The organism is Streptomyces thermospinosisporus (assembly GCF_039526425.1).
Taxonomy (GTDB): Bacteria; Actinomycetota; Actinomycetes; order Streptomycetales; family Streptomycetaceae; genus Streptomyces; species Streptomyces thermocarboxydovorans.
The window spans coordinates 1-52,889 of the sequence record NZ_BAAAIZ010000028.1; the positions used below are offsets into that span (position 1 = coordinate 1).

The following is a 52,889-nucleotide window of genomic DNA, read 5'->3' on the forward strand; positions in this document are numbered from 1 at the left end:
GGGCACTTTCTGCTTTCCTGACCGCCTGCCGGACAGCCCGCTTCATGAAAGCGCGAGGTTAACAGGGGCGGCAGATGTGGTCGCTCAGGTCTGACACCGTCCTTTCAGCTCGGACGAAATCTCGGCCTTCCACACCTCGATCGCCTTGTCGTCGCGTTCGAGCGCCCGCCGCATAGGGACTTGTGCGGACCACAGGCCGACGCAGCAGCTTCCACGCGCCCTGGATCGTGTACCCCAAGTGGAGCATCCGCCTGATCAACAACTTGAGCCGCACAGGCGTCCAGCCTTGGAACTCGTCGTTGAATCCGAGCGTGAGCGGGCCACGGCTCAACTCAAGGCTCCAGCCGCTCACACTGCCCTGGGCTCAACCTCTCTGGCGACGTCGGCCCGTTCGACCGCGGCGGATCCGTGCCAGTCTCCTCCCGTGCCCACCGCCAGCGCCGCACCGACCGAGATGGCGCCCGAAGTTCCCTCGCGGCGGCCTCGGTCTTCTTGCCGCGAGCGGTCCGCTCACAGACGCACCCGTTCTCGCTTCACGTGCACTCTTGGCGTCAGCCTGCCTGCACGCGCGTACCGGATGACCACGGCGCAGCGATCATGAACCGTCACTGGCTCACAGACTCTACGAGTGGGACTGGTTCAGAGCTCGGGTCAGTTCCCTGTTGGCGGCGCGCGCTGCTTCGAGTTCCTCCGTCCTTTCCTCAATCTGTCCTTGCTTCTCGACGAGTTCCTGTTCCAGCATGGCGATGCGTCGCTGGAGGTGGTCGATGTCCGGTGGAGCCCCGAGTCCGGACTCGTTCCATGCTTGCTCGCCGAGCTGCTCGGAAAGCCGCTTCTCCAACTGTCGGACTCGTGCGGCGAGACGGGTGTTCCGCTCCAGCGCGTTGGCCAGGTCGGCCTGCAGGGAGGCTCGACTGACGGCAGTCAGTCGGCCTTCCGTGACAGGAGTGTTGGCCGCGGTGTGAACGCGTTCGAGTAGGTCGCGGTGGCGGTAGAGGAAGCTGCGGTCGACTCGGGCGGCGCGGGCGAGGCCGGAGACGGTGATGTCGCCTCCGGTCCGCAGGGCCGCGTCTAGGGCCTTGATCACGCGATCGCGGCGCCGTGCGGAGTCGGCTCGCTTACCCTCGATCATGCTGGGGGGCATGCGGTCCTCTCGGGGCGGAGGTCGGGCCGGGGCTGCCTCACCTTCGGCATGCCGAGCGAGACGACGCCCGCCCGCGTCCTTCGGACGACGGTGACGGCCTGCTGGATCTGGGCCCGGTCCTCGCCGGTGAGGTCGTCGAGTTCCTCGCGAACGCGTTTGACCAGGCGGCGCACTCGGGTGATCTCGTCGTCCGAGGGCATCGCCTCGCCCTTGGCCCAGTCATCAGCGTCGGTGAACGCAGCCAGGCGCTCGCGGTTGCGTAGGAGATCTGCCAGATAGGCTTCCAGGTCGGGCAGGTAGGACACGTCGGTGCGGAAGTGGCTGCAGCCGACGCAGCGGAACCGAACGGGGCAGTCCTGGCCGCCAGCGGCGACATTCGACGGTTCGGTGCAGGTGCCGTAGGGCACCTGGGTCTCTCCGATTGCCCGGCGGGCGTGCTCGGAGTCCAGGACGGCCTTCGCCTGCCGCCAGACGCGGTTGCCGCGCCGGTCGAACTGCATCGCCGTGACGCGCTCGACCGCTTCCCGTTGGCGTTTCTCGCTGACCCGGTAGTAACGCTGCGACGTGTCGAGTTGTCGATGGTCCATCAAAACTCTGAGGGCATCGACGGGAACGCCGGCGTCGGCGTGACGCTGGGCATAGGTGTGACGGTAGGCGTAGGGGAAGATCTTCGCCCTGTCGAAGGGCACCATCTTCGTGACGCGATCACCCGCGACCTCGACGACGGTGGGGACGAGAAAGTCCGGCAGGGAGACGACCCAAGCTCGGTGGCGGACGCCGAGCCAGCTGGCGGTCAGGGGCTTCGTGCCGTGAGGGTTCGCGACAGGTGTCGGCAGTAGTGCGAGGTCTTTGGCCGCGGTGTCGGGAAATCGGGCCCGGACTTGTTGTTGCTGCTCGATGATGAGGGCTGCGGTGGCCTTGGCGATCGGCAAGCGTCGGCCGTTTCTGAGCGCCTTGCGGTTGTCGTAAACGAGGACGGGCTCGCCGTCGGCGTCCCGTTCGAGGCAGTCGAGGGGCAGTTTGCAGATCTCGTCGGGACGGCGGCCGGTGTCCATCAGCAGCTCGACGGCAGTGCGGGCCTGCGGACCACCTGAGCCCAAGGCGTCGAGGTGGTCGCAGAGTTGGCGCATCACCTCCGGCGGGAGATCGCGGCCGGCCGCGTTGTCCTCGGGGTCGTCCGGGATGTCCTCGGGCCGGAGCGTGAACTGCTCGGGCAGACCATGCAGGGGCTGGTCAGGCTGGGTCAGCCCGAGGCTTCGCATGCGTTGGAGCATGCGCCGCAAGTGCCGGACGTCGGTGACGTGGCGGGCGGCGGCGACCTCTCCCTGCTGCACCAGGTAGCGCATCCGGTTGAGGAAGGCCATGATGTCGTCGCGGCCCAAGAGCCGCGGGTCGATGCCCTTGTCCGGCCGGTTCAGCCGCAGGCTTTCGGAGAGCCTGACGATGCAGTTGATCTGTGTCTGCATCGCCCCGCGGGGGTTGGTTCCCCGGTGCCGGGGAGCGTCGTCGACCGCCCAGTCCTGCGTCGCCCTGCGCAGCCACGGCTGACTGATCTTCTCAAAGTGGAGGTAGCCGGTCATGCCGAACGCGGCGCCGTTCCAAGTGTCCTTGTGCCGCTCGGTCTCCGGTGACATGGTCCAGCGAAGAACGTGTTTGAGGAACCCTTTCGCCAGCGCGGCGTTCATCTTGCTCAGGCCGGAGACGTCGAGCTCGGCCAGAGAACCGATCTGCCGGGCTCGGACGAGATCGCAGAAGGGCCGGACGTGGTGGTCCTTGTGCCTGATGCCGGCAGCGACGCGTTCCTGGAGCCCGTAGAGGATCTCGGCCACGACCCGGTCGGGCAGGCCGAGCAGACTCACCACGCCGGCCTGGGCGATGGCCGGCGTCGTCAGCCTCCAGGTTTCCTCATCGAGTGTGCTGCCCTTGAGCATCTCCAGCAGACGGCGCTGGTAGTGGGCCATGCAGTACCGGCGCTTGTGCCCGTCGCGGGTTCGCGGACACGCAGCGACCTCGCAGGGGCCGAAGCCGGGCAGCGGCTTGACGGACGGGTGGCGGATGAACTCCTCCACCGACAGGCCGAGCGACTTCCTCTGGCCCAGATGGGCAGTGCACAACCCGACGCGTGATGTCTTTGACGGGCGCCCGCACTCCGAGACCCGGCAGTTGCCGACGCCGATCGAGCGCCAGTGCCGTTTGACAGTGGACACGAACTCCTCGAAGCCCTGGCCGCTGGCCTTCAGACGCTTCGCGCAGCCCACACAAAGCCCATGGTCCTTCGTGTGGAAGACGACCTTGTCGCAGCCCGTCACGAGACACTCCGGGCCGCCGAGCAGAGGGTGATCACGGGGGAAGACCAATTGGCAGCCCTCCGCATCCCAGCTCATGAGCTGCTGGAATTCTGTGGTCACTTCCCCCTTGAGAGCACCGGTGACGTCGTCCAGTACTGCTGGCAGGTTCTCGACCAGAGCGATCGTCATCGATGGCCCTCCTTGGCGTTCACACGCGGCAGAGGCACCCGCTCAACGGCCTCACGAAGGCGCGATGGTTTGGGATGCAGGTAGGGTCGCGGCGATTCCGCGCTCTTCTGCCCGAGCAGTGCCTGGACCTCGTCCAGTTCGCCGCCGGCATCGGCGACGTTGCTGGCCATCGCATGTCGACACATCCGTGGTCCGATCTTCCGGCCCAGGCCGGCCCGCCGGGACAATGATTTACACAGTTCGCCGATCGCGTCGGTCGTCATCGGCGCCCCATAGGGCGGCCGGAACAGGTTGACCAGCAGGAAGTCGCTGCCTCCGGCGCCCAGGCGTTCGTGGCGTTCCAGCGCGTACTGGTCGAATCCCTGGACCACGAGGAAGTCGACCGGCATGGCCCAGGACCTCTTCGACTTCGACCAGGCGCGGTTCTCGTTCTCACGCCGGATGACGTGCACGTGGGCGCCCTCGACGTCGCAGCCCAGCGTGCGGGAGTCCATCAGCAGATGCGGATCACAGCGGCGCAGGCCCGCAACCTGCCCGGGGCGTAGTCCGACCCGTGACAGCAGCAGCAGGATGAGCCGGTCGCTGGCGGAGCGGCACTGCAAGAACATAGCGACGATCTCGTCGTCGCTGGCCCGGTCGATGGCGGTCTCGGGTTCTTGAAGCCGGTGGCGAGCCCGCATCCGATAACGCATGGTGCCGCTCTCGCCGCGAGCCTCCTGGGGCAGGTCACGGTCGTCGGCAACCTCGTAGATCTGCTCCAACACCCAGGCCGGAGCAGCCTTGTTCACCACAGCATGCACCAGGAACATCCGCACAGCAGTGAGCACCTTGTTGATCCGGCTCTCGCCCCGGACCGGCTTCGTGCCCGGGCCGGGCACCACCACCCGCCGCTGACCGCCGTTTCCCGGGGTCCACTTCAGCCAGAGCATGAACAGCCCCATATCCCGGGCGGCGGTCCGCCACTCCCGCCTGGTGGTCGCGCACCACGCCAGGAACAGCACCACGGCCTCGGCGTACGCCTTCGTCGTCGTCTCCGCCCGTCCCCGGGCCAACCTCAGCTCCCGCAGGAAGCGGTCGGCTTCCTCCACCACTTCCAAATCGTCGTCCACCACGGTCCAGTACCGGGTGCCCGACGGCAGCTGTACAGGGAATGCACGCACTGGTGTACCTCTACTCCACGAGTCGATCACAACGATCCACCGCAGAGCCGCACCCCCTGAGAACCGTCGCAACCTCCCCAACGAGGAGGCTCCGTACGACGTCACGCCACAGCCGGGGAACCCCCAGAGAACACCAAGATCGCGGATCACATCGTGGTGATGGAGCACGGCCGCATCACCGAGCAGGGCGTCTACGACGACCTCGTCCACGCCGGCGGAACCTTCGCCGGACTCCTGGAACTGTCCCGCGAGCGCTGAACCACTCCAGCCGCCCGCCGCACTTCTGCGACCTTCCTTCCCCGAGTCCCCGGAGCATGCATGTCGGACATCGAGCGCCGGATCCTCGGCACCTGGACCCGGTACGGCAGGCACCATCCCGCCCGTCGCAATCTTGCTGTTCAGGGGCCGTTCGAAGACAGGTACGGCCGCCGTCAGGACCCCTTCCCACGGCAAAGATCTCAGGCCGACGCAGCCGACGACATCAGCTCCTCCAGCTTGTTGAGACTCTGAGTCCAGCCCTCCTCGTGAAGAGCTCGGCGCCCCTCAGTGGCGAAGTCACCTTGGCTGCAGACCAACTCGGCCCGTGTACCGCCGATATCGCGAAGCGACAGCGTCACCACCGTCTCCCGATCCCCGGGATCGGGATCCTCCCACCGGAAGGTGTAGGACAGGCGTTCCGGAGGGTCGACCTCAACGAATTCCCCCACCAGGTAGAACAGATCGCCCTCTGGAGGCTGCATCGCGATCCGATAGCTACCGCCTGGCCGAAGGTCGCTTTCCACACTTGGGACGGTGAACCCGTCAGGGCCCCACCACTTGGCCAGTTCCTGCGGCTCGGTCAACGCTCGGAATGCGACCGAGCACGGTGCGCGGAGGACACGCTGCAGGTGCAGTCTCAGCTCGCCATCGTGCGTCATCGCGAACCTCCTCCAACCGAAGGCACCGAGATTGACCACCATGCTCATCGTAAGTATCCCAGCCGTAGACCGCGATCTCGCTGGTCAGGGGCGTGTGAGGGCAGGTGCGGCCATCGACCGGCGGGGTGGCCGCGCTCGCCTCCGGGATCGTCTCGCTGGTCGCGGTCCTCTCTACCGTCGAGGACATGATCGAAGCACGAGAACTCACCAACAGTAGGGCGGCAGGACCGCCGTGGACGCGGTCGGCAGCCTGGGCGCCTGGCCGTCCCTGGCCCTGGCCCTGGCCCTGGCCCTGGTCACGGTGTATACCGCCCTGGCCCTGACGGCAGCGGGTGTCGTCCTGAGGAGGCGTGATGTGTGAATCCCGGCGGTCCCTTCTCCGGGTGCTGGTGGCGCTGTGGAGCACGGTGGCCCTCCTTGCACCGACGGCACCGGATGCCCCGGCCCGCGAGGGCATCCGTGTGGTGGACGAGCATCCGGCCGCGAACCGGATCGTCGACCTGACCGTGCACTCGTCCGCCCTGGGCCGTGAAGCGCGCGTCCGGCTGCTGACCCCGGACGGATGGGAGAAGCGCGGCCGTCACGAGCGCTGGCCGGTGCTCTATCTGTTCGTCGGCGGTGACGGCGACCACGATACCTGGACCCGGGAGTACCAGGTCCACAGAGAGCCGTCGCTGCGCGACACCCTGGTCGTCATGCCGGAGATGCCGCTGTACGGCTTCTACAGCGACTGGTGGAACCACGGCGAGGGCGGACCGCCCGCCGTGGAGAGCTTCCACCTGCGCGAGGTGCTGCCGCTCCTCGAACGCGGCTACGGGGCGGGCACCCGGCGGGCGGCGGCCGGGGAGTCCCAGGGCGGTTTCGGCGCCCTTTCCTATGCCGCCCGGCACCCTGGACTCTTCAGCACGGTGGCCAGTTACAGCGGTTTCGTCCATCCGCTGCAGCATCCGCACGCGGTACGGGCCGGCATGACCTACCTGGGCCTCGACTGGACAGCGCTGTGGGGCGACCCCGTCGCCCAGCGTGCGATCTGGCGGGCGCACGACCCCTTCCATCTGGCGGAACGCCTGCGGGGTACGCGCGTGCACCTGTCCAGCGGCGACGGCAGGGCGGGCGCGCTCGACCCGCCCGGCACCGAGCCCGATCCGGACATCCCCGGTCTGGAGGACCCCGGCGCTCCCTTCCCTCACGACGTCATCTCGCCCACGGAATTCCTCATGGGGGAGGAATCGCGCACTGTGGCCACCCGCCTTGCCCGGGTCGGCGTCCAGCTGAGCACACACTTCTACACCGGGACGCACTCCCCGCCGTACTGGCGGCGAGAACTGGACCGCACCCTTCCGATGCTGCTGGAGACCCTGAACGCCCGGCCGTCAGGGCGATGAAGCCGACCGGTGCGCACGGTCGTGGCCGGTGGAAGTGCGGCCGCGGCTACGCCGCACTCGGACCCGCTGTCGGTCCCATGCCTCGCAGTTGCTGAATGGTGCCGCCGGTCTTCTCTCGGAACTGCTCCAGCATCTTCGGGTCCTTGACGCTGACGATCCAGCGCGGGCCGACGAGGTACTTGCCTCCGTACATGGCGGCGGAGTCCAGCCAGGCCTGCTTGTACCTCTCCTCGGGGAAGGTTGTGATGAGGTAGTCGAGCTTCGGCGTGTGGCACAGGCCCTGGCGCAGTTCGTCCGCCTCGATACGGATCTTGGGCTTGCAGCCGGTCAGCTCGGCGATCACCTCGACCCGCGCCGGGGCCACGACACCGGCCGCGGGTGCGGCGGAGATCTCCGACGTGCTCGCAGCCTTGTCGTCCGTACTGCCGCTGCACGCCGTGACCAGGGGCAGCAGGGCCAGGCACCCGGCCAGGACGGCTGCGCGTACGCGGCGGCCGGTGGGCAGGGTACGGCCGGTGCGTCCTCGCTGCGGCGGCGGTGAGTGCTCGGAATGCTGGGGCACGTGCCTCTCCGTATGGACCTCGCCCGGCCGCACCAGCGGCCAGGCATACCACTACGGCGAGGGGTACGAGTGAACGCTGATTCGTGTTCACCCGGTACGTCACCGGATCACAAGCGGCCGTCAGTTCTGACGCGTTGCGCAGGTCAGCGCACTCTGCCCCGCGGTTTCAACGGCACCGGCGGCAGCTCGGGCGCGGGCAGCGGAGCGCCGTCGTAGCCCTTCACCTCGCCGAAGCGGGTGCCCTCCATCCAGTCCCTGCGGGCCTGTTCGATCTCCTCCTGGGTGCGGCCGATCCAGTTCCAGAACATGATGAGCTCCTCCTCGAACGGCTCACCGCCGAGCAGCATCAGACCGGCGTCCGACTCGGCGCGCAGCGGGAGTTCGGCACGGCCGCAGCCGAGGTAGAGCATGGAGCCCGGCAGGACCGGGACGCCGTCGACGTGGGCCTCACCGGACATGGCGAGGACGGCGTACTCGAAGTCGGGTTCGAGGGGAAGGCGGAGGTCGGCGCCCCGGGTGAGGGCCAGGTCGGCGCCGACGATCGGGGTGTAGGTGGTGCCGGGTGACGTGGCGCCGTCCAGGCTGCCGAGGATCAGGGTGGCCCTCAGGCCCGGTGCCGTGACCACGGGCAGGTCGGCGTGGTGCTCGAAGTGCGGGTCGGTGTGGCGGTGGCTGTCGGGGAGGGCCACCCAGAGCTGGGCGCCGTGCAGGAAGCGGGCGTGTTCGCGGGGGCTCTCCTCGGAGTGGCTGATCGCCCGGCCGGAGGTCATCAGGCCCAGTTCGCGCGGGCGGATCAGCTGCAGGCTGCCGGTGGAGTCGCGGTGCAGCACCTCGCCCTCGTGCAGCCAGCTCACCGTCTGCAGGCCCATGTGGGGATGCGGGGGCACCTGCATGCCGGGCTCGTCGGCGATGTCGTCGGGGCCGTAGTGGTCGACGAAGCACCACGCACCGACCATGCGCCGGCCGAGGTTCGGCAGCAGCCGCCGGACCTCGGTGGACTCGCCGAGCCGGACGTGCCGGGGGCTGAGGAGTTCCCGCACGGGTTCGGCGACCACGAAGCCCCGCCCGCCGCACACGGAGGGGACCGCCTCGCGCTCAAGGTTGCTCATGCCGGACAACCTAGCCGCGGGGCGTGCGGTGCGTCAGTGCGTCGCAGCGGGATCGGTCCGATCGGGGGGCCGGACGCCCTCCGGATGGCTCGCCGGAAGGGGCAGTGGAATAGCCGGTCGCTTCCGTCGGTTGCGGGCCTTCGAGGAGGTCACGAGTGGAGACCACGTACTACGACCACGGAACGCCCGCCGAGCGCTGGGAGCGCGCCGGGATGTTCTTCGACGCCAAGGACTACGCCGCCGCCGCGCGTGTCCTGGAGGGGCTGGTCGAGGAGGTGCCGGAGCAGACCGGGCCGCGGCTGCTGCTGGCCCGCGCCTACTACCACTCGGCCCAACTGCGCCGCGCGGAGGCGGAGCTGAGGACCATCATCGAGCGTGACCCGGTGGAGCACTACGCCCGGCTGATGCTCGGCCGGACCCTCCAGCGGCAGGGGCGGCACGAGGAGGCTGCGTCCCATCTGCGGATCGCCTCGGCGTTCGAGGGGCGGTTCGATGAGGACTGACGGGGACGGCTGACTGGGATTGACGGAGACTGACCGGGACCGACGTGCCTGGGCAGGGCCGGGGCGGGTTCCTCGTCACAGGTCTTGGTCAGGGACCTGTGACGAGGAACGCCGGGGCGGACGGCCCGGACGTCGGCGGTCCGCCCAGGGACGGTGCCCGGCTCCCCCCTGTGGAGCCGGGCACCGGTGTCGGAGGGGTCGGTTCGGCCTATTCGGTTGGGGCTGGGGCCCGCCGTATGCGCCGGTGGGCGAGCTCGCCGAGCAGGATGTCCACGGCGAGGAACGCGGCCAGGGGGATGCCGAGCAGGGGCATGAAGTAGCCCAGGACGGCGATCGCGGCGAGGGCGGGGACGACGAGGTACGGCGGGACCTGCTGCCAGGCGCCGCGCGGGACGGGACGGCCGAAGGCCCGGCCGCGGCCGCGCTGCCACCACATGCGGTAGCCCCACAGGATCAGCAGGATCAGGGCGGCGGCCAGCAGCATCAGCGCCAGCTGGTTGGGCAGGCCGAAGAGGGTGCCGGTGTGCAGGTCGATCCCCCAGCGGGTGAGCTTGGCGAGCACCGGGTAGTCGGCGAAGCGGAGCACCTCGGTGACCTGGCCGTTGGCCGGGTCGACGGCCACGGCGTCCTGCTCGGTGGGCCAGGAACGCCCCACCTGCCTGACGACGTACGCGGACCCGGCGTCGGCGGGCGGCACGATCTCCACGGGGTCGCCGAGGTCCTTCGCGCGTGCGGCCGCGAGGACCTGGTCGAGCCCCACGCCGTGGGCGGCATCGCCCGCCGCCCCGCCGGCGGTGTCGTGGCCGGCGTGCTCTCCGCTCGCCGTGGCGGACACCGAGGGGGTCTCCTGGCCGAGGGCGGCGCGCAGGTCGCCGATGGAGGCACCGGCGTAGGTGGACCAGGTCAGTCCGGTCGCCGAGAGGAAGATGAATCCGGCGGCGGTCCACAGGCCGAGGCTGCCGTGCAGGGCGAGGGTGCGGCGCCGTCCGGTGGTGCCGCGCACCTTGCGCAGGGCGCGGCGCCGGGAGAGCCACAGCACGACGCCGCCGCCCGCGACGACCCACAGCCAGCTGGCGGCCAGCTCGCTGTAGAGGCGGCCGGTCTCGCCCAGGTGCAGGTCGCGGTGGAGCTCGGAGATCCAGGTGCGCAGGGGCAGTGCGCCGGTGGAGCCGTACTGTTCGAGGGCGCCGCGCACGTCGGCGGTGTACGGGTCGACGAACACGGCGAGGGTGTGGTCGGGGTCCACGCCCGGCACGCCGGACAGCAGCACCCTGGTCGTCGCGTCGGCCTCGGGCGAGGGGCGTACGGCGGAGACGGTGCCCTCGGGGTGCGCCTCGCGTGCGGCGGCCACCTGCTCGGACACGGGCAGCTTGCGGTCGCCGACGGGGACGGTCAGCTCATGGTCGTAGACGATCTTCTCGGCCTGGAAGGAGGCCGCGTACAGCAGACCGGTGAGGGCGGCGACGAGCAGGAAGGGTGCCACCAGGATGCCCGCGTAGAAGTGCAGGCGCATGAGAAGCGGGCGCAGGGCGGCCCAGGCGCTTCGTCGCGGTGGCGTGGCGGCGGTCCGGGGAGCCTCGTCCTCGGTGGTCGGGGCAGCGGTGGTCATCGGTGGGGGCCTCCATGGCGTGTGTCCGGCCTGGCGGTGCGGTAGCGATGCAGTAGTCGGGGCGGAGGGGCGTGGAGTTCCCGCGCAATGCGAGTGACCTGTGCCACGCGGGGCGGCGGGGGTTCGGCCGGGGCATGGCATGCTGGCGCGATGGGACACGCCGAACGTCAGGGAACGATCGCCGCGCAGGTGGAGGAACTTCTCGCCGTCCCCGGCCCGTTGACGATCGTCGCCGCCGGTGATCCGGTGCTGCGGCGCGGCGCCGAGCCGTTCGACGGGCAGCTGGATCCCGGTCTGCTGGCCCGTTTCGTCGAGGCGCTGCGCCTCACCATGCACGAGGCGCCGGGGGTGGGGCTGGCCGCGCCGCAGGTGGGTGTTCCGCTGCGGATCGCGGTGATGGAGGATCCGGCTCCGGTCCCGGAGGAGGTGCGCCGGGCGCGGGGGCGGACGCCGCAGCCGTTCCGGGTGCTGGTCAATCCGGCGTACGAGCCGGCCGGCCCGGAACGGGTCGCGTTCTACGAGGGCTGTCTGAGCGTCCCCGGCTATCAGGCGGTGGTCGCGCGTCCGGCCGCGGTGCGGCTGACAGGGCAGGACGAGCACGGGCGGTCCTTCGACGAGGTCTTCACCGGCTGGCCGGCGCGGATCGTGCAGCACGAGACGGACCACCTCGACGGAGTCCTCTACCTCGACCGTGCCGAACTGCGCTCCCTGGCCACGCAGCAGGCACTGGCGGAACGCTGGTCGCAGCCGACGGCCGAGGAGGCGGCGCGGGCACTGGGGTTCGAACTGCCGTAGTCCTAGGGTCTGCAGACGGACCGCCGGCGGTCCGGTGACTGCGACTGCGATGGCCTCTGAAACGGCGGGGGCGCGCGGAAGAACTCTGCCGGCCGGGGGCTCGGGGAAAATCGGCTGCGCCCGGCCCGTCGCCCCGGTTACCTTGGCCGCATGTCCACGCCCCGAATTTCTTAGCTGAGGACCCGCTCTCACGCCACCCGTGTGTCCTCTTGCTTGTTCGGAGCGTCCTCTCATGATCACCGTTCGTGATGTCGACGTGCGCGTGGGCGCGCGTCTGCTGCTGTCCGGCGTTTCCTTCCACGTCTCCCCCGGCGACCGCGTCGGCCTGGTGGGACGCAACGGCGCCGGCAAGACCACCTTGCTGAACGTCCTGGCCGGGGACCTGCGGCCCGCCTCCGGGACCGTCACCCGCGTCGGCGGCATCGGCCACCTGCCGCAGGACTCCCGTGCCGCGGACCAGTCGGTCACCGTCGCCGAGCGCATCCTGTCCGCGCGCGGACTCGACCGTGCCGTAAGGGCGTTGCGCCGCGCCGGGGAGGCGATGGCGGACGGCACCGAGCGGTCGATGAAGGCGTATGTGCGCACCGAGGCCGACTTCCAGGCGCGCGGCGGGTACGCGGCGGAGGCCGAGGCCGCCCGGGTCGCGGCCGGTGTCGGGCTTCCGTCGGCAGTGATGGAGCGGCGGCTCGCCGCGCTCTCCGGCGGTCAGCGCCGACGGGTGGAGCTGGCCCGGATCCTGTTCGCGGGCCACGACACCCTGCTGCTGGACGAGCCGACCAACCACCTGGACACGGACGCGGTCGACTGGCTGCGCGGCTTTCTGACGAGCTACAGCGGCGGGCTGGTGATGATCAGTCACGACACGTCCCTGCTCGCCGACACGGTGAACCGGGTCTTCCATCTCGATCCGCAGCGCGCCGCGCTGGACGTCCACAACACCGGCTGGGACACGTATCTGGCCCGGCAGGAGGCGGACGAGCGGCGGCGCAGGCGGGAGCGGGCCAACGCCGAGCGCAAGGCGGCCTCGCTGCACGCCCAGGCGGACCGGATGCGGGCCCGGGTGTCGACCGCGGTGGCCGCGCGCAACATGGCCCGCCGCGCCGACCGTCTGCTGGCCGAGCTGGAACCGGAGCGGCGCAAGGAGCGGACGGCGCGCATCCGGCTGCCCGAGCCGGCGCCCTGCGGTCGGATCCCGCTCGGTGCGGTGAGCCTCGCCAAGGCGTACGGCGGGCAGCGGGTCCTGCGCGGTGTCGATCTGGCCGTGGACCGGGGCAGCCGGCTGGTGGTGCTGGGGCCCAACGGGGCCGGAAAGACGACCCTGTTGCGCATCCTGGCGGGCCGCGACCTGCCGGACGAGGGCAGGGTGGTGCACGGGCACGGGCTGCGGCTGGGCTACTTCGCCCAGGAGCACGACACCCTGCGCCCCGACCTGACCGTGCGCCGGCAGCTGGCGTCGGTGGCTCCGCACCTGACGGACGGTGAAGTGCGCGGTGTGCTGGGGTCGTTCCTGTTCACCGGCGACGACGCGGACAAACCGGTCGGCGTGCTCTCCGGCGGCGAGAAGACCCGGCTCGCGCTGGCCGGGCTGGTGCACTCGGGGGCAAACGTGCTGCTGCTCGACGAGCCCACGAACAACCTCGATCAGGCGTCCCGGGAAGAGGTGCTGGCGGCGGTGGGCACCTATCCCGGCGCGATCGTCATGGTGACCCACGACGAGGGGGCCGTCACGGCCCTGCGCCCGGACCGGGTGCTGCTGCTGCCGGAGGCGGAGGAGGACCTGTGGAGCGAGGACTACCTGGAGCTGGTGGCCTCCGCATGAGCGGGGTACTGGCTGCGTCCGGGTGAACCGGGAGGTGGCGGCCGCCGGCTGAACCGGGGGCTGGTGGCTGCCGCCTGTGCCGGGAGTCGGGGCTGTCGGCTCAACCGGGGGGCGGGTGGCTCCTGCCTGGGGGGTCGGCCCAGCCGCGAGCCGGTGGGCCTCGGCTGGGCCGGGTACCGGGAGCTGCCGAAGGAACCGCGATCCGGTGCTTCCTCGCGGGACCGGCCGCCGGGTCGCCGACCGAGCCGCGAGTCGGTGATCCCCGCCCCAGCCAAGCAAAGGGCCGTCGGCCGAGGCGCCGGCCGGCGGTCCCCGCCCGAGCCGGGCGCCGATGCCGTCGCTGACCGCGAGCCATGGGTCTCGGTCGGGCCGGGCACCGGAGAGTGCCCTCCAAACCACCAGCCGGTGCTCCCCGTCCACGCCGGGGCCACGGCCGCCGGCCGAGGTGCGAGCCGGTTTTCCAGGGCCGCCGACCAAGCCGCGAGCCGTTGGTCCCGCCGGGCCGGCGGTGCGACCGCGCGTCAGCTGTCGCGGTACGCCTCCAGCAGGCGGAGCCAGACCTCGCTGATCGTCGGGAAGGAGGGGACCGCGTGCCACAGGCGGGACACCGGGACCCGGGCGGTGACCGCGATGGTCGCCGAGTGGATGAGTTCGCCGACGCCGGGTCCGACGAAGGTGACACCGCGCAGGATCTCCTCCTCCACGTCGACGACCATGCGGGCGCGGCCCCGGTAGCCGTCGGCGTACAGGCCGGCCCCGGAGACGGAGGCCAGGTCGACGTCGACGGCGCGGACTCGGTGGCCGGCCTGCTCCGCCTCGGCGAGGGAGAGGCCGACGGCCGCCGCCTCGGGATCGGTGAAGACGACCTGGGGGACGGCGGCGGTGTCCGCGGTCGCGACGTGCGCGCCCCAGGGGTCGGTCGCCACGGGCTCGCCCGCGGCGCGGGCGGCGATCGCGGCGCCGGCGATGCGGGCCTGGTACTTGCCCTGATGGGTGAGCAGGGCGCGGTGGTTGACGTCCCCCACGGCGTAGAGCCAGTCGTGGCCGGATACCCGGAGGCTGTCGTCCACGGGGAGCCAGGAGCCCGGCTCGAGGCCGATCGTCTCCAGGCCGATGTCGTCGGTGCGCGGGGCGCGGCCGGTGGCGAAGAGAATCTCGTCGGCCTCGATCCGGTCGCCCTTGTCGGTGACCACCGTGAGCGTGCCGTTCTTTCGGCTCACCGAGGTCACCGAGGTGCCGGTGCGGATGTCGGCGCCGGCCTCGGCGAGCGCCTCGGCGACCAGTTCCCCGGCGAAGGGCTCCATGCGGGCCAGCAGGCCGCTGCCGCGGACGAGGAGGGTGACACGGGAGCCGAGGGCCTGCCAGGCGGTGGCCATCTCGGTGGCGACCACGCCGCCGCCGACCACGACGAGCCGGCCGGGTGCCGCCTTGGCGCTGGTGGCCTCCCGGCTGGTCCACGGTTCGATCTCGTCGAGTCCGGGCAGGCCGGGCAGCTGGGCGCGGCTGCCGGTGCAGACGGTGACGGCATGGCGCGCGGTGAGGACGTGCCGGCTGCCGTCGGAGCCGGTGACGGTCACCGTGCGCTCTCCGGTGAGCCGCCCGTGCCCCCGGTACAGGTCGGCGCCGATGCTGTCCAGCCAGGAGACCTGTCCGGCGTCGTCCCAGCCGGAGGTCTCGTAGTCCCGGTGGGCCAGGACCTCGGCGGTGTCGAGGGGGCCCTGCACGGATCGGCGCAGGCCGGGGACGCGGCGCGCGTCGGCACGGGTGATGACCGGGCGCAGCAGGCTCTTGCTGGGCACGCACGCCCAGTAGGAGCACTCGCCGCCGACGAGTTCGCTCTCCACCACGGCGGTGGTGAGGCCGGCCGCGCGGGTGCGGTCGGCGACGTTCTCTCCCACGGGTCCGGCCCCGAGCACCACGACGTCGTAGGCGATAGGTGCGTTTTGCGTCGATTGCGATTCCGTCATGGCGTCAGTCTGGTGGGTGGTGTGCGCGGTGGCCACATGGGTAGGGGCGCGGAATACGTGACCGGCCGGCCGTGTTGTGCCGACGGCTCGACCCGACACCAGGAAGAGAGACCACGCCATGAGCAGCACCGTTGAGCTCACCAAGGAGAACTTCGACCAGATGGTCACGGACAACGAGTTCGTCCTGATCGACTTCTGGGCGGAGTGGTGCGGGCCGTGCCGGCAGTTCGCCCCGGTCTACGAGAAGGCCGCGGAGGAGAACCCCGATCTGGTGTTCGGCAAGGTGGACACGGAGGCGCAGCCGGAGCTGGCCGCGGCCTTCGGGATCCAGTCGATCCCGACGCTGATGATCGTCCGGGATCGGGTCGCGGTGTTCGCCCAGCCGGGTGCCCTTCCGGAGGCGGCGCTGACCGATGTCATCGGGCAGGCGCGCAAGCTGGACATGGACGAGGTCCGCCGGCAGATCGCCGAGCAGCAGGCACAGCAGGCACAGCAGGGCCAGGGTCAGGGTCAGGCGCCGGGCCAGGGTGCCTGAGTTCCGCCGGAGCCACCTCGGCTGACGGGTTGCGGGCACTCAGGCCCGCGGGGTCGCGTCAGCTGGACTCGCGCTGCACCACCGTCGCGCCGAGCACCTTGTGTGCCTCGGGCGCGGCGGCCGGGTCGCGCACGGCGCGGTCGACCAGTTCGGCCAGTTCGCAGCCGGAGGGCAGTTCCAGGTGGACGGTGCTCAGCCGGGGCCGCAGCAGCCGGCCGAGCACCAAATTGTCGGCGCCCACCACGGCGGTCTCCTCGGGGATGCGGATGCCCTCGTCGAGCAAGGCGCGCATCAGCAGCATGGCGTACTCGTCGTTGTACGTGAACACGGCGTCCAGGCCGAGGTCGCGCCAGCGGGCGGCGAGCCGGGCGGCGGCCTCCTCGTCGTAGGCGAGGGGCAGTTCGGTGACCTCGGCGTCGGTGCCGTGCAGCGCCTCGCGCACCCCGGCGAGGCGGGGCGCGGAGAACACCTCCAGGCCCCGGTCGCGGGGGACGACGACGCCGATGCGGCGCCTGCCGCGGTCGAAGAGGTGGGCGCCGGCGCTGTGGCCGACGACCTCGTGGTCCAGCAGGAGGGCGTGGGCGCCCTCGACGGACTCCGGGCCCAGGGTGATCACCGCCCGGGCGCCGGAGCGCTTGAGCACCGCGACTCCGCTCGGCCCGAGACCGGAGCCGGGCACGAGGACCGCCACGGGCCGCAGTTCCGCCCAGGCGCGGGCGGCCTCGTCGTCGTGGCCGCCGGTGGTGCCGAACTGCACGACGGTGTAGTCGAGCCGGCCCAGCGCCTCCTGCAGTTCGGTGATGAACCTGCTGTACAGGGGGCCGACCGGGAAGGCGGGGGCGGGCATCAGGACCGTACGGCTGTGCCCGGCGCGCAGGCTGCGCGCCGCGGCGTGCGGGACGTATCCGAGCTCGCGGGCCGCCTCGCGGACCCGGCGGCGGGTGGGCTCGCTGATCCGGACGGCACCGGCGTTGTTCAGGACGTAGGAGACGGTCGCGCGCGAGACGCCGGCCAGGCGGGCCACATCGGCGCTCGTGGGGACCGAGCGCGTCGGTGCGGGGGACGAAGGGGCGGACTGTTTCGGTATCTGCACCATGACGTACCGCATCTAAGCAGAAGCCCGAACGGCGCCTTCAGCCGGGGGAGTTGAGCGACGCGGTCGTCAGATTCGGGAGGGCTGCCGCAAGGGGTCAGCCGGCCCCGTTCGCCCTCCGGTCGGCCCCGTCCGCCACCCGGTCGGCCCCTCCCGTCACCCGGTCGACCAGGTCCACCCAGGCCTCCTCCAGGCGGCTGAGCGGCATGCCGCACTGCCGGGTGAGGTGGTGGATCAGCGCGGGGTCCAGCGGCGCCATCAGGGTGTGCGCCAGCAGCTCGGAGTCCGCGTCCGGCACGGCCTCGCGCAGCAGCAGTGTCACATGGTGGCGCAGCACCCGGCGCGGCGGTGCGGTGAAGCGGCGGTCCGCGGCCGGCTCGGCCGCCAGTTGCAGTTCGAGCTCCTCCGAGGTGCGGCGCAGCATGGCGAGGCCGAAGGCGCGCAGGCGCTCCACCGGAGGCGCGCCGGGCCCCAGCGGCGGCGGGCCGCTCAGGAAGGCGGCCTGGAACTTGCGCTCGGAGTGGTCGAGCAGGGCCGTCAGCAGTCCGGTCCGGTCGCCGAAGCGGCGGAAGACGGTCCCCTTGCCCACGTTGGCCTCGGCGGCGACGGCGTCCATGGTGAGGCAGTCCGCGCCGCGCTCGGCGACGAGGCGGGCGGCGGCCTCCAGCAGACGTGCCCGGTTGCGTGCGGCGTCGGCGCGCAGGCAGGGGTCGGGCTCCGGACCGAGCTGGAGCAGTTCCTGCGGCTCGACGGGCTCCGGCGACGTCGGAGTGGGCGGCTGAACGGCGGACATGAAGCCAGCGTAAAGCATCGGGATGAAACTGGACCGCGGTCCGGTTAGACTGCTACAACAGAAGCGGACCTCGGTCCGGTTTGTTAAGGGCTTGTTTCACACCCCCCCAGGAGATCTTCATGTCCGTTCGCATCCTCGCCCTCGTCGGCAGCCTCCGCGCCGGCTCGCACAACCGCCAGCTCGCCGAGGCGGCCGTCAAGCTCGCCCCGGAGGGCACCAGCGTCGACGTCTACGAGGGGCTGGCCGACATCCCCTTCTACAACGAGGACATCGACGTCGAGGGCAGCGTCCCGGCCGCCGCGGTGAAGCTGCGCGAGGCCGCCGGCAGCGCCGACGCGCTGCTGCTGTTCACGCCCGAGTACAACGGCACCATCCCGGCCGTGCTGAAGAACGCCATCGACTGGCTGTCGCGTCCCTACGGCGCCGGTGCCCTCAGCGGCAAGCCGGTCGCCGTGGTCGGCACCGCCTTCGGCCAGTACGGCGGCGTCTGGGCGCAGGACGAGACCCGGAAGGCCGTCGGCATCGCCGGCGCGAAGGTGCTCGAGGACATCAAGCTCTCCATCCCGGGCTCCATGACGCGCTTCGCCGAGACCCACCCGGCCGAGGACACCGAGGTGGCGGAGCAGCTGACCGAGGTCGTCGCCCGTATCCAGGGCCACGCGGCGGCGCCGACGGCGGCCTGAGCCGCACCGAAGCGGCTCACCGGGGGCCGGTCGCCTGAGAAGGGCCGGAGCGTTCTGCGCTCCGGCCCTTCGGCATGCTCGGGTCTCCTGAACGTCGCGCGTCAGGCGGCGGCAGCGTCCCGCTCCTGTGCGGGCCGCTCCTGTGCGGGCCGGTCCGGTGCGGGCCTGCCCGGTGCGTCCAGGTCTCGTGCAGGCCGGTGGATCGGCGTGCCCGAGACGGTCAGCGGCAGCCCCGTGCCGCCCCGGCGGGCGGCGACGATCTCCGCGGTGATGGACAGCGCCGTCTCCTCCGGAGTGCGGGCGCCGAGGTCCAGGCCGATCGGCGAGCGCAGGCGGGAGAGTTCGGCGTCGGAGAGGCCGGCGGCACGCAGCCGGCGTTCGCGGTCTACGTGGGTGCGGCGCGAGCCCATCGCCCCCACGTAGGCGACCGGCCGCCGCAGCGCCTCCACCAGCAGCGGGACGTCGAACTTGGCGTCGTGGGTCAGCACGCACAGCACCGTCCGCCCGTCGGTCCCGGTGCGCCGCAGATAGCGGTGCGGCCAGTCGACCACGACCTCGTGGGCGTCGGGGAAACGGGCCCGGGTGGCGAAGACCGGGCGGGCGTCGCAGACGGTGACGTGGTAGCCGAGGAAGCGCCCGGCCCGCACCAGCGCCGCCGCGAAGTCGATCGCACCGAAGACGATCATGCGGGGCGGGGCCAGGTTCGCCTCCACGAGCAGGGTGACCCCGCCCGGGCAGTGCGAGCCGTCCTCCCCCACCTCCACCGTGCCGGTGCGGCCCGCGTCCAGCAGGGCCCGGGCCTGCTCGGCCGCCGTCCGGTCCAGTTCGCCGGGTCCGCCGAGGCTGCCCAGCCGGGTGCCGTCGGGCCGCATCAGCAGGCCCCGGCCGGCCAGGTGCCCGGGGCCGCGGACGACGCGGGCGAGGGCGACCGGTTCGCCGTGCGCGGCGGCGGTCACCGCCGCGCGGACAGCCGGATCCCCCTCGACCGGCGTGACCAGCACCTCGATGACCCCGCCGCAGGTCAGTCCGACGGCGAAGGCGTCCTCGTCGCTGTACCCGAAGCGCTCGAGCACCGGGACACCGTCCTGGAGCGCCTGCAGGCACAGGTCGTACACCGCCCCCTCGACGCAGCCGCCGGACACCGAGCCGATCACCGTGCCGTCCGCGTCGACGGCGAGCGCGGCGCCGGGGCCGCGCGGGGCGCTGCCGCTGACGCCGACGACGGTGGCCACCGCGAAGCGTCGGCCCTCGTCCAGCCAGACGCTCAGCTCACCGGCGATGTCAAGCATCCGGTGCTCCCGCCGCGATCACCCGGTCCGGGCGGATCGGCAGGTGACGGTGGCGTACGCCCGTGGCGTGCCAGACCGCGTTGGCGACGGCCGCCGCGGCGCCGACGATGCCGATCTCGCCGATGCCCTTGATGCCGACCGGGTCCTCCGGGTCCGGGTCGTCCACCCAGTCCGCCTCGATCGCCGGCACATCGGCGTGCGAGGCGATGTGGTAGCCCGCAAGGTCGCCGCCGTACAGGCCGCCGAAGGCGCGGTCGCGGACCCCTTCCTCGTGCAGGGCCATGGACAGGCCCCAGGTCATGCCGCCGACGAGCTGGCTGCGGGCGGTGAGCGGGTTGACGATGCGGCCCGCGGCGAAGATGCCGAGCATGCGGCGCACCCGTACCTCGCCGGTGGCGGGGTCGACGGCGACCTCGGCGAACTGGGCGCCGAAAGAGTGCCGTTCCTTCTGGGACAGGGTGCCGAGCGCCTCGGTGGTGTCGGCGCGCACGGTGATGCCCTCCGCCGGGATGTCCGGGGCGAGGGCCAGCCGCTCGCGCAGTTCCTCGGCGGCCGCCATGACCGCCCAGGACCAGGAGCGGGTGCCGGTGGAGCCGCCGGCGATCATCGCCGGTCCGAAGGCGCTGTCGCCGATGCGCACCCGCACCCGGTCCGGTGTGACCTTCAGCGCGTCGGCGGCGACCAGGGTGAGGGCGGTACGGGCTCCGGTGCCGATGTCGGCGGCCGCGATGCGCACGGTGAAGGTGCCGTCGGGTTCGGCGGTCAGGGTCGCCGTGGACGGTCCCGCTCCGGCGCCGAAGGACGCGGCGGCGGTGCCGGTGCCGAGCAGCCAGCGGCCCTCCCGCCGGACGCCGGGGCGCGGGTCGCGGCCGGCCCAGCCGAACCGGCGGGCGCCCTCGCGGAAGCAGGCGGCGAGATTGCGCCCGGCGAACGGCAGCCCGGAGACCGGGCCGCGCTCGGGGTCGTTGCGCAGCCGCAGCTCGATCGGGTCGAGGCCCAGCTTTTCGGCGAGTTCGTCGAGCGCCGACTCCAGGGCGAAGGAGCCCGGCGCCTCACCCGGGGCGCGCATCCAGGTCGGTGACGGCACGTCGAGGCGCACCATCTCCATGGCCGTGCGGTGCGCGTCCGCGTCGTACATCACCCGAGCCGGGATGGCGGCGGGTTCGAGGAACTCGTGCACGGTGGAGGTGCGGTTGAGCGAGCGGTGCTCCAGGGCGCGCAGCCGTCCGTCGGCGCCGGCGCCGAGCCGGACCCGCTGGACGGTGGGGCTGCGGTGGCCGGTGAGGCTGAACATCTGACGCCGGGTCAGCACCACACGCACCGGCCGGTCCAGTACGCGGGCGGCCATCGCGGCGGCGACCTGGTGGGCGCGCAGGCCCTTGCTGCCGAATCCGCCGCCGATGTGCTCGGAGCGCACCCGGATGCCGGCGGGGTCGAGGGCGAACAGGCCGGCCAGTTCGCGCTGCACCCGGGTGGTGCCCTGGTTGGAGTCGAGGAGGTCGAGCCGGCCGTCCTCCCAGCGCGCGGTCGCCGCGTGCGGCTCCATCATGGCGTGGTGTTCCTCGGGAGTGGTGTACTCGGCGTCCACGACGGCGGCGGAGGCGGCGAGTTCGGCCTCCAGGTCGCCCTTCTCCGTCACCCCGGGCATGTGGTCGTCCACCGTGCAGGCGTCCGGCCGGTCCGCGGTGAACGCGATGTCGTGCGGCTCCTCGTCGTAGGTCACGGTGAGCGACTCGGCGGCCGCGCGGGCCTGTTCGGGCGTCTCGGCGACGATCAGGGCGACGGGCCAGCCCGCGTGCGGCACCCGGTCGTGCTGGAAGACGGCCGCGGTCTGGTCGGGACGGCCGAACAGCCCCTCGAAGTCGGTGTTCAGCCGGGGTGCGTTGCCGTGGTGCAGGACGGCGAGGACGCCGGGCATCGCCAGGACGGGACCGGTCTCGATGGAACGGATGCGGCCGCGGGCCACGCGGGAGACGACCAGCCAGCCGTGGGCGAGACCCGGGAGGGGGAACTCGGCGGCGTAGCGGGCGGCTCCGGTGACCTTCTCCAGGCCCTCCACGCGGGGGTGGGCCGTGCCGACCGCGCCGGCCGCCGTGGCGGGGCGAGGGGTCGTGGTGGTCATCGGGCGGCCTCCTGGGCGAGGTCGGTCAGTACGGCCACGACGAGATTGCGCATCAGGGTCACCTTGTAGGCGTTGCCGGGCAGCGGGCGGGCGGCGGCCAGCTCGGCGTCCGCGGCGGCGGCGAAGTGCCCGGCGTCGGCCGGGGCGCCGAGCAGCGCGCGCTCGGCGGCGTGCGCCCGCCAGGGGCGGGAGGCGACCGCGCCGAACGCCAGGCGCACGTCCCGTACGACGCCGCCCCGCACGTCGAGGGCGGCGGCGACCGAGCCGATGGCGAAGGCGTAGGAGGCGCGTTCACGCACCTTGCGGTAGCGGGAGCGGGCGGCGACCGGGGCGGCCGGCAGGGTGACCGCGGTGATCAGCGCGCCCCGCGGCAGCGCGGTCTCCCGGTGCGGGGTGTCCGCGACCGGCAGGTAGAGGTCGGCGAGCGGCAGCTCCCCCGGCCCGTCGGCGGTCTCGTAGGAGACGACGGCGTCGAACGCGGCCAGCGCCACCGCCATGTCGGAGGGGTGCACGGCCACGCAGTGCTCGGAGGCACCGAGGATGGCGTGGTTGCGGTGCTCGCCCCGGATCGCGGGGCAACCGCTGCCCGGTTCCCGCTTGTTGCAGGGATTGGTCACGTCGGCGAAGTAGCCGCAGCGGGTGCGCTGCAGCAGATTGCCGCCGACGGTGGCCATGTTGCGCAGCTGACCGGAGGCGCCGGCCAGGACGGCCTGGCTGAGCGCCGGGTAGCGGCGGCGCACCTCCGGGTGGGCGGCGAGGTCGCTGTTGGTGACGGTGGCCCCGATGCGCAGTCCGCCGTCGTCGGTCGGCTCGATGCCGTCCAGCGGGAGACGGCGGATGTCGACGAGGCGGGCCGGGCGTTCGACGCCGGTCTTCATCAGGTCGACGAGGTTGGTGCCGCCGCCGAGGTAGCGGGCGCCGGGGTCCGCGTCGAGGAGGGCCACCGCGCCGGTGACGTCGTCGGCGCGCCGGTATCCGAACTCCCTCATGCCGCCTCCTCTTTGTGGCTCTCTTCGGACTGCGCGGCGCGGGCGACCGCCTCGACGATCGACACATAGGCGCCGCAGCGGCAGAGGTTGCCGCTCATCCGTTCGCGGATCTCCTCGGGGGTCAGCTCGGGCGGCCCGTGCTCGGGCCGTACGTCCTCGGTGACGGCGCTGGGCCAGCCCGCGGCGTGCTCCTCGAGCACGGCGACGGCGGAGCAGATCTGGCCGGGTGTGCAGTACCCGCACTGCAGGCCGTCGAGTTCGAGGAACGCCTGCTGGACCGGGTGCAGTCCGCCGCCCCGGGCCATGCCCTCGATGGTGGTGATCTCGCGGTCCTCGGCGGCCACGGCGAGCTGCAGGCAGGCCAGGGTCCGGCGGCCGTCGACCAGGACGGTGCAGGCGCCGCACTGGCCCTGGTCGCAGCCCTTCTTGGTGCCGGTGAGGTCCAGGCGCTCACGCAGGGCGTCGAGCAGTGTGGTGCGGTGGTCGAGCGACAGCTGGTGCTTCTCGCCGTTGATGTTCAGGGTGACGGTGCTGGACGTCGAGGGAAGCATGAACAGCCTTCCTGCACGGATCCGGGCAGGCGCCGGTGGCGGCCTTCCGGACGGCGGACGGATGACGGGGTCTGGCCGGGCTATGACGGGGTCTGGCCGGGCTGGGGGGTGTGCAGACAGCGCGCGGGCGCGCCGATACGATGACTGGAAAGCAGTAAACGGACAGCTGTCCGATACTTCGGAAACCGTAGTGGACAGCTGTCCGGTTAGCAAGGGGTCGATTCCGGCCGCGACCCACGAGGAGGACGAGTGGGGCAGGACAAGGACGCACCCTTGCGCTCGGACGCCCAGCGCAACCGGGAGCGGATCCTGGAAGTCGCCGTCGCCGAGCTGACCCGTTCGGCGGACGTCCCGCTGAGCCAGATCGCCAAGAAGGCGGGGGTCGGGCAGGGCACCTTCTACCGCAACTTCCCCAACCGCGAGGCGCTGGTCCTGGAGATCTACCGGCACGAGGTGCAGCAGGTCGCCGACACCGCGGACCAGTTGCTGTGCACGCGGGAGCCGGACCGGGCCCTGCGCGAGTGGATGGACCGGTTCGCCCGGTTCGCCATCACCAAGGCCGGCCTCGCGGACGCGATCCGGCAGGCCACCAGCGCACCGGGGAGCCCGGCGACGCCGGGCAAGGCCCCGATCACCGCCGCGATCGACCGCCTGCTGCGGGCCGGCGAGGCGGCCGGCACCATCCGGCCCGGGCTGACCCCCGAGGACTTCTACCTCGCCATCGCGGGCCTGTGGCACCTGGACCCGCACAGCGACTGGCAGCCCCGCGCGGCCCGGCTGCTGGACATCGTCATGGACGGGTTGCGGGCGGGGACCCGTGGCGCGTAGGCGGCGCGGAGGCTGCTGACGCAGGGAGCGCGGAGGCTGCGGCGCGGGCAGCGTGGCGGCGGGGAGGCTCTCAGGGCAGGACAACGCGACGCCCACGAGGCGGGCGAACGGAGCAGCGCTCCCTGGCCAGACCGACGCGCCACCCCCGAGACGAACAGGCCCCCCATCGCTCGCGAACCGACCGGCAACGCGAGGTCCTTGGGGCGGGCGCGGGGCGCGATGTCCGCGATGAGAGAATTACGCCCGTTGGATGAGGGCCCGCGCCGGCGCGGGCCACCACCGTCTGCCGTCTGCCGTCTGCCGTCTGCTCAAGCCAACGCAGGCCGTTCAGGCCACCGCCGTGGGCGCCAGTTCCCGGAGTTCCTTCAGGGCGGCGCGGACCGCCGGGCGGGCGTGGCCGCCGCCGCGGGTGGCGGTCAGCAGCTTGCGGCGGGGATGGCCGGAGCAGCGGACACGGGTGATCGGGAGGTGCGGCGTGAGGTGCGCCAGGCGTGGGATCAGGGCCACGCCGAGGCCGTTGGCGACCAGATGGGCGGTGACGTTCCAGTCGAGGGCGTGGTGCACCACGTCCGGGGTGAAGCCGGCCGCGCCGCACGCCGACATCACATGCGTCCGGCAGGGGCTCTCGGGCACCGGAGCGATCCACGGCTCGTGCGCCGCGTCCGCCAGGTCGATCCGCTCCCGCCCGGCCAGCACGTGCCCCTCCGGCACCACCAGGTCGAACGGGTCGTCCAGCAAAGGCTGCTGGTCGAACCGTGTGTCGCTCAGCGGCGGATTGTGCGGCGTGGCCTCCACCACGGCCAGGTCGACCGCGCCCTCGAAGAGCAGGTCGAAGCTCTGCGGCACCCCCGTCTCCGTGATGCGGACGGACAGCCGGGGATGACGCTCGCCGAGCCGCGCCGCCATGGGCGCCAGCAGCACCGAGACGGCCACCGCGAACCCGGCCGCCCGCAACGGGCCCGCCGGGGCGCCGTGATCGGCCCGCAGGTCGAGTTCCGCCTGCTCCCAGCGGGCCTGGATGGCGTCGGCGTGCGCCAGCAGACTCTGCGCGGCCGGGGTGAGCCGCACACCGCGCCCCTGCGGCTCCAGCAGGTCGACGCCGAGGTCCCGGGAGAGCTGACGGATCTGCTGGGAGGCGGCGGAGGGTGTGAAGTGCAGGGCCTGGGCCGCCGCGGTGACCGTGCCGTAGTGGGCCACCGCTCTGAGGACGTGCAGCCGGCGCAGGTCAATCATGTAGGCCACGCTTCACGGTCATCTCCAGAAAGTCAACCTGGACGTGAACGAATGTCAGGCCGCACCCTGGCTGTGTCAGGCCGAACGACGGCCGCAGGAGCACCGCACGCGACAGCGGCCACACCAGCACCCCGCACACGGAGAGTCGAAGGAGTCATCATGGCCAGCACGACCGGCACCACGGGTACCACCGGCACCTCCACGTGCCCGTACTGCGGTTGGCCGGACCGGGCCGAGCCGTTCCAGGTGGTGTCGCGGCACGGCACCGCGACGGGCAGCACCGTCTGGACCCGGTGCGGCTGCGGTTCGCTGCAGGTCCGTGTCGTCGGTGACCAGGGCATGCGCATCGTGTCGCGCAGCAGGCCCGCCGATCTCCCGTGGGGCGACCCGGCGCCCTGAGCGGGCCTGGACCGGCGTTGACAGGCGGCGGAGCACACCCGTACTAATCGAAACTGCCGGGACGGATGATCCCGCGTACTAATCGAAACTGCCGGGACGGATGATCCCGCCGGGAGCGGAGGCACGGGCGTGCGGAAACATCCCCTGTCGGGGGTCACGGTAGTCAGTCTGGAACAGGCCGTGGCCGCGCCCTACGCCACCCGGCAGCTCGCCGACCTCGGCGCCCGGGTGATCAAGGTGGAGCGGCCCGGCGAGGGCGACTTCGCCCGGCACTACGACACCACCGTGCACGGGCAGTCCAGCTACTTCGTCTGGATCAACCGCTCCAAGGAGTCCCTGACCCTCAATCTCAAGGACCCGCGCGGCCTGGAGATCCTGCACAGCTTGCTGGAGGGCGCGGACGTCTTCGTGCAGAACCTGGCGCCGGGCGCCGCCGACCGCCTGGGCCTGAGCACCGAGGAGCTGACCCGGCGCTACCCGCGGCTGATCCCGTGCACCATCTCCGGCTACGGCACCACCGGCCCGTGGGCCGACCGCAAGGCGTACGACATGCTGGTGCAGTGCCAGACCGGGCTGGTGTCGCTCACCGGCACGCCCGAGGGCACCGCCCGCACCGGCATCTCCGTGGCCGACATCGCCGCCGCGATGTACGCCTACAGCGGGATCCTGACCGCCCTCTACACCCGCGCCACCACCGGCGAGGCGCACCCGGTGGAGGTGTCCCTGTTCGAGGCGCTCGGCGAGTGGATGGGCCAGCCCGCCTACTACACCCGCTACGGCGGCAGCCAGCCGCCACGCCTGGGCACCCAGCACGCGACCATCGCCCCCTACGGCACCTACCGCGCGGCCGACGGCCGGGAGGTGCTGTTCTCCATCCAGAACGAGCGCGAGTGGGCGGCGCTGTGCACCGAGTTCCTCGGCCGCCCCGATCTGACGGACGATCCGCGCTTCGCCACCAGCTCCGCCCGGGTCGCCCACCGCGAGGAGCTGAACACCGTCATCGCCGAGCGCTTCGCCCGCTCGGACGCCGACGAGCTGCTGAAGGACCTGGAGTCCATCGGCATCGCCTGCGCCGGCGTCAACGACATGCCCGCCTTCCTCGCCCACCCGGTCCTCACCGCCCGCGACCGCTGGAGCGAGGTGGAAGTACCCGGCGGCACGACCGTCGAGGCCCTCCTCCCGCCCGCCGACCTCGCGGGGCTCCCCCCGCGCATGGACCCGGTACCTGCCGTCGGCGAGCACACCGACGCGATCCTCACGGAGCTGGGCCACTCCCCCGCCGCCATCGAGGCCCTCCGCGCCGACGCCGTGATCTGAAAGACCCAAGGTGATCTGAAAGACCCCGAGCGGCACCTTCCGCCCCGGCTCACCGGCCTCCCGCGCCCTCGGCCCGCTCCTGCAGCGCGGCCAGCACGTCCTCGTCCGTCAGCTGCTCGAAGTCGTCGTACCACTGCCCGACGGCCATGAACCCGGCCGGCTCGGACAGGCACACCACCTCGTCGGCCTCCCTCCGCATCAGCGCGGCACCCTCCGGCGAGGCGACCGGCACCGCGAAGATCAGCCGGGCCGGGCCCTTCCGCCGCACCGAACGCAGAGCGGCCCGGGCCGTCGAACCGGTGGCCAGACCGTCGTCCACCACGATCACCGTCCGGCCCGCGAGCTCCGGTGCGGGACGCCCCTGGCGGTACAGCGCCTCGCGCCGGCGCAGCTCGGCGCGCTCCCGCTCCACCACCGGTTCCAGATCCGCCTCGCTCAGCCCCAGCCGGTACAGGGCCTCCTGGTCGAACAGCGGAACCTCGTCACCGGCCATGGCACCGACGCCGTACTCCTCGTGGAAGGGCGCCCCGATCTTCCGCACCACCAGCACATCCAGCGGCGCCCCGAAGGCCCGCGCCACCTCCCGCCCCACGGCGACCCCACCGCGAGGCAGAGCGAGGACGACCACATCGGACCACCCCCCTTCCTCCCCCAGCCCACGCAGCCGCTCGGCCAGCTCACGCCCGGCCTGCCGACGATCCCGGAAGCGCATCTCCGCCCCTCCTCCCTCTCCCCACCAGCAGCACTCGGCTCCCCGTGTACCCCTCTGCCGGTGCCCGATGCGCCACGCCACCGGCCTTCTCGCGTGGCGCGAAGTGTGGGATGCGTGTCGTTGACGCCGTCCGCCGCGCCGGTGGAGCGTTGACGGTGTGACTTGGCACCGTGGCGCACCGCGCCGTATCGACTTCGTCGTCTTCGACGGCTTCCAGCCTCTCGATCTCACCGGCCCGCACGAGGTGTTCCAGCGCGCGGCGCGTCACGCCGGCGGCTACGCCTGCCGCACCGTGGCACGCCGTGCGGGACCCGTCCGGTCGAGCAGCGGGCTGCTGGTGCATGCCGAATACGGCGTGGACGACCTGGATCCGGCGGGCACGGACACGCTCGTCGTGGTGGGCGGCCGCGGTGTGGACGAGGCACGGCACGACGAGGCGCTGGTCGCCTGGGTCGCGCGGGCGGCACGGGGCGCCCGGCGGGTGACCTCGGTGTGCAGCGGGGTGTTCCTGTTGGCCGCCGCGGGGCTGCCGGAGGGGTGCAGGGTCACCACGCACTGGGCACGGGCACGGCAGTTGACGCGCGAGCATCCCGGGCTGCGGGTGGACTGTGACCCGATTTTCGTGCGGGACGGACGGGTGTGGACATCGGCCGGCGTCACCGCGGGCATGGATCTGGCGCTGGCCCTGGTGGAGGACGACCTGGGCCGGGACGTCGCACATGCGGTCGCCCGGGACCTGGTGCTGTTCCTGCGCCGGCCGGGCGGTCAGTCGCAGTTCAGCGTGGCGCTGTGGTCGCGGCAGCCGGCGACCGACCCGCTGCGCGCCGCGGTGGACGCGATCCACGCGGACCCGGGTGCCCGGCACTCGGTCGCCGACCTCGCCGCGCACGCGGGTCTCAGCCCGCGGCATCTCCAGCGCCGGTTCACCGCGGAGCTCGGCCTGCCGCCCGCCGCGTATGTGGAGCTGGTGCGGATCGAGGCGGCGCAGCGGGCCCTGACCGAGGGGGACGAGCCGCTGGAGGCCGTGGCCCGCCGCTGCGGCTTCGGCACCGCCGAGAGCCTGCGCCGCACGTTCCACCGGCGGCTCGGCGTCACCCCGTCCGACTACCGCTCCCGCTTCCGCTCCACCGCGCCGCGCCCGCACGACACCTTGGAGGATCATCCGGCATGACGACCTACGGACTGCTCGTCTTCGACGACGCGGAGGAACTGGACTTCGTCGGCCCCTGGGAGGTGTTCACGGTATCCGCCCGGCTGCGCGACCGCGGCGACCGGGCGGTGCTGATCGCCGAGGGCCCGGGACCCGTGCGCTGCAACAAGGGCCTGCGCGTGCTGCCCGACCACACGATCGACGACCACCCGCCCCTGGACGTCCTCCATGTGCCGGGAGGCCGGGGAGCGCGCACGGTACAGCCGCGGAACGAGGTGATCACCGACTGGATCGCGAGGACGGCGGACCGGGCCGACTGGGTGCACGCCGTGTGCACCGGCACCTTCCTGCTGCACGCCGCCGGTCCCGCCCGCGGACGCCGGGTGGCCACCCACTGGAGCCACGAGGACAGCCTCGAGGCTCTCGGTGATGTGACGGTCGCCCGCGAGGTGCGCTATGTCGTCGACGGCAATGTCGTCACCAGCCAGGGCGTGTCCGCCGGCATCGACAGCGCCCTGTGGCTCGTCGGCCGGCTGCACGGCCGCGACCACGCCCGCCGGGTGCGCCGCCACATCCAGTACGACCCCGCCCCGCCCTATCTGGCGGACGAACCGGTGTGAGGGGCCCGGACGACGCGAGCCGCTCCGTGTTGGCGGGTCGCGGCAGAGGCGCGCATCGATTCGGCCGTGGCCGCAGGGGTACTCCGGCAGGCATGACCGGCATCGACATCGGCAGTGGCGCCTTCGAGGAGCGCGGCTTCATCGGGCGCCGGTATGCGTATGAGGCGGCTAACGTCTCGCCTCCGCTGCGGTGGAGCGGGGTACCGGAGGAGGCGAAGGAGCTGGTGCTGCTCTGTGAGGATCCCGATGCGCCCTCGGGCTCGTTCGTGCACTGGGTGGTGGTCGGGATCGATCCGCGCAGTGACGGGACCGGTGAGGGGCAGGTGCCGCCGGGTGGCACCGAGCTCGTCAACGGGTTCGGCGAGCGCGGCTGGGGCGGGCCGCATCCGCCGCCCGGTGACGACCCGCATCGCTATGTGTTCCGGCTGTATGCGCTGTCCGGGCCCTGTGTGCTGCCCGAGGCTCCGCGGGCGGAGCAGGTGCACGAGGCGGTGGAGAAGGCGCGGGTGGCCGAGGGCGCGCTGGTGGGCCTGTACCGGCGGTGAGGGCAGGGCGGCGTGTACCGGCGGTGAGGGCAGGGCGGCGGCCGGTCAGCGGTCCGGTCACTTTGAGCCGTGCAGTCCGGTCAGTGGGTGGCGTTCGCCCTGCTGATGTCGGCCAGGGCCGAGTGCGGGTCCTCCGTGGTGGCGAGGTCGCCGATGCTGACGATGCCCACGGGGCAGCCACCGTGCTCCACGACGGGCAGGCGGCGGACGGCATGCTCGCGCATCAGCCGGACGGCGTGGTCGGTGGTGTCCTCGGGGGTGACCGTCACCAGCGGCGGGCGGGAGCAGAGCGAGCCGACGGTGGTGATCTCGGGGTCGGCGCCCTCGGCGACCGAGCGCAGCACGATGTCCCGGTCGGTGAGCACGCCGAAGAGGTCGCAGTCGTAGGCCACCAGCACGTCGCCGATGTCCCGCTCTCGCATCAGGCGCGCCGCCCGTGCCACCGTGGTCATGGGTTCGACGGACGCGGTGTCCGGTGACATCACGTCCCGTATCCGCCGGGTCATGGGCACCTCCAGGAACTGGCCCGTCACGAACCCCCCGTGTCCGCCGCGTAGCCCGCTGCGGCGCTGGTAAACCGTGCCCCGGTGCCCTGACATCTGTCAGGAACACTTACGTCCCGCGGGTCCCTAGTGTGCTGAAGCGGCGGCCCCTCCGGCGATGTGCCGGTCAGGGCCGCAGGCAAGGAACACACAGTCGATGTCCGGGGGACAACATGAAGCAGCTGACCCGCCGTACCGCCACCGCGCTGGGCGCGGCCGTGCTCGCCGTCGGCGCACTCGCCGCCACCGCGCAGGCCGCTCCCGCCGCGCCCGCCGCTCCGGCCGGCGGCGACCCGACGCTGACCGACGTCTACATCTGGGCCACGGACGTCAACCTGCGCGAGCACCCGACCCGCAACTCCAACGTGCTGGCGGTCCGGTCGAAGTACTGGCTGGACGCGGTCTGCCAGACGCAGGGCGAGACCGTGACCGACCCGGCGGTGGGCACCAACAACTGGTGGACCGCCGTCCAGGAGTTCTCCGGCAGCGACATCGCCTGGGTGAACAACCTCTACCTGCGCGGCGGCCAGAAGATCGAGGGCGTGCCCGACTGCTGATCCGCGCAGCCGGCCCGACGGGGGATGGACAAGCGCCTGTGGGCGGCACCGTGACTCCGGTGCCGCCCACAGGCCTTTCCCCCGTGAACCGCCGGCGGGCTCCCCCGTGAACCGCCGGCGGTCGTCCCCCGTGGCCGTCGGCGGTCGGCCCCGTGGCCGTCGCGAGCCGTCAGTCGTCAGTACCAGCCGGTCGCGGCGAGGACGTGGCCGTCGCAGGCGAGCAGCGCCCGGGAGACCCGGCCGTGCAGGTTGTTGCCGATCATCGTGTAGGCGTAGTTGATGCCGGGGTCGACGGTCTCGGAGACCCAGCCGTCGGCGCGGCCCACCCCGTTGTTCGAACGCTCCAGCACCGCGGCACAGTTGGTCCGCGATTTCTCGATCCGGGCGAAGGAACCGCACTTGTCCGAGTAGAAGTACTTCAGCGCCATGCCGTCGGCGTGCCTGGTGCCCCCGACCTGCCGGAAGGTCCCTGAGCAGCTGGAGATGGTGGGGTACTGCCCCTCCATCCCGTAGGCACCGTAGTTGCCGCCCGAGTGCGGGGCGGCGACGGCGGAGGCGGGCAGGAGCGCCATCACCGCGGCGGCACCCCCGGCGGCGAGCAGAGTCCTGAGCGAACGGCGGCTCATGGTCCCTCTTTCCTGTGTCGGCGTGTGGTGACTCGGAGGCGACGGCTCGCCGCCGTCGCCCGGTGATCGTGACCCTACGGGCCGTCACCACCGGTGCGACACCTGACAGATATCAGGATGGGTCAGGACGGATATCAGGGTGGGCGGGTCAGGTCCGGGTCCTGCGCGGCAGCAGGGCGAGGTGCTCCTCGCGGACCAGGCCGAAGCGCAGCGCGACCGAGGCGAGCCGGGCCCGCTTGGCTCCGGTGCGGCCGCCGCCGTCGGCGGACGTGCCAGGCTCCTCCCCCGGGTCCAGGCGCAGCTTGGTGAAGGCCAGGTAGTCGATGTGGTAGTTCACCGCCGAACGGGTGAGGTCGCGGCAGGACTCGAGCGGGCGGAGGCGTTCCACGATCTCCCCGACGCCCGGCAGCGTGGAGTCCGAGGGGTCGCGCAGCCGGGGCTCGCACAGCGCGACCAGCACCAGGAAGTACTTGGCCGTGGGGTCGAGCGCGAAGGGGTGGACGGTCTGCTCGCCGAGGCCGTCGGCCGGCCGGTCGCCGAGGTAGGCGTGCTGCGGGGCGAACACCTTGAAGGAGGCGGTGCCGCCCAGTGCGGGCAGCACCACGCGGGAGAACTCGAAGGGCACGGGTGCGCCGAGCCGGCCCGGTGCGACGGTCAGGTACTCGCCGGCGCCCTCCAGGTTCTCCACCACGTAGGACACGCTGCGGCTGAAGTTGGACAGCCGCCAGTAGTCGCCGGCCGCCTCCAACTGGCCCGCGTGACGGGAGATTCCGGGGTCGTCGAGCGGGATGGCCACATCCGTGCCACCGGGCTGCCCCCGGCCGAAGGAGACGATGTCGCCGGGTCCCAGGTGCAGCAGCCGCGGCTTGCCTCCCCTGTCACCGGATGGCCGGCCGGGCAGATGGTCCTGCGGATCCGTGGCGTCCGGCAGTTGGACGATGATGGTCTCCATGACGGCTCCCCCGACGAGTCGCCAGGAATTGTAGGGGCGCGTTCCGCTTGTCGGCGAGACGGCACGACGGGCGCCGGCGACCCGTGACGTGAGAAACGCGGCAGGTCAGCGCGGTGCGGCACCGCCGGCTGCGGCCGCCTGCGCCTCCTCCACGCCCTCGGCCACCCGCTTCAGGAAGGCACGCACCTCGTCCCGCGGCAGCGGGAGCGCCTCGGCGCGCGGGCGTTCGAAGCTGTGCAAGGCGGCTTCGAGCAGGGGCCGGAAGGCCGGCTCGGCCTCGGCCACCGCCGCCGCGGCCCGGCGCTTGGGCAGCCAGCGGCCGGTGCGGCAGAACATCAGGGAGCGGCAGCCGTTGAGCACCCGGTTGTCCGCCAAGTGCCCCTCCCCTTCCTCGTGTTCGCGGACAGAGGCGCGAAGTGCGCTGAGCAGTACGGGGTGTTCGGGCGCGGCGACGACCTGCTGCGCCGGCGTGCCGTACAGCGGAAGACCGGACTGCCGTGCCACGGAGCGGTCGATGACGTACCAGAAGGGCTGGGACTCGGCCGGGTCGTAGCTGACCTTGCCGGGCAGCCCGTCGCCGGTGTTGAGGTCGAGGAGGTATCCGGCCTCGCCGGACGGGCGGGCCGCGAAGTCCGCGTCGTAGACGACGAGTTCGAGCCCGGCGGCGGGGCACGGAAGGGCCGGGTGACTGAGTGCGCCGGCCAGCTCCTTGAGTGCCGGTGCGAGAAGGCCCGGTGTCACCACGACGGTCACGTCGACGTCGCTGCGTCCGTGCCGGTAGTCCCCGAGCGCGACGGAGCCGACGGCCAGCACGCTCACCAGCTCGGTCCCGCACACGGCACGCGTCCGGTCGACCAGCTCGGTCAGGTAGGGCCGCAGCTCGACGGGGACGCCGGGTGCTCCGGGGGACCCTGGGCCTTCGGCACGGTTCAGTTCCACAGTTCTCCGCTCTCGCACACCTTGGCACCCATGTTCCGTTCCATCATGCGCAGCGCCGCGTCGGCGAGGTCGGCGTGGATGTGGGCGACGGCGTCGCGCGGGACGACGACCTGGTAGTGGCGGATGTGGGCGTCCAGTGAGGAGTACAGGATGCACTGCTCGGTGACCTGGCCGCACAGCACGAGCCGGTCGATGCCCTGCTGGCTCAGCAGGTAGTTCAGCGGCGTCTCGAAGAAGATCGAGTGCCGGGCCTTGACGACGAAGAGGGAGGAGTCGTCGGGGCGCAGCGGTTCGACGAGCCGGGCGTGCGGCCCGGACAGGGCCTTCTCCAGCAGTTCCCCGTGGTGCGAGCGCCACTCGCCGAAGTTGTCGTTGACGTAGATGACCGGGACGTCGCGGCGGCGGGCGCGTTTGAGCAGGTCGGCGATGACCGGGACGACGGGCTCGGCGGAGGGGATCAGCAGCTCGGCGTCCTTGTGATCGTAGGTGTTGATCATGTCGATGACGATCAGTGCGGTGGTCACGGCGAGCTCCCAGCGGTGGTGCGTCGTCCCGGGGACGGGGCAGGGCCCGGCCGTCCCTGCCGGACCCCACCGCTTGCCGGGTTACCCGCCGTCCGGCTTTCACGCACGTCCGCGTACGGTACGTCTGTGACCGCCTACAGCCCTGAGAACGTCCCCGGCCGTTTCGGCCCCGGCGCGACCACCGAGGCCGACCCCCGCGAGGTGGGCCGGGTGCGCACCGAGTACTCGCCCGCGTACGACGGCGACCCCGATCCGGGGGAGATCGTCTGGACCTGGGTCCCCTACGAGGAGCGGGACGGCCGGGGCAAGGACCGGCCGGTGCTGGTGGTGGCCCGTGAGCCCGCGGGGACGCTGCTCGCGGTGCAGCTGTCCAGCAAGGACCACGACGGCGACCGGGACTGGGTGCCGATCGGGAGCGGTCCCTGGGACCGGTCCGGCCGGGCGTCCTGGGTGGCCCTCGACCGGGTGCTGCGACTGCACGAGGAGGGCATGCGCCGGGAGGCGTGCGCCTTGGACCGGATGCGTTTCGACCTGGTCCGCCACCGCCTCAGGGAGCGCTACGGCTGGAGCTGAGGCGCGATGTCCGTGCGGGTCAGGCCGGCTACGGCTGGAGCTGAGGCGCGATGTCCGCGCGGGTCAGGCCGGCTACGGCTGGAGCTGAGGCGCGATGTCCGCGCGGGTCAGGCCGGCTACGGCTGGAGCTGAGGCGCGATGTCCGCGCGGGTCAGGCCGGCGAGGGCGCGGTCGAAGGCCCCTCGGGTCTCGCCGCGCCGGTCCAGGATGGCGAAGACCACGTGCGCAAACGCCCCGGCGAAGCGCCCGCCCGGCTCCAGCAGGGCCCGGAACGCGCCGGCCACCTGTGCGGGGTCGTTGCGGAACACCCCGCAGCCCCAGGCGCCCAGCACAAGGGCGCGGTAGCCGTGGGCGGCCGCGGTCTCCAGGACCCGCTCGGCGCGGACCGCGAGGGCGCGGGGCAGTTCGTCCGCGCGCTCCGGGGCGGTGCGCAGGACGAGGCCCGCGTTCGGTGCGGGCGAGGTGAGGATGCCGGCCGTGAACGGCTCGTTCAGCAGCACGCCCCGGTCGTCGCGGAAGACGGGCACACCGGGTGAGTGGATCACGCGGTCCGAGTAGAAGGGGTCGCGGTCGGCGCGGTGGTGGTCGTAGTACTCGGGGGCGCGCAGCAGGCAGGTGTACAGGGCGGAGGCGCGGCACAGGGCCTCTTCCTGGGCCTTGGCGCCGTTGAGATAGCCGCCCCCGGGGTTGCGGGCGGAGGCGAAGTTCAGTACGGCGGGCGTGCAGGCACCGGTGCCGGAGGCGAGGCGGCGGGCGGCCTGGAGGCTGCTCTCGCCGGTCACCTCGAACCGGGTGGCGACGGGACGGAACCGCGGCACCGGGACCGGTTCCGGGCCGTACAGCCGGGTCCCGGCCAGGGCGGCGTCCAGCTCCGCCCTCAGGGACACCTCGCGGCCGTCCGGCGCGCGGTAGCGCCCGGCCGCCACGATCCGCTCCGTCTCCCGTGCGAGATCGCGCAGGCGCCCGCTCATGCCCCGACCCCCGTGCGCGGCGTGTGCGGGAGCCGCGCGATCTCCCTCGTCGTGCTCATGCACGCATCCTGGGTGATCCTGGGGACGCGGCGCAACGCAGTTTCCCTCCCCGCCGGGAGCCGGGAACGCCGGAGAAAGCCCAGGCCGGGGGCCTGGAGAGGAGTGTGACAGACCGGGAACCCGTCGGCAGGCGCCCTTGTGCCCGGCGCCCCCACCGTCTTGGGTGGGACGCGTCGCTGCCGGCCGGGCCCACCGAGCCCCGGACCGGCATGGTGGTATCTCAGGAGGATCCCGACATGTCTGCATCGGCAGGTGGCTGTACCGACCCGCCTCCCGCCATCACCGAGGCGGAGGCGGACGCCGTGGTCCGCGGCATCTGCTTCAAGACCGGACCGCCGAGCCGCCTCGGAGTCGAGGTGGAATGGCTCGTTCACGAGCTGCGCAGCCCGCAGCTCCCCGTCTCGTCCGAACGACTCGAAGCGGCCTATGCCGCGTTGCGGACGCTGCCCCTCAGATCGGCGCTCACCGTGGAGCCCGGCGGCCAGCTGGAGCTGAGCTCGCCGCCCGCCGGGTCGCTCACCGAGTGCGTGGGCACCGTCTCCGCCGACCTCGAGGCCGTGCGCGCGGTACTGCGCGAGGACGGTCTGCGACTGGTCGGCCTGGGCCACGATCCCTGGCACTCGCCCCGCCGTTACCTGCGTGAACCGCGCTACGACGCCATGGAGGCCTGCCTCGACCGGGAGGGCCCCGCCGGCCGGGCCATGATGTGCACCTCCGCCTCGGTGCAGGTCTGTGTGGACGCCGGGTACGAGGAGCCCGGCCCGCTGGGACACGTACGGCGCTGGTGGCTGGCGCACCAGCTCGGCGCGGTCCTGGTCGCCGTGTTCGCCAACTCCCCGCTGGCCGGGCGCCGGGCCACCGGCTGGCTGTCCACCCGGCAGCTGCGCTGGGCACAGATCGGCTCCGGCCGCGCCGGCGGCGCCCCGCTGGACGCCGACCCGCGCGGTGCGTGGGCCCGGCATGTGCTGAACGCGCCGGTGATGTGCGTACGGCGGGACGGCGGGCCGTGGGAGGTGCCGGAGTCGCTGACCTTCCGGGAGTGGACGAGGTCCCGGTGGCCCCGGCCGCCCACGCGGGAGGATCTCGACTACCACGCCACCACCCTGTTCCCGCCGGTGCGGCCGCGGGGACATCTGGAGCTGCGGATGATCGACGCGCAGCCCGGTGACGACGGCTGGATCGTGCCGCTGGCGGTGACGGCGGCGCTGTTCGACGATCCGCAGGCCACCGAGACCGCCTACCGGGCGGTGAAGCCGCTGGCCGAACGGACCCTGGGCCGGCCGGCCCCGCACAATCCGCTGTGGCGCGACGCGGCCCGGACCGGCCTCGCCGACCCGGAGCTGCGCGAGATCGCCGCCGTGTGTTTCGCGGCGGCCCTGGAGGCCCTGCCCCGGCTGGGGGCCGCACGTGAGGTCGTGGACGCCGTGGCGGCGTTCGAGGACCGCCAGGTCAGGCGGGGGCGCTGTCCCGCCGACGACCTGCTCGACGCACTCCACGCCGGGAAGCCCGCGTACGGGAAGGACGTGAGCTCATGACCGACCTCGCCCCCGACACCGAGACCCTGCGCGAGCGCGCGGTCACCTCGCTGGTCACCGCCCGCGACCGCACCACCCTGCTGACCGCGTGCGTGGACGAACCGGATCTGACCGCCCAGCACTCGCCGCTGATGTCCCCGCTGGTGTGGGACCTGGCGCACATCGGCAACCAGGAGGAGCAGTGGCTGCTGCGGGCCGTCGCCGGGCAGGAGGCGATACGGCCCGAGATCGACAGCCTCTACGACGCCTTCGAGCACCCGCGCGCCGAACGCCCCAGGCTGCCGCTGCTCCCGCCGGACGAGGCCCGCCGCTACGCCGCCGAGGTGCGCGGCCGGGCGCTGGACGTGCTGGAGAGCACCGCGTTCGACGGGACCCGGCTGACCGAGGCCGGTTTCGCCTTCGGGATGATCGCGCAGCACGAGCAGCAGCACGACGAGACGATGCTGATCACCCACCAGCTGCGCAAGGGGCCGCAGGCGCTGGCCGCGCCCGATCCGGACCCGGCACCGCTGTTCACCGGGCCGTCCGAAGTCCTGGTGCCGGGCGGGCCGTTCACCATGGGCACCTCCACCGAGCCCTGGGCGCTGGACAACGAACGGCCCGCGCATGTGCGGGAGGTGGCGCCGTTCTGGATCGACACCACCCCGGTGACCAACGCCGCCTATCTGGCGTTCATCGAGGACGGCGGCTACCGGGACCCGCGCTGGTGGACCCCGGAGGGCTGGGCGCACATCCGCCGCAGCTCCATCACCGCGCCGCTGTTCTGGCGGCTGGACGGCGGCCAGTGGCTCAGGCGGCGCTTCGGCGTCACCGAGGCGGTGCCGCCCGACGAGCCGGTACTGCACGTGTGCTGGTACGAGGCGGACGCCTACGCCCGCTGGGCCGGGCGGCGGCTGCCCACCGAGGCCGAGTGGGAGAAGGCCGCGCGGTACGACCCGGCCGGCGACCGCTCGATGCGCTACCCGTGGGGCGACGCCGACCCGGGCCCGGAGCACGCCAACCTCGGCCAGCGGCACCTGCGTCCGGCGCCCGCCGGAAGCTATCCGGCCGGTGAGTCGCCGCTCGGGGTGCGGCAGCTGATCGGCGACGTGTGGGAGTGGACGGCGAGCGACTTCCTGCCGTACCCGGGCTTCAAGGCGTTCCCGTACCGCGAGTACTCGGAGGTGTTCTTCGGCTCCGACTACAAGGTGCTGCGCGGCGGTTCGTTCGCGGTGGACCCGGTGGCCTGCCGGGGCACGTTCCGCAACTGGGACTATCCGATCCGGCGGCAGATCTTCTCCGGCTTCCGCACCGCACGCCCGGAGCACGTCTGATGTGCCGTCATGTGGCCTACGTGGGGCCGGAGGAGCCGCTGGGGCGGCTGCTGGTGGAACCGGCGCACGGCCTGTACCGGCAGTCGTGGGCGCCGCGCCGCCAGCGCTACGGCACGGTCAACGCCGACGGCTTCGGGGTCGGCTGGTACGCGCCGGGCGATCCGGTGCCGGCCAGGTACCGGCGGGCCGGGCCGGTCTGGGCGGACCTGTCGTTCGCCGACCTTGCCCGGGTGGTCCGCACCCGGGCGCTGCTGGCGGCCGTGCGGGACGCCACGCTCTCGGGCGCGGACGCGGAGGCGGCCGCGGCACCGTTCGCCGCGGGGACCTGGCTGTTCAGCCACAACGGGGCGGTCCCCGGCTGGCCGGGCAGCCTCGCGCCGCTGGTGTCCGGGCTGCCGCCCGAGCAGCTGCTGTCGCTGGAGGCCCGCAACGACTCGGCGTTCGTCTGGGCCCTGGTGCTGGCCCGGCTGCGGTCCGGCACCCCGGACGGGCAGGCGCTCGGCGACACGGTCCTCGAGGTCGCCCGGGCCGCCCCCGCGTCCCGGCTCAATCTGCTGCTCACCGACGGGGACACCGTCTCGGCCACCGCCTGGGGCGACACCCTGTGGTACCTGGCCCGGCCCGGCGGCGGCACCGTCGTGGCCTCCGAGCCCTACGACGACGACCCGCACTGGCAGGAGGTCCCGGACCGCACCCTGCTCACGGCGAGCCGCACCGAGGTGCTGCTCGCCCCTCTGCAAGAGCCGGCCGACGCCCTGGCGGCCGCCCCCGCTCGGGGCCCCGCCCGAGCCGCGTCACCGAAGGAGCCGAGCACGTGAGCCCTTTCCGCATCACCCGCACCCTGCCCGAGGACGCCGCCGGCGCGGCCCTGCGCGCCGACGTCCTGCGGGGCCTGACCAGTGGCCCCAAGACGCTGCCGCCGAAGTGGTTCTACGACGCCCACGGCAGCGAACTGTTCGAGAAGATCACCCGGCTCCCCGAGTACTACCCCACGCGGGCCGAGCGCGAGATCCTCTCCGCCCGCGCGGGCGAGATCGCCGCCGCGGCCGGTGCCCGCACCCTGGTGGAACTGGGCTCCGGCTCCTCGGAGAAGACGCGGCATCTGCTCGGCGCCCTCACCGAGCTGCACACCTACATACCCGTCGACGTCAGCGAGAGCGCGCTCCGCCAGGCCGGGGAGGCGCTGGTGACCGAGCACCCCGGCCTGGAAGTGCACGCGCTGATCGCCGACTTCACGGACCGGCTGACGCTGCCTCAGGCCCCGGGGCCTCGGCTTGTGGCGTTCCTCGGCGGCACCATCGGCAATCTGCTGCCCGGCGAACGGGCCGCGTTCCTGGCCTCCGTGCGGGCACTGCTGGCGCCGGGCGACTGTCTGCTGCTCGGCACGGACCTGGTCAAGGACGAGCAGGTGCTGGTGCGGGCGTACGACGACGCGGCCGGGGTGACCGCGGCCTTCAACAAGAACGTGCTGACCGTGATCAACCGGGAGCTGGGCGCCGACTTCGATCCGGCCGCCTTCGAGCATGTCGCCCTGTGGGACGCCGAGCGGGAGTGGATCGAGATGCGGCTGCGCTCCCGCACGGCGCAGACGGTGAAGGTGCCCGCGCTGGATCTCGCCGTGGACTTCGCGGCGGGCGAGGAGCTGCGCACCGAGGTGTCGGCGAAGTTCCGCGAGGAGGGCGTGCGCGCGGAACTGGACGCCGCGGGGCTGGAGCTGAGCCGCTGGTGGACGGACTCCGGGGGACGGTTCGCGCTGTCGCTGAGCACGGTGCGCTGACACATGGCGGCGAGCGCCGTGCGCCGGCCGGCGGGCGTCGCTCTCGGCGCCCGCCGGTCAGCTCCCGGTGAGGGCCCCGGTGATGCGGCGGGAGGCCCGCTCGGCCTCGGTGGCCGGGTCGGCATCGGTGGCCGGGTCGGCATCGGTGAGCACCTCGGTCACAGGGCGGGCAGCCGATGTCTCACATGGGGTCCTGTATCTGTCTGGCGGACAGGGGGACCCGACATGGGGGCAGAGCAGGCGCGCGCTCGAACGGGTTGCCGCATCGCGGTATGGACCAATGCGCAGGGTCAAGGGCCGTCGGTCGAACGGAGCCGACGTCTCGCGCCCGGCCACGGCTTGGGGCACGGTGGAGTGACGTGTGACACAGGCGGCACCGCCGGTGTCGGTGGGAGCCGCACGGAGAGGAGCACCCGCATGTCGAACCACACCTACCGGGTCACCGAGATCTACGGCACCTCGCCCGACGGGGTCGACCAGGCCGTCCGCAACGGCATCGAGCGCGCCTCGCAGACGCTGCGCAACCTGGACTGGTTCGAGGTGACCCAGGTGCGCGGCCAGATCGAGGACGGCCGGATCGCACACTGGCAGGTGGGCCTCAAGGTCGGCTTCCGCCTGGAGGACACCGAGTAGACCGCGCGGGCCTCCAGGGTCGCCCGGCGGTGCGGCGGCCCCGCGTCAGGCAGGTCCCCGGACTCCGGGAGTCAGGTACGGCCCTCGCGTTCCTGGGCGGCCTCGAGCGCGTCCGACGGGGTCGCCCAGCGGGCGTGCAGCACGGTGAATCCGGCGCGCCGGGCGTCCTCGCAGACCAGCTCGTCGTCGTCGACCAGCACCCTGACCTCCCGGTTGCGGGCGAGCCGGCGCAGCACGGCGAGCTTGGTGTACCGGGCGGGCCGGCGGTCGGCGTTGCCGCGCATGTGCAGGGCGCCCTCGGGCAGACCGTGCTCCCGGAGCCAGTCCAGCGTGTCCTGGCGGCAGCGCTCGGGGCGCCCGGTGAGGTAGACGATCTCGCACTCGCGGGCGCTCTCCCGCGCCATGACGATGCCCTCGGCGAGCGGCGGATCCTGCGGGGCGGCGGCGAAGAACCCGTCCCAGTCGCGTGGCCTGCGCTCGAGGAAGTGCTGCCGGTGCGCGGTGTCGGCGAGCGTGTTGTCCAGATCGAACACGGCCAGCGGCCGCCTGCTGCTGTCGGTCACGCCGCCCAGCGTAGACAGGTGCCAGCTTCCGGGAATCCCCGTGTCCCGGCCCGGCATATCCTGAGGGCGGGCACTCCTGCTCGCGGCGAGCGGGAAGGGAGCCGCGTGTGACCGAGCGAAGCACCGACACCCGGCGAGCGCCCGGGCCGGTCCGGCGCACGTCCCGCGGCCCGGCGGGAGACGCGGACGCACTGCACCGGGCGCGCGACGCGGCGGCCCGGGAGGCATGGGCCGAGGCCTATGGCCTGCTGCACCGTCTGGATCCCGCCCGCCTCGTCCCCGACGACTGGGCCGTCTTCGCCGACGCCGCCTGGTGGGGCGGGCACATCGAGGAGTCGATCGACCGCCGGACGCGGGCCCACGCCGGGTACGCCTCGGCGGGCGCCGAGCGGCGGGCCGGTCTCATGGCCTGGCTGCTGTACTACGAGCACACGCTCGCCGGACGGTCCGCGGTGGCCGCCGGCTGGCTGCGCCGCGCCCGCCGGCATCTGCGCGATCAGCCCGACTGCGTGGAGCAGTGCTATCTGGCCTGGGTCGACACGGAGCGGGCCCAGGAGCGCGGTGACTTCGCCGCGGCGATGGAGACGGCCCGCGGCATGGGCCGGATCGCCCAGCGCTGCGGCAGCGCGGACCTGCTCGCCATGAGCGTGCAGGCGCAGGCCGGAGTGCTGATGGCCCAGGGCCGGATGGCCGAGGGGCTGGAGGTGCTCGACGAGGCGATGTGCGCGGTGATGGCGGGCGAGCTCAGCTCGTTCTTCACCGGCTGGATCTACTGTCTCGGTCTGCAGCGGTGCATGGCCTGCGCGGATGTGGAACGCGCCGCCGAGTGGACCGAGGCGGCGATGAACTGGTGCGCCGCCATGCCGGCGGAGAACAACTTCCGGGGCCTGTGCCGGGTGCACCGGGCCGAGGTGCTGGAGCTGCGCGGCGACTGGACCGGGGCGCTGGCCGAGGGGGCGCGCACCTGCGAGGAGCTGCTGCGCAACGAACGCCCGGTGGCCGGGCGGGCGTTCTGTCTGCTGGGGGACGTCCGGCGGCGGCGCGGCGAGTACACCGCGGCGCGGGATGCGTATCGCCGGGCGGACGAGCTGGGTGCCGATCCGCAGCCGGGTCTGGCGCTGCTGCATCTGGCCGCCGGCCACGCGGAGTCCGCGGCCGGCGCACTGCGGGCGGCCCTGGCGTGGGAGGGGGACGGCGGTGTCGGGCGGTGCCGGCTGCTCGCCGCCCAGGTGGAGGTGGCCCTGGCCATGGACCGCCTCGACGAGGCCCGCACGGCCGCGCGGGAGCTGACCGGCCTGGCCGGGCAGTGGCAGCGCCGTCGCGGTTCACGGTCGACGCCGGTGCATGCGAGCGCCGATGCGGCTCAGGGAGCGGTGGCCCTGGCCGCCCATGACATCGACCGCGCGCTGCCGCTGCTGCGCCGGGCCCTGGCCCTCTGGCTGGAGCTGGACGTCCCCTACGAGGCCGCCCAGGTGCGGATGGCGCTGGCGGAGGCCGACCGTGTGGCCGGTGACGAGGAGGGCGCCCGGATGGAGTGGCGGGCGGCCCAAGAGATCTTCGAGCGGCTGGGCGCCCTGCCGGACGCGCGCCGGGCGGCGGCGCTGCTGGCCGGAGCGCGCCCCCGGCCCGGTGGTCTGACGGAGCGCGAGATCCAGGTGCTGCGCCTGGTCGCCCGGGGTGAGACCAACCGGTCCGTCGCCGAGGAGCTGGTGATCAGCGAGCACACCGTAGCCCGCCATCTGAACAACATCTTCGCCAAGCTCGAGGTGTCCTCGCGGGCGGCGGCGACGGCGTACGCCTACCGGCACGGGCTGGCCTGATCCGCGCACCGCATGGGCCGTTCCGCCCATACCCGCCTGACGAGAATGAGCCGTTCCCCCGATGAGACGGGGCCGTCCCCGCGCGTACACCGGTGGTGTGAGTGCTTCCGATCCGGAGACGGAGAGCGGGTGACGGCCATGATCACCTCTGTGCCGGCCGTGGACGACCGGCTGGTGGAACGGCTGCGCGACGCCGTGCACGGTGAGATCGTGCGGCCCCGTGACCCCGGCTACGACTTGGCACGCCGGGTGTACAACGCCATGCACGACAAACGCCCCGCGCTGGTGGTGCGGGCCGCCGACGCCGGAGACGTCGTCGCCACCGTGGGCCTCGCCCGTGAGGAGGGGCTGCCCCTGGCGGTGCGGGGCGGCAGCCACAGCGTCGCCGGCTACGGCACCTGCGACGACGGCGTGGTGCTCGACCTCGGAGGGATGCGCGGGATCCGGGTCGATCCCGACGCGCGCACCGCCCGGGTCGAGGGCGGCGCCACCTGGGCGGACGTCAACCACGCCACGCACGCCTTCGGACTGGCGACCACCGGCGGCATCGTCTCCACCACCGGGGTGGGCGGGCTGACCACCGGAGGGGGCATGGGCCATCTGTCCCGGCGGTGCGGCCTGGCCTGCGACAACCTCGAGTCGGTGGACCTGGTGACGGCCGACGGCTCCCTCCTGACCTGCACGCCTGAGCGGAACGCCGATCTGCTCTGGGCGGTGCGCGGAGGCGGCGGCAACTTCGGCGTGGTCACCTCCTTCAGCTTCCGGCTGCATCCCGTGGCGGACATCCTCGGCGGGGCCACGTTCTATCCGCTGGACACCGAGGTGCTGCGCCGCTACCGGGAGCTGGTGGCCGACTCGTCCGAGAATCTCGGCTCGGTGCTGGTCGTGGGACTGGGACCGCCGGTGCCGTTCCTGCCCGCACACTGGCACGGGCGTCCGCTGTGCGGGGTGGTCACCTGCTTCAGCGGCCCCGGGGAGGAGGACGACGAGATCCGCGCCCGCCTGGCCGCACTGGGCCCCATTCTGGGACAGCATGTGGACCGCATCCCGTATCCGGTGGTCAACACCCTCTTCGACGAGCTGGTGCCGGCCGGGCTGTTCCACTACTGGAAGGGGTCCTTCACCCGGGGCCTGCCGGACGGCGCGCTCGAGACGTTCGCGGAGTACGGCGCCACCACTCCGTCCGTGCAGAGCGTGACGGTCGTCTTCCCGCTGGACGGGGCCTGCCACCGGGTGGCGCCGCAGGACACCGCCTTCTCCTTCCGGGACGCCGACTACTCGGTCGCGCTCAGCCCGACCCTCGCCACCGCCGAGGACTGCGAGGCGCACAAGCCGTGGGTGCGGGCCTTCCACCGGGCGCTGGAACCGCATTCCCTGGGCGGCGGCTATGTCAACTTCATGGACGGCGACGACCAGGACCGCGTCGCCGCCAACTACCGGGACAACCACGCCCGGCTGACCGCGCTGAAGCGACGCTACGACCCCGGGAATCTGTTCCGGCTCAACCACAACATCGCGCCCTGAACGCCCCGGGGATCCAGACGGGGCCGGGATGAGCACCACACCCGGCCCCGCCCGTCCGCACCGTTGGGCGAACGTCTGTGATCAGCCGCCGCGACGGCCCGCCCGCTGCCGGGTCACCGCTTGCCGGCCTTGCGGGTGGCGCGCAGCCACTCCTTGTTCATGCTGGTGATGGACATCAGCGGGATGCCCTTGGGGCAGGCGGTGGCGCACTCGCCGGTGAGCGTGCAGCCGCCGAAGCCCTCCTCGTCCATCTGCGCCACCATGTCCAGCACGCGGGTCTCCCGCTCCGGGGCGCCCTGCGGCAGCACATTGAGGTGGTTGATCTTGGCCGAGGTGAACAGCATCGCCGCGCCGTTGGGGCAGGCGGCCACGCAGGCGCCGCAGCCGATGCACTCGGCGTGCTCGAAGGCGTAGTCGGCGTCCGGCTTGGGCACCGGGGTGGCGTGCGCCTCCGGCGCGGAGCCGGTCGGTGCCGTGATGTAGCCGCCGGCCTGGATGATCCGGTCGAACGCCGACCGGTCCACCACCAGGTCCTTGATCACCGGGAAGGCAGCGGCCCGCCACGGCTCGATGTCGATGGTGTCGCCGTCCTTGAAGGCCCTCATGTGCAGCTGGCACGTGGTGGTCCGCTCGGGGCCGTGCGCCTCGCCGTTGATGACCAGCGAGCAGGCGCCGCAGATGCCTTCGCGGCAGTCGTGGTCGAAGGCAACCGGGTCCTCACCACGCAGGATGAGTTGCTCGTTGAGGGTGTCGAGCATCTCCAGGAACGACATGTCGGGCGAGATGCCGTCCACCTCGTACGTGGACATGGCACCTTCGGCATCGGCGTTCTTCTGCCGCCAGACGCGCAGGGTGAGCTTCATGCGTAGCTCCGCTGGGTGGGGTGGACGTACTCGAAGACCAGGTCTTCCTTGTGCAGGACGGGGGCGGAGCCCGTGCCGGTGAACTCCCAGGCGGCCGCGTAGGCGAACTCGTCGTCCTTGCGGGCGGCCTCGCCGTCGGGCGTCTGGGACTCCTCCCGGAAGTGGCCGCCGCAGGACTCGGTGCGGTGCAGCGCGTCGAGGCACATCAGCTCGGCGAGCTCCAGGTAGTCCACGATGCGGTTGGCCTTCTCCAGCGACTGGTTGAACTCCTCGCCGGTGCCGGGGACCTTGATGCGCCGCCAGAACTCCTCGCGGATCTGCGGGATGCGCTCCAGGGCCTTGCGCAGCCCGGTGTCGTTGCGCGCCATGCCGCAGAACTCCCACATGAGCTCGCCGAGTTCGCGGTGGAAGGAGTCGGGCGTGCGGTCGCCGTCGACGGCGAGCAGCCTGCGCAGCCGCTCCTCGGTCTCGGAGACGACCTCCCGGACGACGGGGTGGGCGGGGTCGATGTCGTCCTGGTGCGGGTTGCGCGCCAGGTAGTCGTTGATGGTGGCGGGCAGCACGAAGTAGCCGTCGGCCAGGCCCTGCATCAGCGCGGACGCGCCGAGCCGGTTGGCGCCGTGGTCGGAGAAGTTGGCCTCGCCGATGGCGAACAGGCCCGGGATGGTGGTCTGCAGGTCGTAGTCGACCCACAGGCCGCCCATCGTGTAGTGCACGGCGGGGTAGATGCGCATCGGCACCTCGTACGGATCCTCGTCGGTGATCCGCTGGTACATGTCGAAGAGGTTGCCGTACTTGGCCTCGACCGCCTTGCGGCCCATGCGCTTGATGGCGTCGGCGAAGTCCAGGTAGACGCCCTGGCCGCCGGGGCCCACTCCCCTGCCCTCGTCGCAGACGTTCTTCGCGGCGCGGGAGGCGATGTCCCGGGGGACGAGATTGCCGAAGGACGGGTAGATGCGCTCCAGGTAGTAGTCCCGCTCGTCCTCGGGGATCTGGTCCGGCGGCCGGGTGTCGCCCTTGGCCTTGGGCACCCAGATGCGGCCGTCGTTGCGCAGCGACTCGCTCATCAGGGTGAGCTTGGACTGGTGGTCGCCGGTGCGCGGGATGCAGGTGGGGTGGATCTGGGTGAAGCAGGGGTTGGCGAAGTAGGCGCCGCGCCGGTGCGCCCGCCAGATGGCGGTCGCGTTGGAGTTCATGGCGTTGGTCGACAGGTAGAAGACGTTGCCGTACCCGCCGCTGGCCAGGACGACGGCGTCCGCGAAGTAAGTGTCGATCTTCCCGGTGATCAGGTCCCGGGCGACGATGCCGCGGGCGCGTCCGTCGATGACGATCAGGTCGAGCATCTCGGTGCGCGGGTGCATCTCCACCTGGCCCGCGGCGATCTGCCGGCTGAGGGCCTGATAGGCCCCGAGGAGGAGCTGCTGCCCCGTCTGGCCGCGGGCGTAGAAGGTGCGGGAGACCTGGACGCCGCCGAAGGAGCGGGTGTCCAGCAGGCCGCCGTACTCGCGGGCGAACGGCACGCCCTGGGCCACGCACTGGTCGATGATCTCGACGGAGATCTGCGCCAGGCGGTGCACATTGGACTCGCGGGCGCGGAAGTCGCCGCCCTTGACGGTGTCGTAGAACAGGCGGTGGATCGAGTCGCCGTCGTTGCGGTAGTTCTTGGCGGCGTTGATGCCGCCCTGCGCGGCGATGGAGTGGGCGCGGCGCGGGGAGTCCTGGTAGCAGAACTGGATGACCTTGTAGCCCTGTTCGGCGAGGGTGGCGCCGGCCGAGCCGCCCGCGAGGCCGGTGCCCACCACGATGATGGTGTGCTTGCGCCGGTTGGCGGGGTTGACCAGCTTGGCCTCGAAGCGGCGCTTGTCCCAGCGCTCGTGGATGGGGCCCGCGGGGGCCTTGGTGTCGGCGACCGGCTCGCCGGTCGTGTAGTCGGCGTAGGAAGTCATGGGTCAGCTCACCACTCCGGTCATGACGCCCACGGGCACGGCGACGAAGCCGGCCGTGAGCAGCAGCGCGAGGACATTGGCGACGGTCTTCAGGGCGCGGTCGCGGGTGCGGCTGCCGACGCCGAGGGTCTGGGCGGCGGCCCAGAAGCCGTGCCGGATGTGCAGGCCGACGGCGAGCATCGCGACGATGTAGATGACGTTGCCGTACCAGGTGGAGAAGGTGTCCACGACGTTCTGGTAGGGCTTGCCGCTCTCGAAGCCGCCGGAGTGCACGGTGCCGGTGGTCAGGTCGAGGATGTGCCAGAGGATGAACAGGCCGAGGATGATCCCGCCCCAGCGCATGGTGCGCGTCGCATAGCTGGCCCGGGGCTTGCTGTGCACGTACTTGCTCGGGCGCGCCTTGATGTCGCGGCGGCTGAGCTGGTACGCGGAGACGGCGTGCGCGACGACGGCGAGGACGAGGACGACGCGGACGAGCCAGAGCGTCCACTCGTAGTGCATGAAGGGCTCGCCGATGGTGCGCAGCCAGTGGGCGTAGTGGTTGAACTCGCCCGCCCCGAAGAAGATCTTCAGATTGCCGAGCATGTGGACGACCAGGTACAGCAGCATGATCAGTCCACTGACCGCCATCACGGTCTTCTTGCCGACGGTCGAGTCCCACACGGTGCGTGCCATGGACGGCCGTCGGTCCGTCCGCGTTGCCAGAGCCATGTCATCAGACGCTAGGGCCGAAAGGCCCCATCGGTCCAAGACATGGTGCAGCTCGTTCCGATAGGCACTGCCTATGGAAGGGCTACGATGGCGGGCATGCAGTTCCAGCAGCTCCAGTACTTCGTGGCGGTCGCCGAGACCCGGCACTTCACACGGGCGGCCGAGGCGGTGCATGTGGCGCAGCCGTCGCTGTCGCAGCAGATCAAGGCGCTGGAGCGGGAACTGGGCGCGGATCTGTTCCTGCGCGCGCGGGGCAACATCACGCTGACCGACGCCGGTGAGGCGCTGCTGCCGCTGGCCCGGCGGATCCTGGCGGACGCGGAGACCGCCCGGCACGAGGTGCAGGAGCTGGTGCAGCTGCGCAGCGGACGGGTGCGGCTGGGGGCGACGCCAAGTCTGTGCACGGGCCTGCTGCCGGATGTGCTGCGGGCCTTCCACGACCGCTATCCGGGCATCCGGCTGCTGATCGAGGAGAGCGGTTCGCACGATCTGGTGCGCGAGCTGGCGCGCGGTGCGCTGGACCTGGCGCTGGTGGTGCTGCCGCTGCCGACGCCGTCACCGGCGCTGACCACCGTGGAGCTGCTGCGGGAGGACCTGGTGGTGGTGTCCTCGCCGGACGCGCCCAGGCCGGGCCGCGGCCGGCGCGCGGTGCGCATCGCCGACCTGGAGGGCGAGCGCCTGGTGATGTTCCGCCACGGCTACGACCTGCGCGAGCTGACCGTCGCGGCGTGCCGCTCGGCCGGCTTCGAGCCGTCCTTCGCGGTGGAGGGCGGCGAGATGGACGCGGTGCTGGGATTCGTCCGGGCCGGTCTGGGCATCGCCGTGGTGCCGCGCATGGTCGCCTCCCGCGCCGGACGCGGGCTGCGGGTCACCCCGCTGGCGCGGCCGGGGCTGCACCGCACCATCGCCCTGGCGCACCGCAGCGACGTGGCGCCGCCGCGGGCCGCACGCGAGCTGCAGCGGATGCTCCTGGAGCGCTGAGTCCCCCGGTGATGCCACCGGGGACGCCTTCTCAGGAGGTCGCGTCCGCCAGGGTCAGCTCGTGCAGCCGCTCGGGAGGACCCGGCCGGGCGTAGTACCAGCCCTGGGCCGTGTCGCACCCCAGTATCCGCAGCTGCTCGGCCTGGGCCCCGGTCTCCACGCCCTCCACGGTGACCGCGAGGTCGAGGCTGTGGGCGAGGGAGACGATGCCCTCCACGATCTTCAGGTCGACCGGGTCGGCCGGGAACTGCTGCATGCTCTGGGTGAAGGAGCGGTCCAGTTTGAGCACGCTCACCGGCAGGCGGCGCAGATTGGCGAGGTTGGAGTAGCCGGTGCCGAAGTCGTCCAGGGCGATGTCGACGCCCATCTCGGCCAGCCGGCGCAGCGGTTTGAGCAGGTCGTCGTCGGCGCCGATCAGGGCGGACTCGGTGACCTCCAGGCACAGGGCGCTCGGCTCCACACCGGTGCGTTCCAGGATCTCGACGGTGTCCTGCACCAGCCCGGGGTGGGTGAGCTGGCAGGGCGAGAGGTTGACGTTGATGCGGAGCGGGCCGGTGGCCTCGGTGCCGCCGTTGCGCTCCTGCCAGGCGCGGGCCTGGCGCACCGACTGCTCCAGCACCCAGCGGCCGAGCGGCACGATCAGACCCGTGTGCTCGGCGAGCGGGATGAAGCGGTCCGGGGAGAGCACGCCGTGCTGCGGGTGCAGCCAGCGCACCAGGGCCTCGGCGCCGCGCACGCTGCCGTCGCCGAGGTGCACCAGCGGCTGGTACTCGATGAAGAACTCGCCGCGTTCCAGGGCGGTGGGCAGCGCCGTGGTCAGCCCGTGCCGGGTGATGGCGCGGGCGTCGGCCTCCGGGTCGGCGACCTCGAAACGGTTGCCGCCCGCGGACTTGGCCCGGTACATGGTGATGTCCGCGCTGCGCAGCACCTCCGCCGCGCTGCGCTCCCCCGCGGGCCCCTCGACGATGCCGATGCTTCCGCGGACGGTCAGTTCCCGGCCGTCGATGCTGATGGGGGCGAGCAGCGCGTTCATGATGCGGGCGGCGAGCTCGTCGACCTTGCGCCGGGTGTCGGGGCCGGTGGTCAGCGCGACGAACTCGTCGCCACCGAGCCGGGCGACCATCTCGCCGGGCGCGGTGGCGCAGGACTGGAGCCGGTCGGCGACCTCGACCAGCAGCCGGTCGCCGGCCGCGTGGCCGAGGCTGTCGTTGACGGTCTTGAAGCCGTCCAGGTCGAGGTAGCACAGCCCGAAGCGCTGGCCCTCGCCGGCGGCCAGCGCCTTCTCCAGCCGCTCGAAGAAGAAGGTGCGGTTGGGCAGTCCGGTGAGCGCGTCGTGGGTGGCCTCGTAGCGCAGCCGCAGATTGAGCAGCCGGCGCTCGGTGGTGTCCTCCATGAGGGCCAGCTGGTACTGCGGATTGCCGTCGGCGTCCCGCAGCAGGGAGACCGTCAGATTGGTCCACAGGACCGTTCCGTCAGGCCGGTAGAAGGCCTTCTCCACGTGGTAGTGGTCGCGTTCGCCGCGCACCAGCTCCTCGTAGAGCTTCCAGACCTGCGGGGTGTCGTCGGGGTGGGTCCACTGCAGGACGTTGCGGCCGCGCAGCGCCTGCTCGGACTGCCCGAACATGCGCAGCAGCGCCCCGTTGACCTGGAGGACGTTGCCCTCGAGGTCGGCGATGCCGATCCCTATGGCCGCGCCCTCGAACACCGCGCGGAACCGGGCCTCGGTGGCGTGCAGGGCCTGCGCCACCACGCCCTGGGCGCGCAACGCGGCCTGGGCGATGGCCTCCTGCTCGGCCAGGGTCCGCCGGCGCAGCGCCTCCGCGAAGCCGGCGGCCAGGGCGTGCTGCAGCCGGGCGCAGCGCGCCCGCAGGTCCTCGCGGTCCCCGTCGCCGCCGCAGTAGAGCACCAGGTAGGAGTCCAGGCAGTCCAGGGTGCGGCTGAGGGCGTCCGGGTCGGTGCAGTGCGCCTCCACCAGGGCGGCGCCGGCCGCCCGGCCGGCCTCCGGGTCGAACACCCGGGCATGCAGCGCCTCGCTCAACCGCTGCGCCGCCGGGAGCAGTTGTTCCTCCAGCTCGGCCCGGGTCGACGACGTCGAGGTCACCGGGAAGACCGCCCGGCTCCAGATCGTCGTGAACCGGCGCAGTCTGTCCTCCGGCCCGTCCGGCTGTGCGCTCACGCCTTGCGCCCCACGCCCGCGAACCCGGAGAACGCGAACGGATCCTCGTCCTCCGGCGGGGAGTCCGGCCTCCAGCGCGGCGGCGGCACAAGTCCCGGTTCCACCATGTCGTACCCCTCGAAGAACCGCGCGATCTCCTCGCGCGAGCGCATGATCAGCGGATTGCGGATGTCCTTGTAGACGTCCACCGCTCCCCCGGCCCGCTCCGGCGGCAGCGGAATGCCCTCGTAGGAGGCATGGGTGAGCACGAGCATGCTGCCGGGCGCGAGTGCCTCGCGCAGTTCGGCCACCGCCGAGTACGGGTCGTCCGCGTCTTCCACGAAGTGCAGTATGGCAACGAGAAGCAGCGCGACTGGCCGATTCAGGTCGATCAGCCGGTGCACCCCGGGGCTTTCGAGGATCTCGCGGGGCTTGCGGAGGTCCGCGGCGAGGATGTCCGCGTTGTCGTTTCCCTCCAACACCGCCTGGCTGTGCGCCACGGCGACCGGGTCGTGGTCGACGTACATCACCCGCGCCCGCGGATCGGCCTCCTGCGCCACCTCGTGCACATTGCCGAAGGTGGGGATTCCGGAGCCGACGTCCAGGAACTGGGTGATGCCCTCGCCGACGGCGTACCGCACCGCCCGCCGCATGAACGCCCGGTTCGCCTGCATGACCTTGGGCAGTCCCGGCATGAACTCCATGGCCCGGCGGGCCGCTTGCCGGTCGACCTCGAAGTTGTGCAATCCGCCCAGGTAGTAGTCGTACATCCGGGCAACGCTCGGCACCGTGATGTCGATGCTCCGTGGGGCCCAGGCGGGGCGCTCCATGTATCACTCCAAGGCGTAGGCGATCCGGTGTTCGACAGGAGGCTACTGATCGCCCGCCCGGGCGGCGACCAGAACCGGAAATCGACCGTCCGTTCCCGGTCACTGCCAGCGGCACGTGCGTGTACTGAATGCCGGATCAGTACGCAGAATCCGGTCATTCGGCCGTTCCGCCGCTTTCACCGCCCTAC

At 72.4% G+C, this 52,889-nt stretch carries 51 protein-coding genes; 23 read left to right on the forward strand and 28 right to left on the reverse strand.

All coding sequences use genetic code 11. The features are described 5' to 3' along the window. Positions 1–622 precede the first annotated feature (622 nt). The 4 genes from ABD207_RS11060 to ABD207_RS11075 form a co-directional block, all read right to left on the reverse strand. Positions 623–1,132, reverse strand: coding sequence for a DUF6262 family protein (locus ABD207_RS11060; protein ID WP_344012065.1), 510 nt, complete (start codon positions 1,130–1,132; stop codon positions 623–625). Next, the gene (locus ABD207_RS11065) at positions 1,129–3,621 is read right to left on the reverse strand and encodes a tyrosine-type recombinase/integrase (protein WP_344012067.1); all 2,493 of its coding nucleotides are present in this window, start codon (positions 3,619–3,621) and stop codon (positions 1,129–1,131) included. Before ABD207_RS11065 ends, ABD207_RS11060 begins: the two co-directional genes overlap by 4 nt. Continuing rightward, the gene (locus ABD207_RS11070) at positions 3,618–4,730 is read right to left on the reverse strand and encodes a tyrosine-type recombinase/integrase (protein WP_344012069.1); all 1,113 of its coding nucleotides are present in this window, start codon (positions 4,728–4,730) and stop codon (positions 3,618–3,620) included. Before ABD207_RS11070 ends, ABD207_RS11065 begins: the two co-directional genes overlap by 4 nt. Positions 4,731–5,239: 509 nt before the next feature. Then, complete coding sequence (locus ABD207_RS11075; protein WP_344012071.1) at positions 5,240–5,746, reverse strand: SRPBCC family protein; 507 nt, start codon at positions 5,744–5,746, stop codon at positions 5,240–5,242. 184 nt (positions 5,747–5,930) lie between these two features. On the opposite strand from ABD207_RS11075, the gene ABD207_RS11080 reads away from it, so the two are divergent. Then, positions 5,931–6,059, forward strand: a complete 129-nt coding sequence (locus ABD207_RS11080) for a hypothetical protein (protein ID WP_344012073.1) — start codon at positions 5,931–5,933, stop codon at positions 6,057–6,059. Then, on the forward strand, positions 6,052–7,083 hold the full coding sequence (locus ABD207_RS11085) for an alpha/beta hydrolase (protein ID WP_344012075.1): 1,032 nt from the start codon (positions 6,052–6,054) through the stop codon (positions 7,081–7,083). Before ABD207_RS11080 ends, ABD207_RS11085 begins: the two co-directional genes overlap by 8 nt. 46 nt (positions 7,084–7,129) lie before the next feature. Here the strand turns inward: ABD207_RS11085 and ABD207_RS11090 are convergent, their stop codons facing one another. Together ABD207_RS11090 and ABD207_RS11095 are read right to left on the reverse strand one after the other, a co-directional pair. After that, positions 7,130–7,645: a hypothetical protein gene (locus ABD207_RS11090; RefSeq protein WP_425580687.1), complete on the reverse strand. Its 516-nt coding sequence runs from the start codon at positions 7,643–7,645 to the stop codon at positions 7,130–7,132. A gap of 143 nt (positions 7,646–7,788) precedes the next feature. Then, positions 7,789–8,754 (reverse strand): pirin family protein, encoded by a 966-nt coding sequence (locus tag ABD207_RS11095; RefSeq protein ID WP_344012077.1) that lies wholly within the window; start codon positions 8,752–8,754, stop codon positions 7,789–7,791. A gap of 155 nt (positions 8,755–8,909) precedes the next feature. Here ABD207_RS11095 and ABD207_RS11100 point away from each other — a divergent pair, with 155 nt between their 5' ends. After that, positions 8,910–9,257 (forward strand): tetratricopeptide repeat protein, encoded by a 348-nt coding sequence (locus ABD207_RS11100; protein ID WP_344012079.1) that lies wholly within the window; start codon positions 8,910–8,912, stop codon positions 9,255–9,257. Positions 9,258–9,465: 208 nt separating this feature from the next. Here the strand turns inward: ABD207_RS11100 and ABD207_RS11105 are convergent, their stop codons facing one another. After that, complete coding sequence (locus tag ABD207_RS11105; protein WP_344012081.1) at positions 9,466–10,866, reverse strand: PepSY-associated TM helix domain-containing protein; 1,401 nt, start codon at positions 10,864–10,866, stop codon at positions 9,466–9,468. A gap of 150 nt (positions 10,867–11,016) precedes the next feature. On the opposite strand from ABD207_RS11105, the gene ABD207_RS11110 reads away from it, so the two are divergent. Together ABD207_RS11110 and ABD207_RS11115 are read left to right on the forward strand one after the other, a co-directional pair. Then, positions 11,017–11,661 carry a peptide deformylase gene (locus ABD207_RS11110; RefSeq protein ID WP_344012082.1) on the forward strand — a complete coding sequence of 215 codons (645 nt, stop codon included), beginning with the start codon at positions 11,017–11,019 and terminating at the stop codon, positions 11,659–11,661. Positions 11,662–11,893: 232 nt separating this feature from the next. After that, positions 11,894–13,480 carry an ABC-F family ATP-binding cassette domain-containing protein gene (locus ABD207_RS11115; RefSeq protein ID WP_344012084.1) on the forward strand — a complete coding sequence of 529 codons (1,587 nt, stop codon included), beginning with the start codon at positions 11,894–11,896 and terminating at the stop codon, positions 13,478–13,480. A gap of 521 nt (positions 13,481–14,001) precedes the next feature. Here ABD207_RS11115 and ABD207_RS11120 read toward each other — a convergent pair. Further along, positions 14,002–15,447: a dihydrolipoyl dehydrogenase family protein gene (locus ABD207_RS11120; RefSeq protein WP_344012086.1), complete on the reverse strand. Its 1,446-nt coding sequence runs from the start codon at positions 15,445–15,447 to the stop codon at positions 14,002–14,004. 118 nt (positions 15,448–15,565) lie between these two features. Between ABD207_RS11120 and trxA the strand changes: the two genes are divergently transcribed. Further along, positions 15,566–15,982 carry a thioredoxin gene (gene trxA, locus ABD207_RS11125; protein WP_344012088.1) on the forward strand — a complete coding sequence of 139 codons (417 nt, stop codon included), beginning with the start codon at positions 15,566–15,568 and terminating at the stop codon, positions 15,980–15,982. A 58-nt stretch (positions 15,983–16,040) separates the two neighbouring features. On the opposite strand, the gene ABD207_RS11130 is transcribed toward trxA, so the two are convergent. Next, positions 16,041–17,078 (reverse strand): LacI family DNA-binding transcriptional regulator, encoded by a 1,038-nt coding sequence (locus ABD207_RS11130; RefSeq protein ID WP_344012089.1) that lies wholly within the window; start codon positions 17,076–17,078, stop codon positions 16,041–16,043. A gap of 94 nt (positions 17,079–17,172) precedes the next feature. Continuing rightward, positions 17,173–17,868 (reverse strand): TetR/AcrR family transcriptional regulator, encoded by a 696-nt coding sequence (locus ABD207_RS11135; protein WP_344012090.1) that lies wholly within the window; start codon positions 17,866–17,868, stop codon positions 17,173–17,175. A 119-nt stretch (positions 17,869–17,987) separates the two neighbouring features. Between ABD207_RS11135 and ABD207_RS11140 the strand changes: the two genes are divergently transcribed. Further along, on the forward strand, positions 17,988–18,551 hold the full coding sequence (locus tag ABD207_RS11140; RefSeq protein WP_344012092.1) for an NADPH-dependent FMN reductase: 564 nt from the start codon (positions 17,988–17,990) through the stop codon (positions 18,549–18,551). 101 nt (positions 18,552–18,652) lie between these two features. Here the strand turns inward: ABD207_RS11140 and ABD207_RS11145 are convergent, their stop codons facing one another. The 4 genes from ABD207_RS11145 to ABD207_RS11160 are packed head-to-tail and all read right to left on the reverse strand — an operon-like array spanning position 18,653 to position 23,502. Further along, positions 18,653–19,840, reverse strand: a complete 1,188-nt coding sequence (locus ABD207_RS11145; RefSeq protein ID WP_344012094.1) for an XdhC family protein — start codon at positions 19,838–19,840, stop codon at positions 18,653–18,655. Next, positions 19,833–21,962, reverse strand: coding sequence for a xanthine dehydrogenase family protein molybdopterin-binding subunit (locus ABD207_RS11150; RefSeq protein WP_344012095.1), 2,130 nt, complete (start codon positions 21,960–21,962; stop codon positions 19,833–19,835). Before ABD207_RS11150 ends, ABD207_RS11145 begins: the two co-directional genes overlap by 8 nt. Then, a complete protein-coding gene (locus ABD207_RS11155; RefSeq protein ID WP_344012096.1) occupies positions 21,959–22,951 on the reverse strand; it encodes an FAD binding domain-containing protein in 993 nt (330 codons plus the stop codon). The genes ABD207_RS11150 and ABD207_RS11155 overlap by 4 nt, the downstream gene beginning before the upstream one ends. Then, on the reverse strand, positions 22,948–23,502 hold the full coding sequence (locus tag ABD207_RS11160) for a (2Fe-2S)-binding protein (RefSeq protein ID WP_344012098.1): 555 nt from the start codon (positions 23,500–23,502) through the stop codon (positions 22,948–22,950). Before ABD207_RS11160 ends, ABD207_RS11155 begins: the two co-directional genes overlap by 4 nt. A gap of 249 nt (positions 23,503–23,751) precedes the next feature. Between ABD207_RS11160 and ABD207_RS11165 the strand changes: the two genes are divergently transcribed. Beyond that, positions 23,752–24,330, forward strand: a complete 579-nt coding sequence (locus tag ABD207_RS11165) for a TetR/AcrR family transcriptional regulator (protein WP_344012100.1) — start codon at positions 23,752–23,754, stop codon at positions 24,328–24,330. A 327-nt stretch (positions 24,331–24,657) separates the two neighbouring features. Here the strand turns inward: ABD207_RS11165 and ABD207_RS11170 are convergent, their stop codons facing one another. Beyond that, a complete protein-coding gene (locus tag ABD207_RS11170; RefSeq protein ID WP_344012101.1) occupies positions 24,658–25,563 on the reverse strand; it encodes a LysR family transcriptional regulator in 906 nt (301 codons plus the stop codon). Between the two features lie 159 nt (positions 25,564–25,722). On the opposite strand from ABD207_RS11170, the gene ABD207_RS11175 reads away from it, so the two are divergent. Both ABD207_RS11175 and ABD207_RS11180 read left to right on the forward strand, forming a co-directional pair. Beyond that, a complete protein-coding gene (locus tag ABD207_RS11175) occupies positions 25,723–25,962 on the forward strand; it encodes a hypothetical protein (RefSeq protein ID WP_344012103.1) in 240 nt (79 codons plus the stop codon). 129 nt (positions 25,963–26,091) lie between these two features. After that, positions 26,092–27,279, forward strand: coding sequence for a CaiB/BaiF CoA transferase family protein (locus ABD207_RS11180; RefSeq protein ID WP_344012104.1), 1,188 nt, complete (start codon positions 26,092–26,094; stop codon positions 27,277–27,279). Positions 27,280–27,328: 49 nt separating this feature from the next. Here the strand turns inward: ABD207_RS11180 and ABD207_RS11185 are convergent, their stop codons facing one another. Further along, a complete protein-coding gene (locus tag ABD207_RS11185; protein WP_344012106.1) occupies positions 27,329–27,991 on the reverse strand; it encodes a phosphoribosyltransferase in 663 nt (220 codons plus the stop codon). A gap of 157 nt (positions 27,992–28,148) precedes the next feature. Here ABD207_RS11185 and ABD207_RS11190 point away from each other — a divergent pair, with 157 nt between their 5' ends. From ABD207_RS11190 to ABD207_RS11200, 3 genes are all read left to right on the forward strand, one after another. After that, positions 28,149–29,162 (forward strand): GlxA family transcriptional regulator, encoded by a 1,014-nt coding sequence (locus ABD207_RS11190; protein WP_344012107.1) that lies wholly within the window; start codon positions 28,149–28,151, stop codon positions 29,160–29,162. After that, positions 29,159–29,761 carry a DJ-1/PfpI family protein gene (locus ABD207_RS11195; RefSeq protein ID WP_344012109.1) on the forward strand — a complete coding sequence of 201 codons (603 nt, stop codon included), beginning with the start codon at positions 29,159–29,161 and terminating at the stop codon, positions 29,759–29,761. Before ABD207_RS11190 ends, ABD207_RS11195 begins: the two co-directional genes overlap by 4 nt. A 92-nt stretch (positions 29,762–29,853) precedes the next feature. After that, entirely contained in the window at positions 29,854–30,306 is a 453-nt protein-coding gene (locus ABD207_RS11200; protein WP_344012111.1) for a YbhB/YbcL family Raf kinase inhibitor-like protein, read from the forward strand. 80 nt (positions 30,307–30,386) lie between these two features. On the opposite strand, the gene ABD207_RS11205 is transcribed toward ABD207_RS11200, so the two are convergent. Further along, positions 30,387–30,812, reverse strand: coding sequence for a CBS domain-containing protein (locus tag ABD207_RS11205; protein ID WP_344012174.1), 426 nt, complete (start codon positions 30,810–30,812; stop codon positions 30,387–30,389). 209 nt (positions 30,813–31,021) lie between these two features. Between ABD207_RS11205 and ABD207_RS11210 the strand changes: the two genes are divergently transcribed. Further along, positions 31,022–31,405: a peptidase M23 gene (locus tag ABD207_RS11210; RefSeq protein ID WP_344012113.1), complete on the forward strand. Its 384-nt coding sequence runs from the start codon at positions 31,022–31,024 to the stop codon at positions 31,403–31,405. 176 nt (positions 31,406–31,581) lie between these two features. Here ABD207_RS11210 and ABD207_RS11215 read toward each other — a convergent pair whose 3' ends face one another. The 4 genes from ABD207_RS11215 to ABD207_RS11230 form a co-directional block, all read right to left on the reverse strand. Continuing rightward, positions 31,582–32,031 (reverse strand): hypothetical protein, encoded by a 450-nt coding sequence (locus tag ABD207_RS11215; RefSeq protein ID WP_344012115.1) that lies wholly within the window; start codon positions 32,029–32,031, stop codon positions 31,582–31,584. 148 nt (positions 32,032–32,179) lie between these two features. Then, positions 32,180–32,983 (reverse strand): FHA domain-containing protein, encoded by an 804-nt coding sequence (locus ABD207_RS11220; protein WP_344012117.1) that lies wholly within the window; start codon positions 32,981–32,983, stop codon positions 32,180–32,182. A 105-nt stretch (positions 32,984–33,088) separates the two neighbouring features. Next, positions 33,089–33,922 carry an aminoglycoside adenylyltransferase domain-containing protein gene (locus ABD207_RS11225; protein ID WP_344012118.1) on the reverse strand — a complete coding sequence of 278 codons (834 nt, stop codon included), beginning with the start codon at positions 33,920–33,922 and terminating at the stop codon, positions 33,089–33,091. Continuing rightward, the gene (locus ABD207_RS11230; RefSeq protein ID WP_425580690.1) at positions 33,913–34,419 is read right to left on the reverse strand and encodes a cysteine hydrolase family protein; all 507 of its coding nucleotides are present in this window, start codon (positions 34,417–34,419) and stop codon (positions 33,913–33,915) included. The genes ABD207_RS11225 and ABD207_RS11230 overlap by 10 nt, the downstream gene beginning before the upstream one ends. A gap of 153 nt (positions 34,420–34,572) precedes the next feature. Between ABD207_RS11230 and ABD207_RS11235 the strand changes: the two genes are divergently transcribed. Beyond that, positions 34,573–35,019 carry a type II toxin-antitoxin system PemK/MazF family toxin gene (locus tag ABD207_RS11235; RefSeq protein ID WP_344012122.1) on the forward strand — a complete coding sequence of 149 codons (447 nt, stop codon included), beginning with the start codon at positions 34,573–34,575 and terminating at the stop codon, positions 35,017–35,019. A gap of 116 nt (positions 35,020–35,135) precedes the next feature. On the opposite strand, the gene ABD207_RS11240 is transcribed toward ABD207_RS11235, so the two are convergent. Continuing rightward, on the reverse strand, positions 35,136–35,990 hold the full coding sequence (locus ABD207_RS11240; protein WP_344012124.1) for a TIGR02452 family protein: 855 nt from the start codon (positions 35,988–35,990) through the stop codon (positions 35,136–35,138). A 296-nt stretch (positions 35,991–36,286) separates the two neighbouring features. On the opposite strand from ABD207_RS11240, the gene egtA reads away from it, so the two are divergent. The 5 genes from egtA (at position 36,287) to ABD207_RS11265 (ending at position 41,308) form a co-directional block, all read left to right on the forward strand. After that, entirely contained in the window at positions 36,287–37,585 is a 1,299-nt protein-coding gene (gene egtA / locus ABD207_RS11245; RefSeq protein ID WP_344012126.1) for an ergothioneine biosynthesis glutamate--cysteine ligase EgtA, read from the forward strand. Then, positions 37,582–38,898, forward strand: a complete 1,317-nt coding sequence (egtB, locus tag ABD207_RS11250) for an ergothioneine biosynthesis protein EgtB (RefSeq protein ID WP_344012128.1) — start codon at positions 37,582–37,584, stop codon at positions 38,896–38,898. The genes egtA and egtB overlap by 4 nt, the downstream gene beginning before the upstream one ends. Then, positions 38,898–39,716, forward strand: a complete 819-nt coding sequence (gene egtC / locus ABD207_RS11255) for an ergothioneine biosynthesis protein EgtC (RefSeq protein WP_344012130.1) — start codon at positions 38,898–38,900, stop codon at positions 39,714–39,716. The genes egtB and egtC overlap by 1 nt, the downstream gene beginning before the upstream one ends. Further along, on the forward strand, positions 39,713–40,675 hold the full coding sequence (gene egtD / locus ABD207_RS11260; protein WP_344012132.1) for an L-histidine N(alpha)-methyltransferase: 963 nt from the start codon (positions 39,713–39,715) through the stop codon (positions 40,673–40,675). Before egtC ends, egtD begins: the two co-directional genes overlap by 4 nt. A gap of 417 nt (positions 40,676–41,092) precedes the next feature. Then, a complete protein-coding gene (locus ABD207_RS11265) occupies positions 41,093–41,308 on the forward strand; it encodes a dodecin (protein ID WP_344012134.1) in 216 nt (71 codons plus the stop codon). A 71-nt stretch (positions 41,309–41,379) separates the two neighbouring features. Here the strand turns inward: ABD207_RS11265 and ABD207_RS11270 are convergent, their stop codons facing one another. After that, positions 41,380–41,871: a phosphatase domain-containing protein gene (locus ABD207_RS11270; RefSeq protein WP_344012136.1), complete on the reverse strand. Its 492-nt coding sequence runs from the start codon at positions 41,869–41,871 to the stop codon at positions 41,380–41,382. Between the two features lie 107 nt (positions 41,872–41,978). On the opposite strand from ABD207_RS11270, the gene ABD207_RS11275 reads away from it, so the two are divergent. Next, on the forward strand, positions 41,979–43,691 hold the full coding sequence (locus tag ABD207_RS11275) for a LuxR C-terminal-related transcriptional regulator (protein WP_344012138.1): 1,713 nt from the start codon (positions 41,979–41,981) through the stop codon (positions 43,689–43,691). Between the two features lie 138 nt (positions 43,692–43,829). Beyond that, entirely contained in the window at positions 43,830–45,215 is a 1,386-nt protein-coding gene (locus ABD207_RS11280) for an FAD-binding oxidoreductase (RefSeq protein WP_344012140.1), read from the forward strand. A 113-nt stretch (positions 45,216–45,328) separates the two neighbouring features. Here the strand turns inward: ABD207_RS11280 and ABD207_RS11285 are convergent, their stop codons facing one another. Genes ABD207_RS11285 through ABD207_RS11295 form a run of 3 tightly spaced genes read right to left on the reverse strand, consistent with a single transcriptional unit; the run spans position 45,329 to position 48,699 of the window. Next, complete coding sequence (locus ABD207_RS11285; RefSeq protein WP_344012141.1) at positions 45,329–46,078, reverse strand: succinate dehydrogenase/fumarate reductase iron-sulfur subunit; 750 nt, start codon at positions 46,076–46,078, stop codon at positions 45,329–45,331. Further along, positions 46,075–48,024: a fumarate reductase/succinate dehydrogenase flavoprotein subunit gene (locus ABD207_RS11290; RefSeq protein ID WP_344012142.1), complete on the reverse strand. Its 1,950-nt coding sequence runs from the start codon at positions 48,022–48,024 to the stop codon at positions 46,075–46,077. The genes ABD207_RS11285 and ABD207_RS11290 overlap by 4 nt, the downstream gene beginning before the upstream one ends. A gap of 3 nt (positions 48,025–48,027) precedes the next feature. Then, positions 48,028–48,699 carry a succinate dehydrogenase gene (locus tag ABD207_RS11295; protein ID WP_344012143.1) on the reverse strand — a complete coding sequence of 224 codons (672 nt, stop codon included), beginning with the start codon at positions 48,697–48,699 and terminating at the stop codon, positions 48,028–48,030. 132 nt (positions 48,700–48,831) lie between these two features. Here ABD207_RS11295 and ABD207_RS11300 point away from each other — a divergent pair, with 132 nt between their 5' ends. Continuing rightward, positions 48,832–49,716 carry a LysR family transcriptional regulator gene (locus ABD207_RS11300; RefSeq protein WP_344012144.1) on the forward strand — a complete coding sequence of 295 codons (885 nt, stop codon included), beginning with the start codon at positions 48,832–48,834 and terminating at the stop codon, positions 49,714–49,716. A gap of 31 nt (positions 49,717–49,747) precedes the next feature. Here ABD207_RS11300 and ABD207_RS11305 read toward each other — a convergent pair whose 3' ends face one another. After that, on the reverse strand, positions 49,748–51,892 hold the full coding sequence (locus ABD207_RS11305) for a putative bifunctional diguanylate cyclase/phosphodiesterase (RefSeq protein ID WP_344012145.1): 2,145 nt from the start codon (positions 51,890–51,892) through the stop codon (positions 49,748–49,750). Then, on the reverse strand, positions 51,889–52,701 hold the full coding sequence (locus tag ABD207_RS11310; protein ID WP_344012146.1) for an SAM-dependent methyltransferase: 813 nt from the start codon (positions 52,699–52,701) through the stop codon (positions 51,889–51,891). The genes ABD207_RS11305 and ABD207_RS11310 overlap by 4 nt, the downstream gene beginning before the upstream one ends. Positions 52,702–52,889: the final 188 nt, after the last annotated feature.

Coding starts and splice junctions, on each gene's coding strand:
- ABD207_RS11195 (WP_344012109.1), top strand. CDS start 29,159: ATGACGACCTACGGACTGCTCGTCTTCGACGACGCGGAGGAACTGGAC.
- ABD207_RS11160 (WP_344012098.1), bottom strand. CDS start 23,502: ATGCTTCCCTCGACGTCCAGCACCGTCACCCTGAACATCAACGGCGAG.
- ABD207_RS11155 (WP_344012096.1), bottom strand. CDS start 22,951: ATGAGGGAGTTCGGATACCGGCGCGCCGACGACGTCACCGGCGCGGTG.
- ABD207_RS11215 (WP_344012115.1), bottom strand. CDS start 32,031: ATGAGCCGCCGTTCGCTCAGGACTCTGCTCGCCGCCGGGGGTGCCGCC.
- ABD207_RS11105 (WP_344012081.1), bottom strand. CDS start 10,866: ATGACCACCGCTGCCCCGACCACCGAGGACGAGGCTCCCCGGACCGCC.
- ABD207_RS11290 (WP_344012142.1), bottom strand. CDS start 48,024: ATGACTTCCTACGCCGACTACACGACCGGCGAGCCGGTCGCCGACACC.
- ABD207_RS11085 (WP_344012075.1), top strand. CDS start 6,052: ATGTGTGAATCCCGGCGGTCCCTTCTCCGGGTGCTGGTGGCGCTGTGG.
- ABD207_RS11285 (WP_344012141.1), bottom strand. CDS start 46,078: ATGAAGCTCACCCTGCGCGTCTGGCGGCAGAAGAACGCCGATGCCGAA.
- ABD207_RS11150 (WP_344012095.1), bottom strand. CDS start 21,962: ATGACCACCACGACCCCTCGCCCCGCCACGGCGGCCGGCGCGGTCGGC.
- ABD207_RS11210 (WP_344012113.1), top strand. CDS start 31,022: ATGAAGCAGCTGACCCGCCGTACCGCCACCGCGCTGGGCGCGGCCGTG.
- ABD207_RS11220 (WP_344012117.1), bottom strand. CDS start 32,983: ATGGAGACCATCATCGTCCAACTGCCGGACGCCACGGATCCGCAGGAC.
- egtB (WP_344012128.1), top strand. CDS start 37,582: ATGACCGACCTCGCCCCCGACACCGAGACCCTGCGCGAGCGCGCGGTC.
- egtA (WP_344012126.1), top strand. CDS start 36,287: ATGTCTGCATCGGCAGGTGGCTGTACCGACCCGCCTCCCGCCATCACC.
- ABD207_RS11185 (WP_344012106.1), bottom strand. CDS start 27,991: ATGCGCTTCCGGGATCGTCGGCAGGCCGGGCGTGAGCTGGCCGAGCGG.
- trxA (WP_344012088.1), top strand. CDS start 15,566: ATGAGCAGCACCGTTGAGCTCACCAAGGAGAACTTCGACCAGATGGTC.
- ABD207_RS11170 (WP_344012101.1), bottom strand. CDS start 25,563: ATGATTGACCTGCGCCGGCTGCACGTCCTCAGAGCGGTGGCCCACTAC.
- ABD207_RS11075 (WP_344012071.1), bottom strand. CDS start 5,746: ATGAGCATGGTGGTCAATCTCGGTGCCTTCGGTTGGAGGAGGTTCGCG.
- ABD207_RS11265 (WP_344012134.1), top strand. CDS start 41,093: ATGTCGAACCACACCTACCGGGTCACCGAGATCTACGGCACCTCGCCC.
- ABD207_RS11120 (WP_344012086.1), bottom strand. CDS start 15,447: ATGACGGAATCGCAATCGACGCAAAACGCACCTATCGCCTACGACGTC.
- ABD207_RS11280 (WP_344012140.1), top strand. CDS start 43,830: ATGATCACCTCTGTGCCGGCCGTGGACGACCGGCTGGTGGAACGGCTG.
- ABD207_RS11110 (WP_344012082.1), top strand. CDS start 11,017: ATGGGACACGCCGAACGTCAGGGAACGATCGCCGCGCAGGTGGAGGAA.
- ABD207_RS11095 (WP_344012077.1), bottom strand. CDS start 8,754: ATGAGCAACCTTGAGCGCGAGGCGGTCCCCTCCGTGTGCGGCGGGCGG.
- ABD207_RS11230 (WP_425580690.1), bottom strand. CDS start 34,419: ATGATCAACACCTACGATCACAAGGACGCCGAGCTGCTGATCCCCTCC.
- ABD207_RS11300 (WP_344012144.1), top strand. CDS start 48,832: ATGCAGTTCCAGCAGCTCCAGTACTTCGTGGCGGTCGCCGAGACCCGG.
- ABD207_RS11175 (WP_344012103.1), top strand. CDS start 25,723: ATGGCCAGCACGACCGGCACCACGGGTACCACCGGCACCTCCACGTGC.
- ABD207_RS11135 (WP_344012090.1), bottom strand. CDS start 17,868: ATGTCCGCCGTTCAGCCGCCCACTCCGACGTCGCCGGAGCCCGTCGAG.
- ABD207_RS11200 (WP_344012111.1), top strand. CDS start 29,854: ATGACCGGCATCGACATCGGCAGTGGCGCCTTCGAGGAGCGCGGCTTC.
- ABD207_RS11295 (WP_344012143.1), bottom strand. CDS start 48,699: ATGGCACGCACCGTGTGGGACTCGACCGTCGGCAAGAAGACCGTGATG.
- ABD207_RS11060 (WP_344012065.1), bottom strand. CDS start 1,132: ATGATCGAGGGTAAGCGAGCCGACTCCGCACGGCGCCGCGATCGCGTG.
- egtC (WP_344012130.1), top strand. CDS start 38,898: ATGTGCCGTCATGTGGCCTACGTGGGGCCGGAGGAGCCGCTGGGGCGG.
- ABD207_RS11065 (WP_344012067.1), bottom strand. CDS start 3,621: ATGACGATCGCTCTGGTCGAGAACCTGCCAGCAGTACTGGACGACGTC.
- ABD207_RS11130 (WP_344012089.1), bottom strand. CDS start 17,078: ATGGTGCAGATACCGAAACAGTCCGCCCCTTCGTCCCCCGCACCGACG.
- ABD207_RS11140 (WP_344012092.1), top strand. CDS start 17,988: ATGTCCGTTCGCATCCTCGCCCTCGTCGGCAGCCTCCGCGCCGGCTCG.
- ABD207_RS11205 (WP_344012174.1), bottom strand. CDS start 30,812: ATGACCCGGCGGATACGGGACGTGATGTCACCGGACACCGCGTCCGTC.
- ABD207_RS11240 (WP_344012124.1), bottom strand. CDS start 35,990: ATGAGCGGGCGCCTGCGCGATCTCGCACGGGAGACGGAGCGGATCGTG.
- ABD207_RS11115 (WP_344012084.1), top strand. CDS start 11,894: ATGATCACCGTTCGTGATGTCGACGTGCGCGTGGGCGCGCGTCTGCTG.
- ABD207_RS11310 (WP_344012146.1), bottom strand. CDS start 52,701: ATGGAGCGCCCCGCCTGGGCCCCACGGAGCATCGACATCACGGTGCCG.
- ABD207_RS11145 (WP_344012094.1), bottom strand. CDS start 19,840: ATGCTTGACATCGCCGGTGAGCTGAGCGTCTGGCTGGACGAGGGCCGA.